Below are 57,671 nucleotides of genomic sequence, written 5' to 3' on the forward strand. Positions count from 1 at the left end.
TGCTATGCCTGTTGCCGATTATGTAATGGCCAGCGGATCGCTTAATTATTATAATGCCGACCCCGATTTTATATTTAAGGCCATTACCCGTTTATATGAGCATTGCAGAAAAGGTCTTGCTTTTAACCTGCTAAGCCACATCATTCCCAACGGACTGTTAGCAGCCTACAATCCCGATGTGATCATGGAGCATTGCCGCCAGCTATGCCCACAGGTAGTTTTAAAAAATGATTACAGTAATGAGGATTTCACGGTTTTTATGTACCGGTAGATTGTCACCTTTCCAGTCGATAATTTTCGGTATATTTGTATATACACCAGCCCGGTTTTTCTGATCAAAAGGAAAACCGGGCTGTTTTGTTAAAGGAAAAAAGGGAACAAAAGCAGACCATTTTTTATCAATTTGCCTGACTATCAATAATTTAAAACTTTTTAAAGCTTTCAAAACCCATCAAAAATTTGTTAAAAAGTGTTAAAATGGCGTTAAAACTTTGTTAAAATGGCCAAAAGTGATGCGTTTCTACCCTATTTTTGACTAAAAAAGTGTTAAAATTTAAGGTTTAAAAAGTTTTTGGACCTTCACTTCATCCTCAAATATGTTCTGTAATTTTTATTCGATCATTAAACATGTTAATATTACATTTGACGTTGTTGGATAAAACCAACAACCTATAATCTTAAAAAAATGAAACAAGGATTGCTTATTGATATGGACGGTGTGATATATAGCGGCGAAGAGCTGATATATGGCGCCGATAAATTTATTAACCACCTGCTTACCAAAGGGATCCCCTTTGCGTTTATGACCAACAACAGCCAGAGAACCAGCCTGGAAGTGGTACGTAAACTGAAAAGGTTGGGCATAACCGTTGAAGCTAAACACATCTATACCAGCGCAATGGCTACCGGCAAATTCCTGGGTGATCAAAGCCCTAATGGTACAGCCTACGTACTGGGCGAAGGTGGCTTGCTCACCAGCCTGCACGAAAACGGTATTACCCTGGTTGATACCGACCCGGAGTTTGTGGTTTTAGGCGAAGGCCGCAACTTTACCCTGGAAATGGTTCAGCGCGCGGTAGATATGATATTGGCCGGTGCCAAATTCATCACCACCAACCGTGATCCTTCGCCAAAAAAACCGGGATGGAACAACCTGGGCATAGCTGCTACTACCGCCATGATAGAGGAAGCCACTGGCCGTAAGGCATTTGTAACCGGCAAACCAAGCCCGGTAATGATGCGGTCGGCCCGCAAGTTCCTGGGTCTGGAAACAGCCGAAACTACCGTAGTTGGCGATACCATGGAAACTGACATACAGGGCGGCGTACAAATGGGCTACAAGACCATTCTGGTACTATCCGGGATATCTTCTAAAGACCAGCTGAGTCACTACGCCTTTAAACCCGACCTTATAGTGGGTTCGGTTGACAAGATCGAGTTCCCACTGAAGTGGTGGTAATAAAAAAAGCCCCGGCAAACAGGATTTACCGGGGCTAACACAAATGAAGAGATTTACTACTTGAGCTTAGTAGCTTTATCGCCCTCAATATCTGTAATTACCGAACTGTTGGATAATGGTAAACTGGTTGTGCTTCTGCCAACTGTCCAGCGACCTATCACCGGGTTATATTCACCGCCCAGCTCATCAAAACTGCCTGATGGAGGAAGCGTACAAGCCCCGGTATTGGTTCCTTGCCTGTTAAATGGCTGATCGGCCTGGGTTACAGGGTTCTTTACGTCGTAGAAATCATTGTTGGTAATACGGTAACCCACATTGGTATTAGCATCATATAGGTTGCCACCCGTACCGTAAAATATAACATCAACAGGTTTGCTGGCTGCAGTAATATTGGTACCAGCAAATACGGCTATACCTGCTGCATTGCCACTATTGGCCAGCAAATTGCCTGTTTTTGTACCAAAAGCCGATGATGGATCGGTATTAAAGTTAGGGCTGTTGGCGGTTGAATAGTTGAACGCCCCTATCCAGTTTGATGAGCTCATACTGGTTGATGCTGAACCATCTATTTTTTGACCCGTTCCACCAACATAAAAATAGGTACCTTTTGTAACCGTACCAGATTTGAGTTCAATTTTGTAAGTCCGCAGATCGCCTGTTGCCCAGCCATTAACCGGGTAACCAGAAGGCGTTGATGCACCCGCATTATTGGTGGTAATCACTGTGAAATTCTCAACTGAAAAATCAATGTCGCGTGTAGCCAGCAGTTGTATGTATTCATAATTGGCATCAGTACCAGCCGGATCGGTCAGGAAACCACTGATCACCATAGGTGCGATATCGGTTACCAAGATAAACGCGTCATCAACATTGCGCATACGTAGTTGGGGTATCACCGTGTTACTACTATCAGCACCAAATGCTATAGCTGTAAAGTTAGCGCTCAATGGTAAATTTTTACCTGCAAATGTGGCTGCGGCTTCGGTATGTATGGTAATTCTGCCATATCCGTCGCTTATCACTTTGTCGCCGGCATATGTATCTGTTGATGTTGGCAAGGGATCAAAACCAGCTTTAGAAACAGTAACCAGGGTACTTTCATAATTATCCTGATTGGCCCTTAACGTATTGGTTGCCACTTTTTGACTGGTTAAGGCATTGTTTGAAGAAATTTTGGTGACCGCACCAGCCGAGATCCCGGTTATCTGCAAGGTACCGTTAACACGCTTTAAAATTCCTCCGGTCACGTCGATCACCACCGAGTCGCCGGGGGCATAACTGGCGGCTGAAGCGCCCAATGGTATAGATATGCCTCTTAGTTTTGCGCGACGGCTATTTTGAACAACTAATAAACCGGCTGGCATATTACCGCCAGCCGGATCTGAAATTACAATACCTACCACCTGGTGAGCACCAAACATGTTTTTGGTATCGAGGGTAACATCGGCACCTTTATATATGGTTCTGATGTCTGCTACAGCTATAACAGAGGCTAGTATGCCGCCTGGGTAGTTATTCGCCTTGGTACAGCCCTGCATGATCATGGCTGAAAAAAGCAACAATAAATTATAAAATAATATCTTTTTCATTTTCAATGAATATCGTGATAAATCAATCAGTTAAAACAATTATGGCTTTTGCCACCAAACCTGGGTATTCAGCAAGTCGGGCCCCTGTGAGGCTACCGCTGCCTTATAATTTGTTGGATTGGCCGATTGTACATAAACCGGATAAACAATACGTGCAGGCATTACACCGCCATTTAGCAAACCCGCCCCCTTTGGCAATATCGGGTGACCGGTGCGGCGATACTCAAACCATTGCTCAAAATCGGTCCAGAACAGGGTATAATACTTTTGAACATGTATCATCTCCATTTTATCGTCAAGCGGCAATGAATCGTCCCAGGTTATATCCGCAGTTGTTTCATAGGTGGCTACCGGTGTAGTAAAATTAGGTTGCCAAAAAGTGATGGCGTTGATAACCCCGTTATCATAATAGGTTTTTGCTGGTGTCGAGATCCAGCCTTTTGCAGCGGCTTCGGCCAGGATAAATTGCAACTCGGCATAATTCATGATATTGCCCATTAAAGGCTCGTTCATGAGTGTTTTGGTGGATGTTGTTGAATAGAAATAAGACTTCTTAATGGGCGCGTTACCGGGGGCATAGCCACTGGGTACACCAACATATCCGCCGCCATAAGTAGCTATTGCCCAACTGTTACCGAACAAACGGGGATCGGCCCATTTGGTTAAATTATCTATGAAGAATGAGCACAATGATGGCGCAGTAAAATCCTGCGCCCTTACACCGGCAATAAACGGCGAAGTTAAATAACCAGAACCCGTCCATTTTATAACTGCCGACTCAGCGTTACTTGCCATGATTGGATAGGTACTAGGGTTGTTATCAACGACGTCCTTAATTTTCGCGATGCAATCAGCAGAAACCTCTGCTTTACCTGATATACGTAGTAATAACCTCAGGTATAATGAGTTGCCAAATTTGCGCCATAGTGTAGTGTTCCCATTGAAAACAGGATCGCTTGAAGCAGCTACATTGACCGCACCGGTCAGCAATGTATTTGCATCTTCCAACTGTTTAAATATGCCCTGGTATATGTCTTTTTGTTTATCAAAAGCAGGCTGAAAATTCAGGTCCTTACCCTGGTTTGATTGTGAATATGGCACATCTCCGTAAGTATCGGTCAACATGGAGTAGATCCAGGCCTGGCAGATGAGCGATATCCCCTGGTAGCCTTTATTTAAGGTAACCGGTTGGCCGGCTATATCATATATCGATTTAAAATTGGTTAACTGCAGGTACCAGTTGTTCCAGGTATAATCGCCCCAGGTGTTTTTAATATCATACCTGAAAACCTGGCCTTCCGAATCGCTTTGGTTCACAGTTACCTGCATCAGCTCATTATTATACTTTCGGCTTTGTAGCATATTAGCAGTTAAAACGTTAACCAAAGCTGGTGCCAGTAATTGCTTGGGCGTAGTTGTTGGGGAAGTATTTGGGTCGGTATTGATAGATTCAAAATCCTTTTTGCAGGATGGCTGCACTATCGCGAAAAGCATCACCGCACAAATAACTTTATAAATATTTTTTTTCATTGTTCAGCTAATTAAAGTGAGATAACAAGGTTAACACCCATTGTTCTGGTTGATGGGAACTGGCCAATTTCAAAGCCCTGCGTAATATCAGAGCCGCTAAGTGTACCAAACTCCGGATCAAAGCCGGGCCATTTTGTCCAGATGAACAGATCACGGCCGTACACACCAATAGTGGCCCGCTGTATCCCTAATCTTGAAAAAAGCCGGGCAGGTAAAGTATAATCGAACCGGGCTTCCCGGAGTTTGATAAAATTGGTGCTATACGTGGCTCCTTCAGCGTTATTAGCCCCAAAATTGGATTGGTAATACTGGTCAATATCAGAAGCTACCACGTCATTTTTACGATAGGTTCCGTCCGCATTTTGTACCACACCGTTTCCGATGATGCCGTTATATCTGCCCGGGAGTGTATTGGTTGTTTTTCCCTGTTCGGCTAGTTTGTATGAGGTAAGGGAGTATGCAACCGCACCATACTGGGCATCAAACAAAATACTAAAGTGGAATTGTTTATACCTGAAATCATTACTCAGCCCTATTTTCCATTTAGGCGAAGTATTACCCAGGTATACCAGATCGGGCGAAATAAGGGCGAAACCAGTTTTAGGATCAAAAACCACCTGGCCATCGGGAGCACGTTGGTATCCCCGGCCGTACAGATCACCCATACTGCCCCCTACTTTAGCTACTATCTGTCCGCCACCAGTTGGACCGTTTTGCAATACAACTGAGCTATCTGAAAGTTCTTTTATCTTATTGCGGTTAGCCGAGAAAATAAGATTGGTTGCCCAAACAAAGCCGCCTTTAGGGTTCGATATTGGCGTTCCGTTCACGGCTACTTCGATACCCTTATTGGCAACTTTCCCTATATTGATAACCGCCCTGCTATAGCCTGATGAAGCATCGACAACACGGTTTAGTATTTGATTTTTGGTAACTCCTGAATACAAGGCCAGATCAAAACCCAATCTATTCTTGAAGAACTGGACATTTGAACCCACTTCATAGGTATTGGTACGCAGTGGTTCAAGATTTACATCCGGCAGCGTGGTTGGATTCTGTGCCCCACCTGCATAAGTACTGCCTGCAGAGTTGTAGGAATATGAGGTTCTGTAAGGCACGGTACTACCGCTACCAACACTTGATGCCGATACCCTGACTTTAGCAAAGCTGATAGTCTCTGGCAGCTTAAAGGCATCAGACAAAATAAAGCTGGCACTTGCCGAAGGATAAAAGAATCCAACCTTATCTGTTCTTTGCGGGGTAGCCAAAACACTGTTCCAGTCCTGCCTGCCGGTAAGATCCAGATAAAGGAAGTTTTTGTAACTGGCAGATAATAAACCATAAAAGCTATTGATAGCATATTTACTGCTGTAGGGCAAGGTGATAAGCGTGCCGGCAGAGTTGGCCATAGTATATATACCGGCAATGTTAAGTGAGTCGGCCCTTACTTCATCTACCCGGTAAGTATTTCTTAACATACTGCCACCAGCGGTACCGGTTAAGGTAATGTCTTTATTTACGGCTTTGTTGTATCGTAACAGGAAATCGCCGCTTACTTCCTGCGAAAAGATGTTTTGGGTGCGATATGAGCCTTTAGGATATTTGGTTCCGGCGTCATATGGGCGTTCCTGGGCGCGTTGTTCATAGCCCATATCCAAAGATGTTCTGACCTGCAAGCTCAAAGCTTTGGTGATATTATAAGTGGCCTGAACGTTACCGGTTACCGCATTACGGTTTGATTTGTTGATGAATTCATATGCCACCGCGTATGGGTTTTCGGGATAAGAGCTAAACGGATATTCGATAGCCAGATCCTTCTGTCCAAGCTTCCAGTAATTTTTCAGCCAGTTCAAGTCGGCGCTGGGCTGCCAGAAAATAAACCAATACATCAGCGACTGGTTACCATAACCCGCTCCAGGTAAATTATCGCTGAACTTATTCTGATAATTTACTTTTGAACTGATGGTCAGCTTGTCATTGATCTTGGAGTTTACAGACAAGGCCACTGAATTACGACCATAGCCGGTATTTGGAACAATCCAATTGTTCTTAACATTGGTAGCCGAAAAACGGGCCGTGGTTTTATCCGATCCTCCATCAATGCTTACCGAATTGGTAAAGGTTTGGCCGGTGTCAAAAAACTGGTGTATTTTATCGGTATAAGGCACCCAGGGGGTTCGTACAGTAGATTGCTTTTGAGTTAGCGGATCAAATTGGTAAAACATCTGGCCATCAAACCGTGGACCATAGGCAGAACTTGTGCCGCTGGTGCTTGCGCCATCGGGGCCGGCTCCATATGAGTAATAAGAGGCACCTGCCAAACCCTGACCGTATTCAAACTGAAGATCGGGCCAGCGATTTACTTTTTCGATAGAAGCATTGGAGTTAACGGTAATGCCTAAGCCATGTTTTTTGGCGCTGCCTGATTTAGTAGTGATAATAACCGCCCCGTTTGCACCACGCTGACCGTATAAAGCTGCGGCACCCGGTCCCTTCAGTACCGATACACTTTCGATATCCTCGGGGTTAATATCATTGATACTACTGCCATAATCGGCAGGCATATTGTCGCTTCCAGTACCATAAACCGTTTCTCCGGATATACCCGTACGCCGTCCACTGCCGTTATTGATCACCACGCCGTCCACTACAATGAGTGCTTCGTTATCACCGGTAAGGTTATTTTCGCCACGTAATATGATCTTGTTTGATCCGGTAGGACCTGAATTTGACCTGACAAGGTTTAAACCAGCTACTTTACCAGAAAGTGCATCGCTCCAGTTACTGGAAATCGCATCGGTAAGTTGTTTTCCTTGTACAACCGTTGCTGCATAACCAAGTGCCTTTTCGTCACGTTTAATACCCAACGCAGTAACAACCACTTCGTTCAATGTAGCATTTGATTTATCCATAGTAATAGTAATGCCGGCTGTGGCTTTATTAAAAACCTGGCTTTGGGTGGCGAAACCTACAGTGGAGAAATTTAATGAGCCGCCGCTTGTTACCAGTACAGAAAATTGACCATCATTATTGGTAAAGGTGAGCAGTTTCTTGTTTTCATCGCTTACACTGACACCTGCAAGCGGCAATTTATCTTCGACTGATATTACGGTACCACTTACAATAACCACATCCAGCTTTTTGATCACCAGGTTACCGTCGATATTTTTGATGCCGATACCCGCTTGCTGCTGCAATACTTGCGCGAGCCTGTCAAAAGGTAAATTTTCATCAGGCAATGTGACCATGCTGCTCATACTTACATTGGCATCAAAAGAAACTTTATAGCCATATTTAGCTTTGAACGTATTTACAATGGCTTGTACGCTGATGCGCTTTTTTTCAAAGCTGTATTGCCCCGAAGTGTTTACCTGCGCATGTGCCGTTACCACAAAAAGTAACAGAAGTAAAATCGAGCATAGCTTTTTCCGGACAAAGAATAAGAGTTTGAGTTGTTTCATGCTTAATCAGAATATGATGATAGTGTGAGGGTTTTTATATCGATAATTGAGGCCGGTAGCATAATTTAAGCCCGGTAAAAGATTATTAATGCCGTTATCTTTCATTTCGCCGCTAAAACGTGCACGTTTACGGGCCGATGGTTGTACTTCAATTTTTATATTATACCAGCGCTGTAATTTCTCGGCTACCTCATCGGCATTGTTATTATTAAAAAACAGCGTTTGATTTTGGAGGGATGAAGCCTCATGTGTATTTACTTTCGTAACGATCACTTGCTGGTTACTTATTTGATAAGTAAGCTGCTGGCCGGCCTTTAAATAATTGGTTTTATGATTGGCAGTTATACCTACCAGGCCTGTAGCTACCTTAACCTCGATATTTGATTTGGGGCGCGAATAAACATTAAAAGATGTACCCAATACGGTTACAGCCAAATGGTTCAGTGTACGAATGATGAAAGGTTTTCGGGGATCGTGCTTAACATCAAAAAAAGCTTCGCCGGTTAACTGGATTTCGCGTTTATCGGTATCAAATGTGTTTGCATAGCTGATCTTCGAATCGGGGGCCATAAACACCTGCGTACCATCGGGCAAAGTAAGTCGGCCGCCTACGTTTTGCGCGCTTTGTAGTGTTTGTAAATTATTACCTGCCTGCTTGGCCTTTTGTACATAAAACCAGCCTAAAAAACAGAACAATAATAAACTGGCCGCAATGCCCAAGTACCAATATGGCGGGCTGGCTTTCTTATTGCCTGGCTTTGATAGCTCAAAAATCATGTCGAGCAGGTGTAGCCATTGTTCGTCAATATCGCTTTGCTTTAAAGGTTGCTCCAGTTGCTGTTTTCTGCGTTCCAGATAAGCAAGCAGGTAGCGATGTTCGGTTTGCTCATCGGCCCAGTCAATAACTGCCTGGGCTTCGCCGGGCCGGCATTCACCATTTACATAATTCAGTATTTTTTCCCAGTTCACGCTGTTTAATTTTATTTAAAGAGCGTTACAGGTGTGGTTTCCACCTAAAGAAATAATTACGAGTTTGTTAACTTTTTGTTAAATACCCCAAAACATCAAAAAGCCGGATAATAGCCCGACTCCTTTGCGTTTTAATATCTGTATGGCTACACGATCATATCGACAGGTAGTGAAATTATTAGAGCAGGTGGCTATTTACGGTAAGTATCATGTTAACTAACATCAGCCCACCGGCAATAGTAGCTTTATCAAAATTACCATTATGAATAGCGTGCCCAAGCTGCTCAATAGCCTCACGCATGTGGTATTCTACCTTTCGTTCGGTGATATCCAATACCTGGGCTATTTCGGCATTTTTAAGACCAAGAAGTCGCAGTTCGATCATTTCTTTGCGATGAGATGGCAGCTTATTGATCAGTTCCTCAACAATTTTTATAGATTGTTTCGCTACAAATTTCTCAAACGGGTTGTAGGTATTCTCGGGGATGTTAAAAGCATCATCGGGCAATTGTGAGGTTTGATAGCGCGATGACAAGGCCTTTAAAGTACCATTTTTTGCCGAACGGAATAAATATGGTTTCAGTTCATTAATTTGCAACTTATCCTTTTGCTGCCATAAATTGAGAAACAGGTCAGAAAGGATATCCTTTGCCAGATCTTCATCATTGATCATGGCTTTTACATAACTGAACAAAGGATTGTAATTTTCCCTAAATATGCGTTCAAATCCATCCAATGTATGTAATAGGGGCATATTTACTGTTTCCATCATCGGATTGCAAATTAAGCCCAGGCATGTTTATATAACAAAACATCCATGTTAAATTTATATTAACAACACCTATTCAAACTGAAAAGACCCGTAGCCTATGATAACATAAACTACAGGTCTTTTTATTTTTGCTAATGTAAACCCACAAAATGATGGTTTACACAATTTATAGCAAATTTTATTTAATTAACTTATTATCAATTATTTAAACCAATATTAACCCTAAATTGTGTAAACCATGTAAACCCACTTTGTAACAAAATGACCCGGTTAAATTATATTCTAAAATTCAAAGAAAAATATGGATACCACCCTTCATTAGAGTGCCCGGCAAGTAGCTGCACAATAGTTAAGCCGGCAGGCGAAAAGTATAACCCTCCACCAACACCCTGGTGCCAGGTAGTTGAATGTTCATCTTTTATCCATACTCTGCCTGCATCATAAAATCCGGTTAAGCCCAGCTCGCCCGGTAGTATATAACTGGCTATCTTGGCTACCTTTACCCTGCCCTGAAGATTGTTAAACACCATTTGCTGACCAGCAAACCGGTTTTGAAGGAAACCAAGCAAATTTCCCTGCCCACCCAGGAACAGAGATTGATAAAATGCAGGATCACCCACAGTTATGCCGCCACCAACACGATCAGACAGTACTATGGTTCCAGTTGAATTTAATTTCTGATAATAAGTAAACTCCGGCTTGATCTGCACAAATGATTTGGAATAGCTGTTAAGCCCGGTATAACCCTGAACCAATACATTGAAATAAAACCCACCAGATGGCAGTATGCTATTGTTGCGGCGATTGCTGATATAATTTAAAATCAAACCGACATGCGCCTTGTCTTTATTTAAAGTAGCGCTATCATAAGAGTTGATATGTGTTGCCTGACTGATAAACTTTCCTACATTATCGTCAAGGTTCATGTGGTAGAATTGTAATGACGGGCCTACACTGAAAGAACTTCCTTTGCCTGTATTCCAGCGTATGGCAGGATCAAACTGGTAGGTGTTAAAACGGGCACGATAAAACCGGCGGTATCCCGGAAATTTGTCGAGCTTGGTTTCATTACCACGCCCAAAAAAGTTCATCGTGTTATCCGGTGCCTGAATATAAGCCTGCATTGTAAAATCGGCCTTACCTATAGCCCGGATCCATTCTCCATTATATTTGATCCTAAACGCATCGGTAGCAAACGAATGGGTGATCATTACCTGCTGTATGGTGGAATAAGGTAATTTCCTGAACCCATCTACACCTTTATATTTAAAACCCAATCCTAATAAGAAGCCATCATCAGCATTAATAGCTGCTGTTGCCAACGGCATCCAAACATTGTAAAGGTTAGTTGGCACAAACCGGCTGTTTAGCGTATCTGTGGACAAATGCTTACTTACCTGATTAACATTACCTGTAAAACTTGTATTATCCTTTGGCCCGTAAACCTTCACATTACTGTTAGCCTGTTTTATATCGAAAGTTTTATCATCAACACTATCAATAATGCGTAGTTTAATGGGTGACGAAGCCTTATTGATCAAAATATGATCATTACCTGCGGCGGTGTACAACCTTAGTTCTTTGGTTATATTTGGCTGATAGGTCATGTCCCATATCTTATTTTTAGCCTCTCCTTTTTTGTTAAGACTTTCTACCGTTACACGCATGCCATTGTCGGACGCGTCACTAACCGTGATCTGCTCATCCTTATCAGTGGTGTGCAAATCGACAATCCTGTTTATAAAACGATAATACTCGGCCATGGCTGCCGGTATATTATCCCTTCGTTTTTTTAGTATTGATAATAGTTCTTTATGCCGAAAATCGTAGGTTTCCTTTGGTAACCGTTTTAACCCCGCTTCTAAAACCTCGTCAGTTTCGGCCTTAACAAATTCATTGGCTATCCGCATCCAATCATCATAACCTATCTGCGCATCCGGGAACTGTTTCATGAACCTAGTTTTAAACAAAGAATACTTTACCCCGGAGAGATCACCCTTAAAATTTCCTAATAAAGGATCGATCCAGGGAAGCGCGGCTATAGATGGAAACAAGCCCTGGTTAACATGGAATACCTGGTCGCGGTCACGAGGTACAGCTACATAATGTCTTGCTTTATCATCTTTGGTTACTGCCCAGCGCCATTGGTCTTCGTGCCTGTCCCAATCACCTATTAACAAGTCAAGCATACGTGCCCGTAAAAACGCCTCACCATCAAGCCGGTTATCATAGTTTTTAGTTAGCTCACGCTGCATCTTAAAGGTATTGTCAGATTCACCTATGGGTTCGCGTTCTTCCAGTAAGCATACCATATTGGTGAATATTTTGCTATACTCGCCCAGGGCCGGATCATCAGCAACCACACCAATAACCGGGTTAGCATGAGGTACTTTTGCAGCTACAGCCAATGGAGGAACGATAAGGGCTGAATACGGGTGTTGGGCGCTAAATTCGTCAGCCACCCAATCAACAGCAAACGTACCTTGTAAACCCTCCGGTAATAGCTTATCAGGTACTTTTTCAACACTCCTTAATACCCACTCCCTGCCTGTTTTATCTTCCAGTCGCAAAGATTTTGACTGCATGCCACCACCCTGCTTTAAGGTTGTTAAGCCTCCGTTTACCTGCGATAACCTGATCACTGGTAATTTAACAGACATGGCCCACTCTTTACGAAAATTGGTTCCAAATAGCCAGCGATGTACACCGGTAACATCATCATAAGAAGGGTGAATTTTAACGATTGTGCTATCCGGAAACTTTTGCCAGGCAGATGGAGCAATTTCCTGAGCCTGCAAGGGTATTACAAACGCTAAACAAACAAACAGAGAAGGTATCTTTTTTATCATAGGTTAATTTTTGTACTGAATATACTTAGCTAAAAGTTAAATTAATGAATATAAATTACTTAATAGCTGATAAAACAATCTACTTATATGGGTAAACGTATTAAGCGAAGCATCTATGAATAATATCTACGACGAATTTAGCTTAAATTAAACTTAATTAAAAATTACAAACAGCAAAAGCGTAGTCACCTTATAAATGATCGAGCTGATAAAATATACTATTGATCTGTAGTTTTTATAGCTGTATAAAACAAAACCCTGTAAATCAAATGATTTACAGGGTTCAAGAATCAACCTTTCTACTTGAGAAAGATTACTCTGTTTTTTTGATATACTGTTTGTTGCCACTTGGAGATAAAGTATACTTACCTCCTCTTGGGCCTAAATAAATAGTTCTGCCTTTATCGTCTTTGCCGATGGCTTTATCTTCAGATTTATTTGCAGCTTCGGTAACAGTTCTAGTTGCTTTTGCTTTTTTAGCACTAACCGCAGTGGTGGCATCATCTTTAGCATCTTTTGCTTTGGCAGTAGCTTTTTCTGCTTTATCATCAGCTTTTACTTTTGCGTCTTTTGCTGCTGCTACTTTATCATCAGCTTTTGACTTAACATCTTTTGCTTTTGCAGTGGCTTTATCAGCTTTATCCTCAGCTTTTGCTTTGGTATCTTTTGCTGCTGCTACTTTATCATCAGCTTTTGACTTGGCGTCTTTTGCTTTGGCTGCTGCTTTTTCGGCTTTTGCATCGGCCTTAGCTTTTGCTTTTGCAGCAGCTTTATCGGCTTTGTCGTCGGCTGTTGCTTTTGCTTTGTCGGCTGCTTTTTCGGTTTTGTCAGCAGCTTTCTTTTTAGCTTTTTTTACAGCAGCGTCAGTTGTCTGTGCAAACGTATTGGCACTTACTAATAATACTGAGAATAATAATACAAATAATTTTTTCATGTTAAAATAATTTTAGTTGTAACGAACTAATTGAAATTTGGTTTACAAGTTTAACAGTTTTGACTAGATACTATATCAATAGGTTTAAAACAGCCATTCAATTTGTTTTCCATGATATTAAAATATTTCTTAATTGATGAACAAACTCTCCGAACAGATGATTTAATTGTTTTGTTGCATTCGATGCTTCCTTTGTCAGGTTTGTCGAAATGGTTGTGTTTGTGTTGATACCTCTTGAGTGAGTTCTTCCATACTAATAGATTTTAGGTTCAGTAATGATTATCTAAATTTAAAAAAAATAAATAAAGAATTAATCGATTCTTCTTATTATTTCAAAAACTAAATCCTGTGCAAGGTCGTAAAGAAATCATCATGTAAGCTCAAAATTAATATACTTCTAATGATTCAATGATATCTGTTTTCTTGGCAGACTAGTTCATTTTTTATTAAATACAAGCTTTATGATTTATTTCATTTATCCAAAAAAATGTATATTCGTGTAAATCAAAAATCTACAACCATGGGAAAATTTGCAACTAAAACAGGTAAAGACGGACAACATTATTTTAATCTTTTAGCTACTAATGGTCAGGTTATTCTGTCAAGCGAAGGGTATACAACAACTGCCGCTATGCATAATGGTATCGAGTCGGTTAAAAAGAATGCGCCCGATGATAAGCATTTTGAAAGAGCAGACTCCAAAAATGGAAAATTCTACTTTAATCTGAAAGCCTCTAACGGTCAGGTGATCGGCAAGAGCCAAATGTATGAAAGTGTAGCCAGCCGCGACAACGGCATTGAATCTGTTAAAAAGAATGCACCTGATGCTCCAACAGTAGAAGAGTAATTTACTTTTTAATTTAAATAGCAAAAGTGCCCTGGGTTTTGTTCCGGGGCATTTTTCATTTAAGCCTCTTCTATAAACTCACTCGGGGTTTTGCCGTACTGCTTTTTAAATTCCTTACTAAAATACTTACGATCGCTGAACCCGACCATATAAGCTATCTCATTGATGGTATATCGTTTACTTTGTAAAAGTATGGTCGCATTATTCATTTTGATAGACTTAATAAATTCATTGACCGACATTCCTGTAAGTGCACTCAGTTTTTTATACAATATCGGCTGACTCATAGCCACCGCCTTTGCTAATTCGGGCACACCAAATTCTAAATTATCAATATCCGCCTCTATGATCCTGATCACTTTACTGAGAAACTCGTTATCAATAGAATCAACCAGCTTTTTAACCTTCTGATCGTTGTTTGCATGCTGAACAGCAATAGCTCCTTCACTTTCGGGAACAGGTTTAAGCTGCCGGTTGAAACTTTGGCGTATCCTTTCGCTGGCTGTTAAAAGATTGTTTACCTGCAATAATAAAATCTCGATACTGAATGGCTTCGACAAATAAACATCTGCTCCCATTTTCAATCCTTCGGCATGGCTTGAATCAGAGGCCCTGGCAGTTAAAAGAATAACCGGGATGTGATTTGTCCTTTCATCTGCCTTTAGCTTATTACACAAAGTAAAGCCATCCATTTCGGGCATCATCACATCACTAATGATGATATCCGGAATATGTTCTTCAGCTAATTCCCATCCTTTTAATCCGTTATCACCCGTGATCACCTCGTAATGATCCTGTAAAAAACCGCTTATAAATGCTCGTACATCGGGGTTATCCTCCACCAACAAAACGAGGTATTTTTTACTTTCAGCAAGTTTGCTACCGATCACGGGACTAATTATAGTCATATCGGAGCTTACCACAGGCTTCGCTAATACAGAAGGATCCTCCACCCGTTGCCTGATCAGGTCTTCGGGGCTAAAATGATCTGCCCCCTTGCGCAAGTTAACCGCAAACGCAGTATTGTTGCCTTCTGGTGATAATTTACTCTCTACAGTAATAGAACCCTGATGTAATTCTACTATGCTTTTAGCCAGGGCTAAGCCGATACCATAACCTGTATTTTGCTTTCCGTGGTCATTCTCCTGGAAATAGTTTTCGAATAAATTATCCAGATTTTCGGGTGCTATCCCTTTACCATTATCGGCTACAGTAATGGTAATTTCATCCTTCTTTTCTTCTATAAAAATACCAATATGCCCTCCGTAATTGGTAAACTTAAAAGCGTTATAAATTAAATTATAAAACACCTTTTCTAACTGTTCTTTATCAAAATACCCCCTGATATCATCCGACGAAGAAATCAGGTCTGTAGTGATGTTACCCGATAGGGAATTATCATAAAACGAGGCCAGTATTTCCTTCAGGATGTTTACTATATTATATTCTGCCACATGAAGTTTTAGGTTGCCACTTTCGGCTTTGCGAAAATCCATCAGTTCGTTAACCAGTTGAAGCAGACTATCCGAATTCTTCTTTACGATCTGCAATTGTTTGGTGTTTTCGGCATCTTCCTTTCCGAACAATACTAATTTTTCCAAAGGCCCCAATATTAGAGAAAGGTGTGTACGGATCTCATGCGAAATGTTGGTAAAGAAATTCAACTTTAACTGGGTAAGCTCTTTATCTCTGCGTAACAGCGACCGGAGAATAAAAAAGCGGGCTATCAAAAACACTAAGCTGCCTATAAACAATATATATAAACACCAGGCCCATATGGTTTCCCAAAATGGTGGCAGCACCTGTATATGCAAAACCGCGGCCCGCCCCCACACGCCATCATTATTAGCCCCTTTTGCTAAAAACGTATACCCCCCTGGCGAAAGATTGGTATACGGGGCCGACGGGATATCGGTATGTACCCAATCTTTATCAAAGCCTTGTAATTTATAGGCGTATTTGTCCTTTTCAGACTTGATATAGTTTAACACCGCAAAATCTACAGTAAACACATTTTGCGCATGTGTAAAGGTTATTTTGGGGGTTAAGCTGATATCTTTTTTTAATAAGCCATCGGGCTGATTGATCCCGACGGGCTGGTTAAACAGTTTTAGAGCGGTGATGATAACAGGTGGCGCGATATTATTATCCTCAATTTTGGATGGAAAAAAACTGCTTAAGCCATTGTATCCTCCGAAAAGCATTTCACCGTCAAAGGTTTTAAAGCAGGAATTAATATTAAATGTATTCCCCCCTAAGCCATCGCTTTTGTTATAATTTTTGAAGGTTTGTGAAGCGACATTAAATTTGGATAAACCATTGCCTGTACCCATCCAAAGGTTATGATTTTCGTCCTCCAAAATACTCTGTACGTTATTGTTAGCCAACCCTTCTTTTTCTGAATATGTGATAAACCTCTGTTGGCCGCTATTGTACCTGGCCAGTCCCCCATAATATGATCCAACCCAGATATGGCCCTGCACATCCTGATAGATACAATTGATATCGTTGGATTTTAAGCCATCCTGGGTAGTCAACAATTTTAAACCACCATGTATATGATCTAATAAGTACAATCCATTAGTTGTCGCTATCCATATATTCCTTGCTTTATCTTCCAGTAATGTTTTGACAGATCGTTTGCCAATTTTAGTAATGACCGGATTGTCGGCCGCCTGTAGTACCGTATTATTTCGCCTAAAAACAAGCAAACCGTTTTGAGTTCCAACCCAGAAATTACTCCGCGAATCTTCCAAAATACCCAACACTTCAGAACCTAATGTTACCGGGTCGTTTTCCTTATAAAGATATCGCTTGAAATTACGGGTGACCGGATTAAACAGATTTAAGCCGCCGCCATGCGTCCCTGTCCAAACGTTACCGCTCTTGTCAATATATATTACCTTAACCAGGTCTGATCCAAGCGATGTGGGGTCACTCACTTTATTTTGATAAGTGGTTACCACATCGGCCTTGCGATCAAAATAATTCAGGCCTCCCCCTTCGGTACCTATCCATAGGTTATGTTTATTATCTTCCCATACTGCGCTCACTACATTGTTATTGATATTGGAGTGATAGCGTGTTGTTTGAAAGGTCAAAAACGTGGTATTGTTACTGGATACCATATTGATACCTCCCCAATAAGTACCTATCCATACCGTATTGGTGTTATCCATGAACACACTGTAGATGGAATTCTGACTCAGGCTACTCTTATCCTCCGGATCATGTTTATAGGATGAAAATTGTTTTGTTGCAGGATCAAGAATACTTAAGCCACCCTGTGTACCGATCCATATTTTACCGGAGCTGGCTGTTTGCAGTATCCGTATGTTATTATTCACAGGGCCATTTACACCATTATTGCTCAAAAACCGGATACAGGTGTTGGTGCTTTTATCATAAAGGTTGACACCCCCATGCACCGTACCGATCCATAAGTTATGCTTCAGATCTTCGGTAATGGTGGTCACATAATTATCGCTCAGGCTATTGGGGTTATATTCCTTATGCCTGAACATTTGATATGTATACCCGCTACCCTTCTTTTGCATTTTGGTAAGCCCTGCCGACGAACCTAGCCAATAAATACCCTCATGATCCTGGTATATGGTATGCACATTGGTTCCGTACAGGCCGGCTACAGAATCAGGAACAGCCACCGAACTGAAATTGCCTGGTTTCCCGGCCGGCAGCATATGCAAGCCGTTTGATGACCATACCCAGACGTTTTTTTGCCGGTCCTGATAAACCGAACTGATAATTTGATTACCCTTAGCTGGTGAAGGTGTACCTAACAGAATCCTGTCAAAACTATCCGTTTCGGGGTTATACTTGTTTAGTCCATTGCGGGTACCAATCCAGAGCGTCTTGTGTGAGTCAAGCAGCAGACCAGTAATATAATCTGATGAAAGGCTTGATTTATCCGCAGGATCATTTTTGTAGATCTTAAAACTGCGGGTATTATACTTATTGAGCCCGTGTTGGGTACCATACCACATAAACCCCCGGCCATCCTGAATTATGGCCAGTACCGAATTTTGTGACAAGCCATTATCCACCGTCAAATTCTCAAACGCGATACGCTGACTATAGGCAGCCGAGTAACAGCCTATGGAAAACAGGAATATGGTTATAGTAAATTTCATTTGATTGACCGGTCAAATAAAACTAACAAAATTCCTGTTACATTAATAGTTTTTATTATCAGGACGATTTTCTTTAAGTACTGGCCGCCGTTAATTTTTTTGTAAATGACTTAGATCATCGATGTGCCTATCAGCTGTTCAAAAACTTTTTAAACCTTAAATTTTAACACTTTTTTAGTCAAAACAGCTTGAAAAAGCTTGATTTTTATCCATTTTAACAAAGTTTTAACGCCATTTTAACACTTTTTAACAAATTTTTGATGGGTTTTGAAAGGTTTAAAAAGTATTAATTTATTGAAAATCAAATAATTAAGTAAAAATCGGTCTGTTTTTGTGCCCTTTTCTCTTTTAACAAAACGGCCCGGTTTCCTTTTTTAAAGGGAACCGGGCCGTTGTATATACAAATATACCGAAATTTTCAGGCATATAAAAGCCCTGAGTTATCAGAATGTGTTTAATGGAATAGCTACGAGATTGCTTCGTCGTTCCTCCTCGCAATGACATTGGGGGGATTTAGTTGCTTTCTGCCCAACATCTCCATTAATTGCCCTTTGTTAGCCCGTTTTTATCTTCCAGTATCCATTCACAGGAGTCCTGTAAAACTTTTCCGTCGGCATTGGCGCTTATTTCAATTTTGTTTTTTCCTTTGCGTAAAGCGACATTCTCCCAGCGGATGATATGCAACTCGTCCGGATCGCTGGTGGAGATGGTGATTCCGTTAACGATTAATTTTACATGCGCAATGGTGCTGTATACTTTTATAACTGTTGTTTGCTGCGTACGTACCTCATTCCTGCGGTCGGTGATGTATAGCATTGGTTCCGGGTTCCAGTTGGCTTTGTAAAAGTAAAAGGCGTCTTTTTTAACTTTCCGGTCATAAGTAACCAAGCCTTTGTCGTTGATGCCGGAGGTATCCCCTTCCGTACGGATGGACGAGCCGAAATCGGCCAGGGCCCAAACAAACTTGCCCCAGATAAAGGGTCTTTTGCTCAGTTCCAGCCAGTTCATTTCGTGGTAACTGGTTTGCCATTCTTCCGGGTGGAATTTTCCGTCGGCATCCGGTTTAACGTTATTTTCGGTATGCTTAAACGGACTGCCGCCTGCACCATATTCACTTACAGCAAATGGTTTTTGCGGATAATTATGATGCGTTTTATCGGCCCAGCTACCTATCTGTTTAAATTCACCTGCGTACCAGCCATAATATTTGTTCCAGGCAATAAGATCGGATACCTGGTTAAAGCGGTCGCTATCCAAAAAGGTGGCGCAGGTAGTTGGCCGGCTTGGGTCTTCTTTTTTAGCCAGGGTATTCAATTCTTTTATAAAAGGCACCGGGTCATCATGATCCAGTTTCAACTCGTTGAATAATCCCCAGAAACAAACCGACGGGTGGTTATAATTCTGGCGGATCATCTCGGTCAATACCTGCCGGGCTTGCTGTTCCAGTTCCGGGTTCTTCAAATATCCGGCACCGGTATAACCACCGGGACCAACAAATGGGATCTCGGACCATACCACCATGCCGTTCCTGTCGCACAAGTCGTAAAAATATTTACCATGCGGGTAATGTGTTAGGCGAAGCGCGGTAGCGCCAATCTCTTTGATCAGCTGCATATCCCGGTCATAATCTGCGGTATCCAATGCCGAGCCCTTGCCTTCCACATCCTCATGAAAACCCACGCCGTGCAGATCAAGATATTTACCATTCAAAATAAAACCCTTGTCAGCATCTACATGGTAGTATCTTAAACCCAAAGGCTGTACCACCTGATCGATCACTTGCCCTCCTTTGAGTAAACTCACCTGTACCGTGTATAAATAAGGATCAACCTTTCCGTTCCACAAATGTGGCTTTTGGAGGCTGACGGTTTGCGTAGCATCCCGGTTATTGCTTACGATGTTTGTGGCCGAAGCAACAACATGTTGTTGGGCATCAATAACGTCCGACCTGATCTTTAAACCAATTGCAGCTGCAACCGAAAGTTTGGTTAAAATATTCACCGTGGCCGACTGCTCAGATACCGAGTTGGGCGTAAGATAAACACCTGGCGAGGCATGATCTAAAGGCGAAATGCAGTTCTTTGCCGTAACCAATAAGGAAACGGGCCGGTGAATCCCGCCATACACGTTAAAATCGCCGCACAGTGGCAATACGTCGGTCCGGGCTGCATTACTCACCTGCACCTCTACCTGGTTGGCTTCGCCGGGCTTCACAAAATCAGTGATCTCTACACAAAAGGCTGTATAGCCCCCTTTATGTTCAGCAACAAAATGCTTGTTCACTAACACGGTTGCCACAGAGTTGGCACCTTCGAAATATAAAAACAGGCGTTTGTTTTTCCAGGTGGGATCAAGCGTAAGGCTTTTTTCATAAATGCCGCTTTCCCTCTGGTAATTGCCATTGCCCGATAATACGTCTTTCGCGTTCCAGGTGTGTGGTAAGGTTACATTGATGGTTTCCGGTTGTTTGCGTACATCATAAGCCAAGTGGAATTTCCAACCAGTGTTGAAGCTGATGGTTTCGCGGGTTCGACTCACCCCGCCTGCGCTTCGCTGGTTTACCCTCTCTCCGGCTACGCCGCATAGAGGGTAAACCTCACCCCGGCCCTCTCCAAAGGAGAGAGGGTAAAAAAAGCGATGATGTAAAGTCCTCTCCTTTGGAGAGGATTTAGGTGAGGCTCCTGCATTACCCGTACCAACAAACACCAGAAAAAAGAGATAAAAATATCCCGATAGTAATTTATTCATAAAAAGATAGAAAGAGAGGATTAGAAGTAAGAGTCAAGAATCAAGAGTTGGGATCAGCTTACCTATTTAAGCTAGAGAATAAAGATCAACCTGGGTGTTTTTCTTGATTCTTGACTCTCAATTCTTGATTCTCTTTTTTTATTGATAAACCCGTACATAATCAACGTAATACTTTAAGGGTAGCAAATTGTCGCTGAACGGACCTGCCCATGATCCCTGGTGACCTAAAGCCAGGTTCAGCAACAAATAAAACCGTTTCTGAAATATATTACCTTGCTTTTGCTGTGCTTTTTTGATGTCAAAAACCATATATTTAAGGTTGTCATAATAAAACTCCAGCCGGTCGGGGTACCATTCCAGGGCGTAAATATGGAAACCATCGGCAGGTACGCCTACCACCGGACTTTCACCCTGGTGTTGGTATTTATCCAACGAATCGGCATAATGCACGGTACCGTAAACTTTTGATGGATCGCGGCCCAGGTATTCCATAATGTCGATCTCGCCGCAGTCGGGCCACTTGGTTTGGCCATGGTTAGCACCCAGCATCCAGATGGCGGGCCATGAACCTGCCCCACCAGGCACTTTGGCACGAACCTCTACCCTGCCGTACTGCCAATCGGCTTTGCCCTGGGTGATCAAACTTGCAGAGGTATAATGCGCGAACTGATCTTTTTCGAACCAGTTTTCCGAGCCGGCTTTGTATTTAGCGTTGGGATATTCCTCCTTACGCGTTTCTATTACCAGCATACCATCCTCAACCCGGCAATTTTCCAAACGGCTGGTGGTATAGTACTGAGGCTCATTATTACGCACGAAACCATTTTCATAGGCCCACTTATTTTTGTCGGGCAAACCTTTATAATTGAACTCCTCGGCCCAAACCAGTTTTTTGTATCCCTGGGCGTAAATGATATGCCCGGATAAGATGATGATAGTTAATAAAAACAGTTTTTTCATATGATGTGTATTACAAGATACATTAAAACAAGTACAATGCACCTGCCCGGATGAACCGGACAGGATACATTATACACCACTTAAACCAGCATAAAACCACTTAGACCGGCTTAATTGGTCCAACCTGCATTTTGTTTCAGGTTGGGATTTCTTTGCGTTTCTACCAGCGGGATGGGCCAGGTATAGATATAATCGCCCTGGAAAGAATAGGTATACACATTGGCACCCCAAACTTGTTTTACCCCATTACCGGTGTAGAACACTTTATCTTTCCATGATTTCCACCTGAGCTCATCAAAATAATTGATGCCTTCGTTCGGGAACTCTACACGGCGCTCATTCCTGATACGCTCGCGCAGATCAGCCTGCCCGGCAACCATGGTAGCTGTGCTTGAATTTAATAAAGCTACACCTGCCCTGGCCCTAACCTCATTAACTTTGGCTACAGCATCGGCTGTTAGGCTCTGCTCATTCAATGCCTCTGCCCACATCAGCAGCACATCGGCATACCTGATCAGGGGAAAATCGGTAGGTCCATATGATCTGTTTACGATTTCGGCGTTGCCTTCGTAAACAAATTTCCGGTACAGGTAATAAAAATAGCTTTGTGTATCGGTACGCAGGTCGCCACCTAAAGCAGCCTCGCCCCGGTATGGCCAGCGTGCGGTTACTGTGGCGTTAATAGAACCAAATACACCATTATAAGTAGCATATGGAGTGATCACATTGGCAGCCAAACGCGGGTCGCGGTTAGTGTATGCCTGCAATATCCGGGCCTCGTTACCTGTTGGTAAATACAAGCTCATTTGGGCGCCCCGGGATGTAGCGGCAGCTATTTCTTTATCGGTAAGATTGTTCCTTAAGAAAAACACTTCCCGCTGAGCCGGAGTTAAGCCGGAATATTCCGGTAAAACCGAATCCCAGTTAAAAGCCGAACCATCCAGGTTCTGGTAAAGATCAACCAGGTTGGGCGATACCAGGTAATCATTCCAGCAAGAACCAAAAGACGAGCGTGTACCGCAGAACCATTGGGTAGTTGAGCCATATCCCGTGGTTCCGCCACCGGCTACAGCTACGTTCTGGATAGAAAATATCATTTCGCTGCATTGCTCATTAGCCGCTTTAAACAAAGTGGTATAATTAGCAAACAGCGCATATCCGGCAGATTTTACCATAGCGAAATCCGCCGCAGCCAGATCCCATTTTTGCATATACATATAGGCTTTACCACGCAGGGCGTAAGCGGCGCCTTTGGTTACATGGCCATAGTTGGCAGCCCCTGCTGCATAAATAGAAGGCAGACTGGGCTCGTTGATGGCATCGGTCAAATCGGCCACTACCTGGTTCCATACATCCGTTTCGGACGACCTGGCTTTTATGGCCTGGTCGGCAGTAAAAGGTTCCAGATAAATGGGTACACCTTTCCATAGCTGGTTTAAGCGCAGGTAAAAGTAGGCTCTCAAAAATTTACACTCCGCTACATAACGGGCTTTTTTTGCCGGATCGGAAGGCGATTTCAACGGTATATTTTTGATCGCATCGTTTGAACGCTGTACACCTTCATACAAATTTTGCCATATACTACTGTAAATTCCATTACCTGTAGTTATGGTACCAGACAACATGGATTCCAGGTTGCGGGTTTGTCCGGTAAAACCAAAACGGTCCAGCATATATAGCTCCAGACCCGAATCAGTACCTGAATTTTCGCCTAATCTTAATGCCTGGTATACGCCGGTGACACCCAGATCGGTTAAATTATCGTTTGTCCACATGTTGGTGGAGGGAACCGAAGAATAAGGCGATGTATCGAGCAGGTTTTTCTTGCAGCCCGTTACTATGGCCACAGTTAACATTAATATAAATATCTTCTTCATCATTTTTTTATTTAAGCTTAAAAGGCAGCATTTAAACCAACAGAGTATTGACGCATGGTTGGGTAACCAGCACTCGCACCTATTTCAGGATCAAGTCCCGGATACTTGGTTATCGTAAATAAATTCTCGGCTGCTACATAGATCCTTATTTTACTTAAAGACCATTTCTGGGTCAAGCTTTTTGGAAGCGTATAGCCTAACTGAACATTCTTCAATTTCACGTAGGATGCATTGTACAAATAGAAATTGCTGGCTAAGTTGTTCTGCGCATCGGATGTATTTTTTAAGCGTGGATAATGCCCATTAATATTATTAGCCGGGTCTGATGGGTTGGCATCATTATAATAATAGTGATCATTTGCCACCAGGTTGTTTACTGCATAACCCAACTGAACAATGGAATTGTTATAACCTCTATCGTTCCAGTAATAATACATGCCAAAACTTCCGGCCCATATCATAAAGCAGTCAAAACCTTTGTAGGATACATTGAACTGTAAACCGGCATTGTATTTTGGTGTTGATGATTTGTTGGTAAGCTGGGCATCATAGCTATTGCCGTAGATACCATCGCCGTTGCTATCACCATAGATCAGGTCGCCATAATAGATTTTGGTTTTGCTGATGCCATTGGCTGGCTGAAACTGGTATCCGGCGTTCATCATGCTTTGCAACCAGGCCATATCCTGTGGCGTACGGATCATACCATCTTTAGGCCCGCCATTCTTATTCACCGAACCATCTGCATTATTATAGGTTCCATTTCCTTTATACACCGGGTACAGATAATACTCATTGATAGCATGTCCCTGGATAACCCTTGTAGTACCACCACTTGAAACCTGACCGATGTTTGATGAGTAAACGCGGTTTCCGCTGGCATCGGTGGTGTAACCTTCCTGCAAGGTGCCTTTATATTTTTCGACCCGGTTAAAGTTGTAGGCAAAATTACCCGATACGCTATAGCTTAAACCGCCGGCCTGGCCGCGATAGCCCAGGGTAACTTCAATACCTTTGTTTGATACCTCGGCAATGTTTTGTGTCGCCGCTGTAGCCGTACCTACGGTTAATGGTATGGTTGGCGTGAATAAGATACCTGTGGTATATTTACGATAGGCATCGATCTCAAAATTCATTTTCCCTTTAAACAAGTTTCCGTCCAAACCGATGTTGCTGGTTGTAGTGGTTTCCCACTTCAAGTTTTGGTTGGCAAATTTTGTTTGAGCCAGGCCCGTTACAGCAGCCCCGTTGTATGAATAAGCGGTCGGATTGTAAGTCGCCAGGTAATCATAATTACCCAAAGCGGCATTAGAGTTCAGTACGTTATTACCGGTTTGTCCCCAGGAGGCACGCAGCTTTAGGTTACCTACATATTCATTTACGTTTTGCATAAAAGGCTCTTCGGAGATACGCCAGCCCGCGGCAAAGGCCGGGAAAAAGCCCCAGCGATTAGCCGGCGCAAATTTTGACGATCCATCGTACCGGAACACTGCTTCCAACAGGTAGCGTGATTTATAATCATAGTTCAAACGCCCGAAGAATGATCGTAAGGCGTAATTATAAGCATCACCAGTGGCAGCTGTTGGTGTTGTTGCCGAGTTTAAGGTGGTAATTGAGGGATCGATCAATCCTAATTTGGTGGCATCAAAGTAGTAATATTTATAATCGTACTGATCATAACCTACTAAGGCCCCAATAGTATGATCTTTAGCAATAGTGGTATTATATCTTAAAACCGCATCGAGCGTGATCAGGTAATTCTTATTGAAATCATAATAAGTGCTCAATTGCGACGGCGCGGTGGCAGCTTGTTTTAAGGTATTGGTCGAAAAATCCCATTTTTCAAAAGGAATGGAGTAGGAATTATTCTCTTCAAAACGAGTCTGGTAATTGAATTTGGTTTCCAGGGTTAAACCTTTATACAGGTCGATGTTAGCGAAAAACGTGGTATTGATCCTCGATTCCTGATCACTTCCGCCGGTAGTGGTTAAATAACTCGCGATATTATTAGCTGTTGATGATTCCTCCGGAGCCGAAGGAAAACCATATTTACCATTGTAATAGGGATAAACGCCAGGTGTGGTTTGCCATAAATAGTTAAAAGCATTGCTGGTATTTGCCAGGCCAAAAGTTTGCAATGAGGCAAATGTTTGTGTACCAACGGTTAAAAATTTAGTTGGCTTGGTCTGCAAATTCACACGGAACTGGTATTTGTCTGATCCGGTATTTTGCATGGTACCCGGGTTACCGGTATAACCGGCTGATAGCAGGAACTGGGTAGTTTCGTTACCGCCGCTAATGGATAGGTTGTGATCCTGCAAGATGTTATTCTGAAAAATTGTTTTGGCCCAGTTGGTATTGGGATAAGCAATATAATTTGGTACGCCTATAGTGTTTAAACCGTTGGGGTCGGCATCGGCTTTTTGCCATTGCGCTATGGTAGCAGCGGTATAAACCGGAGTTTGACCCAGGTTCTGGTAACCTTCGTTGACCAGTTGCATGTGCCGCACATAATCAGACACAAACGAAGGCATATTGGTTGGATTGGTTTTAGAGGCGATACCATTATAAGTTACCGTAGTTTTATTTTTACTTCCTTTTTTGGTGGTTACCAGGATAACACCGTTGGCCGCCAACGAACCATATATGGAAGCCGCAGCGGCATCCTTTAAAATAGAGATACTTTCTATATCATCGGGGTTTACGGCATCTAAAGTGCCCTGTATACCATCGATAACTACAAGGGCATTGTTATTATTCAAGGTACCCATACCCCTGATACGGATGGTGGCGCCATCAGCACCTGGCTTGCCTGAACTTTGCATCACCGATACACCGGCGCTTAGACCTGTTAAAGCAGATGACACATTGGTTACCGGTCTGTTCTCGATATCTTTTGCGCTGATGGTAGCTACCGAACCTATCAGGTTAACCTTTTTCTGGGTTCCGTAGCCTACAACTACTACATCGTTCAGGCTGGTGCTTTGTTCTGCCAATACAATATCTACAACCAGTCCGTTACCTACGGTTTTTTCCTGGGTAACAAAGCCGATGTATGAAAACACCAGCGTAGCATTGTTATCAGGCACGCTGATCATATAAGTACCTTTCGCATCGGTAACCGTACCGTTCGCGGTACCTTTTAGTTTAACGCTAACCCCTGGTAAAGTTTCGCCTTTACCGTCTTTTACAATACCCGTAATTTTCCGCGTTTGAGCGTAGGCGCTGCCAATAAACAAGGTGAGTATCATTAGAGTTGCGAGGGAATTTTTAAAGCACCTTTTAACGATGCCTTTACCCTGGTCGCTATAGGAGTAAATTTTATCCATTTTAATTCAATAAGTTTTAAATTTTGTTGGTGTATGGTTGTTAAAAAGGTATGGGCATACCTTTAATTAGTTTCCGATCCCTGACCGTTGGGAACATCAATCGCGCTAAACCGCATTACCCGGAGGCCTAATAAAATATCTTTTCTTTCATAATCTGGTTTTAATGGTTGCAACAAATTTGAAGTTATTGACAGCGGAGGAAGGGGTAAAATCCTAAGAAAATGGGGGCAAAATTCTAAACAGGTCCATCCAGAAGGCTTTTAAAGCAATTATTTTAAGACAAATGATCAGACTATATTTTAATAAAGAAGGATCATTCAACTGTAAATAATGGATTATTCCAGGCAGAAATTGGTAAACATCTGCAGGGTTGCCTAACTTGAGCCCGTATAATTCATTTGCTTATTTATCATGAAAAATCATATCAATAGTGTTTATATCGTGGGTCTTGGTGCAATGGGCAGCATGTACGCGGCCAAACTACAGGATATAAATCCAGGCTTAGTAAAGATCATCGCCTCCGCAGAACGCATAAAAAACTATCAAAGTTCCGGGATCAAGGTTAACGAGAAGCTCTATGAATTCAATTATATCCAGCCTGGCGACCACACCTGCCCTCCTGCCGATCTCATCATTGTTGCGGTTAAATCCCCTCAGCTTGCCTCGGCAATAAACGACCTGAGCGGATTTGTGCACGATGATACCATCGTCATTTCGTTACTCAATGGTATATCCAGCGAAGAACAGATCGGCGAAAAGATCGGGATGAAGCATTTACTTTTTGCCTATGGCGTTGGGATGGATGCCGTTCGCGAAGGCAACATGGTTACGTACTCCAATCCAGGCCGGATAGTTTTTGGCGAAAAGGAAGATAGCACTGATTCACAACGGGTACAGGCAGTAAAGGAATTATTTGACAAGGCCGCTATACCTAATCACATTCCTACGGATATGTACAAGGCCCTTTGGTTTAAATTTATGATGAATGCCGGCATTAACCAGGCATCAGCCGTATTGAAGGCCCCCTACGGACAATTCCAGCAAAATAAGCAAGCCCACAAACTCATGCTGATGGCCGCGGAAGAAGTAGTTACCTTGTCGCATCAGGTGGGCATTTTTCTGGGTCAGGACGATATTAATGAATTTACCCGGATAGTTGACGGGCTCGGTCCCGAAGGAAAAACTTCCATGTTACAAGATATTGAGGCTGGCCGTAAAAGTGAGGTGGAACTTTTTGCCGGAACGGTGATAGAGCTTGGCCGGAAATACCAGGTACCTACCCCAGTTAACGAAACTTTATATACCATTATTCGCGCATTAGAAACAAGCCGAGAAATTAATTAGTTATTGTTCTGTAGAGACGCATATTTGCGTCTCTCAATTTCGAGACATACGATCTCCAGGTTATCTCTCTGTATAATTTGAGACGCAAATATGCGTCTCTACAACAAAAATGATTAGCATTTTTAAATAGCCTCGTAATCCTCTATTTTAAATTTTGTTTGTATAAAACTTTTTATACTTTTGTTTTAGTGTTATATTAACAATTAATATTACATGACCAGTTATAAATATTTTACCAGCAATTCCGTCAGCTCGTCTTTTCTATTAGTCAGTTAAAGGGGCAATAAAAAAAGTCCGGTTGGCCATATTGTAATACAAATCAAAATAAGTGTTATTTAAACACTAATAATACATGAACAAAGATCAATTAGTGATTGGGGTGGATTACGGATCAGATTCTGTACGCTCCGTTATAGTAAATGCTTCAAATGGCGAAGAAATAGCTTCGTCGGTATATGAATACCCACGCTGGCGCGATGGCTTGTTTTGCGAGCCAGGCATCAACCAGTTCAGGCAGCACCCTCAGGATTATATTGATGGCCTGGAGACTACTATTAAAGACTGTATCGCTCAGGCAGGCGGTGCCGGTATTGTGGCTTCCATAAAAGGTATTTCTGTTGATACCACAGGCTCCACTCCCGTTGCTGTTGACATATATGGTACACCACTGGCTTTAACACCGGGTTTTGAAAATAACCCAAACGCCATGTTTGTGCTTTGGAAAGACCACACAGCAGTAAAAGAAGCTGCGGAGATCAACACTCATGCAGCTTTGTTTGATACCAATTACCTGCAATATGTGGGTGGCATCTACTCATCAGAGTGGTTTTGGGCCAAACTGCTGCACGTTTTAAGGGTTGACGAAGCAGTAAGGAATGCGACCGCCTCATGGGTAGAGCATTGCGACTGGATCCCTTTTTTACTCACCGGGGGAACCGATGTTAAAGCCATCAAACGCGGGCGCTGTTCTGCCGGCCATAAAGCCCTATGGGCCGAAGAATTTGATGGTCTACCTCCCGATGTTTTTTTCTCATTGCTTGATCCGCTATTAAAAGGGTTCACGCATAAACTATATAAAGATACTTATACTGCCGACCAAGCCGCCGGTACGTTAAGTGCCGAATGGGCACAACGCCTGGGTCTCTCAACCGAAGTTGTGGTTGGTACAGGCGCATTTGACGCGCACATGGGAGCCGTAGGCGGGCAAATTGAACCTTATTACCTGAGCAAAGTAATGGGTACATCTACCTGCGATATATTGGTTGCTCCAATAGCCAACATGGAGGGTAAACTGGTGCGCGGTATATGCGGACAGGTAAATGGTTCAGTTATTCCGGGGATGGTAGGTTTGGAAGCAGGGCAATCGGCCTTTGGCGATACTTATGCCTGGTTTAAAAATATAATTTCATGGCCTGTTAATCACTTGCTATCCCAATCAAAAATAATTGACGAAGCTACAGCCAAAGCATTAAAAGTCGAGCTAAGCGATCTGATCATACCTGAATTGAGCAGGCAGGCGGCTTTCATCCCTGTTGATGAGCCCAACGAGCTTGCTGTTGATTGGTTTAATGGTCGCCGTACACCTGATGCCAACCAGGAATTGAAAGGTACTATAACCGGTCTGAGTTTAGGCAGCGACGCGCCTCGCGTTTTTCGCGCTCTGGCAGAAGCTACCTGCTTTGGTGCAAAAAGTATTGTGGACAGGTTTATTAGTGAAGGTATTCCGGTTAAAGGTATCATTGGTATTGGAGGTGTGGCTAAAAAGTCGCCTTTTGTTATGCAGATGATGGCTGATGTACTGGGCATGCCTATCCGGATCCACCAGTTTAAACACACCTGTGCCCTGGGCGCAGCCATGTTTGCCGCCGTGGTAGCCGGTATATATCCTACGGTTGAAGAAGCCATGACGGCCATGGGGCGCGGTTTTGACGAGGAGTATTACCCCAATGCCGAACTTGCAGCTATTTACAGCAAACGGTACGAGCAATATAAAGGCCTAGGGGAGTTTGTAGCCAGTCAAACAGCCAAAACCACAACAGCCGAACTTCAAAACAATTAATCACATGAGCAAGTATCAACATATCAAGCAAAAAGCTTATGAGGCAAATATGCAATTACCCAAACTTGGGCTGGTGTTGTTCACTTTTGGCAATGTAAGTGCAGCCGACAGGGAGCTGGGTGTTTTTGCTATCAAACCCAGCGGCGTACCTTATGATGAGCTGACACCAGAAAAAATGGTGATCGTTGATTTTGATGGCAATACGATAGAAGGTGACCTGCGCCCATCGTCAGATACCAAAACACATGCTGTTTTGTATAAACATTGGGATGGTATTAACGGGATTGTACACACCCACTCCACCTATGCCACCGCATGGGCACAGGCGCAGCGTTGTATCCCGGTTTTCGGGACTACCCACGCCGATCATTTAACGGTTGATGTACCCTGTGCACCGCCGATGAGCGATGAACTGATAGCAGGCGATTATGAATACCAGACCGGTCACCAGATCATCAATCATTTTAAGGAAAACGACCTTGATCATCAAGAGGTTGAAATGATACTGGTAGGTAATCATGCCCCCTTTACCTGGGGCAAAACAGCCGAAAAGGCGGTTTACAACAGTGCAGTTCTGGAGGCAGTAGCGCACATGGCCCATTTAACAGAACAAATAGATAATTATGCTCCCCGCTTAAAAGACTCGCTCATTAAAAAACATTACGAACGCAAACACGGGCCCGATTCTTATTACGGTCAATAATACACCCCATGAAATTACACTGTTTAATCATATTTGCTGCGGGCATTCTGCTGAGTACTCAAACATCGGCCCAAACCAAAGTTGCCGTTACACCACCAATGGGCTGGAATAGTTATAACTGTTTTGGCTCGGCTGTTCACGAGGACGAGGTTAAAGCTAATACCGATTACATGGCCAAATATTTAAAGCCATATGGCTGGCAATATATCGTGGTTGATTTTTTATGGTCGTATGATAACCCTCCGGGCAGCAATATTGGCAACCCTTTTCAAAAACGGTTACAAGATGGTTCATATATACCCTGGTTAACTATGGATAAATGGGGACGGTTAACACCTCAGCCCAATAAGTTTCCATCGGCATTGGGCGGTAATGGCTTTAAATCACTTGCCGATTATGTGCACGCGCAGGGATTAAAATTTGGCATCCACGTAATGCGCGGCATCCCAAGACAGGCGGTATGGGCAAAATCACCGGTAAAAGGCACCAATGGCATTACTGCGGATATGGTTGCAGATACCAACTCGCAATGCCCCTGGATGAACCACATGTACGGGCTCGACATGAAAAAGCCTGGTGCACAGGAATACCTGAACTCGTTGTTGGAATTATACGCCTCATGGGGAGTAGATTTCATTAAGGTTGATGACCTGTCGCGCCCTTACAGTGCGGCCGAAGTTGAAGGCTACAAAAAAGCCATCGATCAATGTGGCAGGCCTATAGTTTTAAGTCTTTCACCGGGAGAAACACCGCTTAACCAGGCTGCTCATGCTACCCAATATGCCAACATGTGGCGCATGGCCGATGATTTTTGGGATAACTGGAAAGAAGTGCTGCATATGTTTGATTATGCTAAAAGCTGGGAGGGCGTAGGCGGCCCCGGTCACTGGCCTGATTGCGATATGATACAGATCGGCAAGCTATCCAAACGTGGCCCGGTTGGCGTTGAACGGTACAGCCGTTTTACCGAAGATGAACTTTATACCCACATGACCTTCTGGAGCATCTACCGATCACCCCTGATGTTGGGCGGTAACCTGCCCGAAAATCGGGAGCTGGAACTAAAGCTGTTTACCAACGATGAAGTGCTAGCAGCTAATCAAAACGGAGAAAGCCCGCGCCAACTGTATAAAAAAGACGGAGCCATGGTTTGGTATTCGCACGTGCAGGGTAGCAAAGACCTCTATGTAGCCTTATTTAATATTGGTGACGACCAGAAACCCGTATCCATTGATTTTGCATCCCTTGGCCTTAAAGGCAAAGTAAAGGCGCGTGATCTCTGGAAGAAACAGGACCTTGGTCTGTTTAAAAAAGGCTACCAGCAAAACATTAACCCGCATGGCGCAACCCTACTCAGGTTATCGACGGACAACAATTAAATATCAATTACTAATTCAATAACACAATAATTATACAATGATCGACCTGAAAACATTTGAAGTTTGGTTCATAACCGGGAGCCAGGACCTATACGGAGAAGAAACATTAAGGCTGGTAGCCGAACATTCACAGCAAATTACAGCAGGACTGGACAGTTCTGGCAAAATTCCTGTGCGTGTGGTTTACAAACCCGTTGTAAAAAGCACTGATGAAATATATACCACGCTGCAACAGGCAAACCTGGCCGAAAACTGCATTGGTGTGATCACCTGGATGCATACCTTCTCCCCTGCCAAAATGTGGATCCGGGGTTTAAGCATCCTGAAAAAGCCGCTATTACACCTGCACACCCAATATAACCGCGATATTCCATGGAGCTCTATTGACATGGATTTTATGAACCTGAACCAAAGCGCTCATGGCGACCGTGAGTTCGGCTTTATGGTATCACGTATGCGCATTAATCGTAAAGTGGTAGTTGGGCACTGGCAGGATCCCGAAGTTTTAAGCCAGATAGAAGCATGGACACGCGCTGCAGCCGGCTGGTACGATTGGCAGGGTGCTAAGTTTGTTCGCTTTGGTGACAACATGCGTTTTGTTGCCGTTACCGATGGCGATAAGGTGGAGGCTGAATTAAAATTTGGCTTCTCGGTAAATACTTATGGTATTGGCGACCTGGTAGCCGTGATCAATGCGATAGCTGACACGGATATCAATACATTGATCGATGAATATGAAACTACATACACCATGGATGCTTCGCTTAAAAAAGGCGGTGAAAAACATTCATCCGTTTATGAAGCTGCACGGATAGAGTTGGGCTTGCGCAAGTTTTTAGTCGATGGAGGCTTTAAAGGTTTCTCGGACACATTTGAAGATCTGCATGGTATGGTACAATTACCAGGTATTGCTGCCCAGCGCCTGATGGCCGATGGTTATGGTTTTGCCGGCGAAGGAGATTGGAAAACCACTGCCCTGGTACGTGCTTTTAAAGTAATGGGGGCCGGACTAAAAGGCGGCAACGCTTTTATGGAAGACTATACCTATCATTTCGACCCCAATAATGCATTGGTATTAGGCTCGCATATGCTGGAGGTAGATGCTTCTTTGGCAAATGGTAAAGCAGCTTTAGAAGTTCATCCTTTAGGTATAGGCGGCAAGGCCGATCCGGCAAGGCTGGTATTTAATGTAGCAGGCGGCCCCGCGCTTAATGCGGCGCTGGTGGATATGGGGAATCGTTTCCGTTTATTGATCAATGAAGTAGAAGCCGTAGAGCCCGAGAATGACCTGCCTAAGCTACCCGTTGCCCGCGTACTTTGGAAACCATACCCTGATATGAAAACCGGCTGTGCCGCATGGATATATGGCGGTGGGGCCCACCATACTGCCTACAGCCAGAACTTAACCGCAGAACATCTGCAGGATTTTGCCGACATGGCGGGCATTGAATTTTTACGTATCGGAAAAGATACCCGTATTGACCAATTCCGTAACGAGATCAGGTGGAACGAGGTAGCTTATAAATAATTATTCCCAATTTAAAAACTGATCTGGCGGCTACTTGATGGGTACCAAAGCCGCCAGATCAGTCATATCAACCTCAATTAAAATCAAACCAAATTATGAGTAAATTCTCCACTATTGATTATATCGTATTCATCATCTACTTTTTTGTAGTGGCCGGATATGGTTACTGGGTATACAGCCGTAAGAAAAAAACCAGTATCTCCGGCAGTCACGATTTCTTTTTGGCCGAAGGTTCACTTACCTGGTGGGCCATCGGTGCATCGCTCATTGCCTCTAATATTTCTGCAGAGCAGTTTATCGGTGCCAGCGGCCAGGGTTTTACCGTGGGTATTGCCGTAGCCGCATACGAATGGATAGCCGCCATCGCGCTCATCATTGTAGCCGTATGGTTTATCCCGGTATATCTCAAAAACAAGATATTTACCATGCCACAATTCCTGGAAACCAGGTATAATCAGTCGGTAAGTTTGATCATGGCTATTTTCTGGCTGTTTTTATATGTTTTTGTAAACCTCACCTCTATCCTCTTCCTGGGCGCATTAGCCATCAACAGCTTAGCCGGCGGCGATCCTGTTACTTTCCACTGGATCATTATCGCGCTTTCTGCTTTCGCATTGGTTATTGCCTTAGGTGGTATGAAAGTTATCGGCTTTACCGATGTGATACAGGTTTTGGTACTGGTCATTGGCGGCCTGGCTACCACCTATATTGCTTTAACGCTGGTTAGCGAGCGTTTTGGTTTGGGTAAAGATGCCTTAGCTGGTTTTACCGCCATGCTCAAAGATTCGCCCGAACACTTTAAAATGATATTAGCTAAACCAGGACCGCACGCGTCGCAGGCTGATATTGACAAATACCTGCTATTGCCGGGCATAGCCATGTATTTTGCGGGGCAATGGATAGTGAATTTAAATTACTGGGGCTGTAACCAATACATCACCCAAAGAGCTTTAGGCTCCGACCTAAAAACAGCTCGTACCGGGATATTATTTGCAGGTTTAATGAAACTGGCCATGCCTATTATTGTGATCCTGCCGGGTATAGCAGCCTATGTTTTGTATAAGAATGGCGGCTTACACAATGAGATGAATTCAGGCGGACATTTAAACGCTGACAATGCTTATTCGGCAGTGCTTGGATTTTTGCCAAGTGGTTTAAAAGGGCTTTCCATAGCGGCTTTAACCGCGGCTATTGTAGCTTCACTGGCTGGCAAAGCCAACAGTATATCCACCATATTTACCATGGATATCTACAAAAAATATATCAAAAAAGATGCTGATGAAAAAGGCATGGTGAAGATGGGTAAGATCATTATCGCGTTGGCTATGTTACTATCTGTTTTACTAACCTGGAAGGACTTGTTGGGCATTGGTGGCGAAGGCGGTTTTACTTTCATCCAAAAATATACCGGCTTTATCAGTCCGGGTATATTTGCCATATTCATATTGGGCTTCTTCTGGAAACGCACCACCGGCGCTGCCGCTATCGTTGGGATAATAACCGGCTTTTTGATGTCGGTACTATTTAATAACTACGCGCCAAGATTGTTTGGACATGAAACATTTTTATATACCGCTTTCCCGAACGGGCATGGTGGTTATGAGATCCCATTTTTGATCTGCATGGGCCTGTCGTTCCTGTTCACGGTTATTGCTATAGTCCTGGTAAGCTTTGCCGGACCCAAAATCAACCCCAAAGCCTTTGTACTTGATAAAACCATGTTTAAGGTTGAACCATCTACATTGGCACTCATCATAGTAACCTTACTGCTCCTTACCGCGCTTTATGTAAAGTTCTGGTAGATCAGCATTATCAATATACTATTTAATCAAAAGAGGCTGTATCATAAATCATGATCAGCCTCTTTTTCTTTGATCTATCCGGATATTCAATCACGAATTGATGTACAGTCTTGGGTTGGGTTAACTCCGTTAAAAAAAAGTGGGTTTACATGGTTTACACTTTTTAGGATTTAAATTTATTTATTGTATTGAATATCAATTATTTGCAATATTTTTCTATCAAAAAAACGGTTTACAGTGTAAACCATAAATATGATCGGCTAAATTTCAATTCCTAGATGGCACAGCGGCAAGGATGGTCAATTTGATTGATGATACAGCCTCTTTTGATATTTACAACTTAACGTTATTTCTTCTGATAAACCCTGACATAATCAACTTCAAAACTGCGGGGAAACTTTGTTTGTGACGGATCGCCACCATTGTCGCCTCCCAGTGCCAGATTAAGCAAAATATAATGCGGCTGCATAAAAGGGTTAAAATTACTGCCATCGCGGTTAACCAGGTCTTTAAGCTCTACCCGGTTCAGCAATTGGTCGTCAACAAACAAACTGATCGCGTTTTCGTCCCAATCCATGCGCCAGATATGAAATTTCCGGCTCCAGTTTTTGTCAAAACTGGTGAGCGGTTTGGTATTACTATACCACTTGGCCTTAAAAGGTTCGGCGGTTCCGCAGGCTATATTAGCCAGGAGTTTATCCCGGTAATATTCCATAATATCAATCTCACCATTGGAGGGCCAGGGTTTACTGATACCTAGTGTCCAGAATGCGGGCCATAAGCCGGCCTCAACATCTATCCTGGCCCGCATCACAAATCGGCCGTACTGCCAGCTATGCTGCCCGCGCGTATTCATGCTCGACGAAGTGTATTCTATAAATTCCCGGCTGGCTTTCCAGTCACTGCTTCCTGCCACATAAGCCGCATTTGGTAAATGTTCCTTTTTTGCTTCTATCACCAATAAACCCTTATGGCAAACCGCATTTTGTGGCTGATACCATTGCAGCTCATGATTACGCACAAAGCCATGTTCAAATTTCCAGTTGGTGGTATCCGGCGCGCCTTCCTGATTAAATTCATCGGCCCATACCAGTTTATAATGACCGGCAGTATCAGCTTGTTTAACCTGGCAATTACCTGCAAAATTATTACCAGCAAGGAGCCCTGTTAATACGACCAGGATCCTTTTCATTATGCAACTCTTATGATGATCCATCAAGCCAAATAAAACATTTCCTGCAATGGGACGCCTACGGGCGAATGGTCGCTGTTACTTTCCATGATATCGGCCATATATTGCCACCATTTTTGCATTACCGGATTTTCCGGAAGCTGGTTAATAGCATCTAAATCCGCCGCCAAATAGGTACCAAAAAGCGTACCTGTTTCTTCATCCAGGTAAATGTGATAATCACAGATACCGCTCTGCCTTAACAAAGCAACCAGTTCGGGCCATATCTGATCGTGCCGCATTTTATACTCCTGGGCTTTACCGGGTAAAAGATGCATTTTAAAAGCGACTCTTTCCATAACGGGTTTATTTAGGCTGAAGCAAAATTTTATTGCAGCTGATCTAAAATCGGCTTTGCTGATGTCTGTAAAAGGGTTTGTCCGGGTTTAAGTAGTTCCAATACAACTACTTCATTCTTGCCCTTTTTTAGCCACTCAGCTGGTAAATATAAGGTTTGCTGCGGGCCAATGCCCCAGTATTTACCTAAGTTATGACCATTTACCCATACCAGGCCTTTACCCCATTTGCTCATGTCCAGATAAGTATCGGCAACTTTATCCAGGCTAAATGAACCTTTTTTGATCACCGGCGCCGTGCCTTTGTATGTTACCGGCTGATACTTTATTCCGTTCAAATTTTTGAAGGGCATGCTATACATTTTCCAGTTGTTAAGCTCTTTATGATTAAACACCACTTTTTCGGTAATGCCTTTTTTATTTTGTAAAAGATATTTGCCAAAATTAATCCGTCCAAGATTTTCAACCAGGATATCCAACGTAACCTTACCCGCAGGTAAGGTAAGGGACAAGCTATCCAGTTTTAAACGACGATCAAGCGTACCTACAGTTTTCCCGTTGATCATAATAATGGCATAATCTCTTAACTCCTGTAATTTCAACAGGCCACTTGCACCGCCTTTTATGGTGGTGCGGTACAACACAAAACCATAATCCTGGTTCAGGTCTTCAAAGGTAAGCGGTTTCGGGCTGGTCTTAGGTGCCGGCAAATTCTGAAGAACACCTCCCGCCTGCGTAAGCTTTATAGCCGGGAGCTGCACAGCGGGTTTAGTAGCCGGAACCGGCGGCAATTGCTGACCGGCTGGTAAATACTTGCCAATCACACTTCTGAAAGCCATAAACTTTGGTGTGGCGTTACCAGCTTCATCTAAGGGCGCATCATAATCATAACTACTGATCTGTGGTTCATAGGGTGATACATCATTAAAATTGGCCCCGTTCATAAAACCGCGGGTGGTACCGCCATGAAACATGTACATGTTGATGGAGATACCTGCCGCTAAAACAGAATCGAGCCGGCTGCTATACTGCTCCGCAGGCACGGTATGATGCTTTGTACCCCACCAATCGAACCAGGCCGGGTACCATTCGGCTATATAGTAAGGGCCTTTACCAGCATGATTGTCATTGATGATCTTTTTTACTTTAGCCGGATTATCCAGACCATTTACAGCAGGTAATAATCCGGGCAAATGACCTTTTACCAGATCGGGTGCAGGATCGCAGGTATAAAGCAAGCCATCGAAACCAGCCTCTTTAAATAGTTTTTGATTGATCTCCAGGTATTCTTTATCACTACCGTATGATCCGTATTCATTTTCGATCTGTACCATGAGGATGTTACCTCCGTGATTGATCTGTAAGGGCGCAAGCTGTTTACCTACTTCTTTGATATATTTTTCATATTCCTTCAGGTATTGCTCTTCTTTGCTACGAACAACCAGGCCTTTTTCGTTTTGCAACCAATAAGGATAGCCGCCAAACTCCCATTCGGCGCAAACGTATGGACTGGGACGAAGGATTACCCAGAGGCCCTCCTGTTGAGCTATTTTTACAAACTCGGCCACATCATTATTTCCGCTGAAATCAAACGTACCTTTCTGAGGCTCGTGCAAATTCCAGAAAACATAAGTGCCAATGGTATTTAATCCCATGGCTTTGGCCATCTTCATGCGGGCCCGCCAGGCCTCACGGGGAACCCGGGGATAATGCATTTCGCCGCTGATCATCTGGAAAGGCTTACCATCCAGCAGAAAGGCAGCATCAGACAAAGCAAAAGAATGTTGGGTTTGTGCCTGGGTATATAAAGCTGTTAACAGTAAAATACCAGAACACAGAGCGCGTAACTTATTTCTTAAAAGCATAAAATTAATTGTTCGTATTATTTTTATCAGGTTGTATTTGCTAAATACAGGTTTTTTCAAGTAAAACAAAGGGGGTAAAATCACCAATTGCAGGGGATATTTTCTCACAAACCATTTAAAAACGCCTGGAGCAATGGATCGATCCTTTCCTTTTGTATCTATTGGTATAATGATCTTATTTTTTGAATGTCAATCTTTAGGTTCGGATCAAACTTATCGTTATTCATATAGCTTTGAAGACTATATAATAGCTGACGGGCCTCGGGTCGTTTATCCAGATCAGACTGTAGATCGATACCTGATACGATTAGTTTTCCATTGCCAACCTTACATTCAAATATCAAACCCAGCGATTGCGCAGTAACCCAATCATCAATAACCCTTACAATTGGCTGCAAACCGGTTGCCACTGAATCAAGACGGATGGCGTTAGAATGTGACATAGCATCCCACCATTGCCAGTTACTGTAAGGCTGTGTCGGGAACTCCTTAAGAGCCGGATGCTGCGGATCACATAAAATACCTAAAGTAACGGGGGGTTGATTATGAGTCCAGGCGGTATTCCAGAATATGCTTGAAAAACCAATGGCTATATTGCCTCCCTTATCCCCTTTTAGCGCTCCCTTTTTTAGAGTTAATAATACTTTGCCGCCTTTATTAAGGGTTTCAACTGCTTTGTCATTCATAACATTTGTAACCATGATTTCCTGGTTAACTTTAGGAAGCACAGCCGGGTAAACAAATACCTCCCAGGAGTTTTCATAACCACCAACCGATACAGTTAATGTAAGTTTTGCTGGCTTGGTTACCGAGTTTAATGATTGCTTAATTACACCTAATTTTATGTTATTTCCTAAGGGGATGTTTGTTGTGCCCAACTCGCCTTTAAATAAAATTTCGCCTGAGTCGTTTTTTATACTCCATTTAGGGGTTACGTGGCTTAGTTCCTGCCGACCAAATTGAGCGATCTCCACTGGTACGGTAAATGTTTCGTTATTCAAATAGATCATTTTAGGCAAACGGGCCAGCGGCACAACCGCATTGCAGAACTGACTATACTCTTTCCCGGTAACATATCCTTTGTCTCTCCAAAACGGATTAAGTACACCTACCAAAGCAGTACCCTGTCCCGGAAAATCATTTAACCCCAATAATTGAAAACCACCGAAACCGGGTGTGCGTAAAGCGGCTTCGATATCTGCCTTGTAACATAAAACCTGCAGTTTGCCGGATGCAAAAAGGAAATCTTCGGCTAAATTTTCCAAACCATTCTTTTTTAGCTGATCATGGAAGATCTCGAAATTCTTTGCTTTTAATACACCATCATACTGGCTTATTTCTTTAAAATCGGGGTAAACACACCATTGACCAATTTCATGGCTCACTGTTGGATGTTGCCATTTTTTAATAATATCAGTCCAATCATAATCTGCCCGGGGCGACTGACCGTTGATAATACTTTTTAAACCCTGCCCCCATCCCTGAATCCGGGGATCCGGTGTACTGTTATAATCGCTGCCACTGATGATGGGCCAGCCAGAACCTGTAGAATATAAATGGCGGGGATCTTTTTGTTTCCAGTAGCTTACAAAATCCGTCAGGTATTTAACCATATTCTTGCCAGCGGGCTCGTTGCCATAGTTCATCATACAAAAAGACGGGTGGTTTCCGTAGGCTTTTACTATCCGGTTACTTTCGTCATAGATATATTGATCCAAAGGTTTACCGTCGCCAATAGTAGCACCTTGGTTAGCCCAGGAAGCGCATTCAATTTGAAAATAAAACCCTAAACGGTCAGCAGCTTCAAAAGCAGCATCGGGCGGGCACCAGGAATGAAAACGCAGATGATTGAGCCCATAAGATCTACAAATCGTTATAATCTTCAGCCATGATTGCAGATCTGTTGGCGGGAAACCGGTTTTGGGATAGGCCGCGCACTCTAAAGTCCCGCGCAGAAATGTTGGCTTGCCATTAATGGTAAATTGCGTACCACGGCTCGAAAAACTCCGTATGCCGAAAGTAACCGATCTCTCATCTTTTTCATTTGCGGTGGTAGTTAGTCCTACGCGCATTTTATAAATATCAGGTGTAAACTCACTCCATAACAATGGTTTTTCGCCCATCGGGTAAGTTACTTCTACAACAGTATCTTTTACTATCGATACCTTTTTTGATAACGTTTTTAAAGTTGTGGCTTTTGCAGAGGTAGCTAACAAGCTAAGGGAGGTGCTAACCGGTTTTCCGGTACGATTGATGATCTGTACACGCGCTTTAACCAGTTTATTTTTGATATCGGGATATAATTGTACGTCATCAATGTATACCAGTGGCTTGGCTTCTAAAAACAACCGCCCGATCATCCCGTTCCAGTTAGTTTGGGTATGATCAGAAATGCTGTGCGAGTTTTGCCCCACATTAAAATTCTTTATCCTGTTATCCACACGAATGGTTATTTGATGACTTCCCGGAGATAACTCCTCAGAAAGATCAAAAACCTGGGCAGTGGAAAGGCTGTTTTGCATGCCTATCTGCTTATCATCAACCCAAACAGTTGTTTCCCAATGGCTTCTTTCAATATATAGTTCAAGATGCTTTTTAGACCATACAGCAGGAATAGTTACTTTTTTTTGATACCATGCGGCCCCTTTATAATATTTGGTGGGTTGAAGCCAGAACGGAATTTTGATATTACCCGGCTTGCGATATTGCTCATACCCGGGGTTACGGAACCAGGTGGAGTCCTCAATACCTCCGGTCCATGGTGTATTTACAGTAATATCATTCCCCAATCCGTTTGTGGTCATTGATCCTGGAAGCGTGATCTTATTAGTCAAGTTACTTCCATACCATTTTTGCTTTATTCCTATATCCAGCGAATCAATTTGAAATGCCCAGTTACCCGAAAGATCTATTTTGTAGCCTACTGTTACAGCGCTTTTTTTTGATTGGCCTTTAACAACGGTTATAAGAGTTAATTGTAAAAAGGCAATTAACAGCAAGGTTAGTTTTCTCATCTGTTTAAAATTGGTATTTATAATTTAACAGAATGATCCGGGTGCTTCTGTTTTATGGAAGCAACCGGATCAAAAAGGTAAAAAGGCTTAGGTTATACCCAACTGATTGTTACCAGTTGGAATTTTGCTTCATCTGCGGATTGCTATTGATCTCATTTTGTGGGATGGGGAAATAATCATATTTACCCGCCACGTAAAATTGCTTCCCTACTTTATCGCTGTTTGAAATTTCCTGCGCTAATTTACCCCAACGTTTCAGATCATAAAAACGTTGGTTTTCTCTGGCAAATTCAATCATCCGCTGGTGCACTATTTCGGTCATCATCTGAGCTTGGCTATATCCACCCGGTAAAGCGGCCAGTTGGGCCCTGTCCCGGATCTGTTTCATATAAGGATAGGCATCCTGCACTTTTCCCTGCATCGTCAAAGATTCAGCGAGTAAAAGCAGTACATCCGCATAGCGCAAAGCCCGCTCATTATTGCTTGAGGTATAATCAGAAGCGCCGCTTGCGCCAGTAAGCTCATTGATTTGGTTATAATTCTGATATTTTTTAAACATGGAATGATAGCCAAATACCAGCTTAAAACTGCTGAATGGTTTCTGGTAAAAGGTAGCTCCCGGATAATCCCAAACCAAAGTGGCATACATCCTGGGATCAAAATCATTACCAGTAGTTTTTTCTTTTTGAAACTCATTAAAAAGCTTGTCAGTAGGGCTCACTTCAAACCATCCACTTACTTCTGATGGGGCAAATTCCTGAGCAGTAGTAACTCCTAATGCTTCCTGTGCGTTTTCGCCGGCCCAAGGGTTAGTGCCGCCAACATCAGCCAGCTGGATCTCAAACACCGATTCCTGGTTGTTCTTTTTAGAAGCGATAAAGTTATCACCATAATTAGGCATCAGTTGATACGACAGTGTTGTTACTTGTTTTAAAGCAGTTTCTGCATTAGCCCAATCTTTGGCATATACATAAGCTTTGCCCAGGTAAGCCAGGGCCGCGCCCTTGGTTGCCCTGCCAACCCATTGCGAAGAATAAGACGCGGGTAAATCAACACTGGCAGCTGCAAAATCAGAGATCACCAGTTTCCAGATATCAGCTTCGGGAGATTTGGCTGTAAAATAGTTTTCTGTAGTAGTCGGAACGGTCAATATCAATGGAACATCTCCAAAATTAATGGCCAGGATAAAATAATTCAACCCTCTCAAAAACTTAGCTTCTGCTATATAAGCTTTTTGACCTGAAGCACTCAAAGGCACTTTACCAACATTTGCTAATATTTGATTAGCCCTGAAAATTGCCCGATATGATGTATTCCACAGATCATTAGCAGGCCCGTTATCAGGCGTATTGGTAAATGTTGATAGTTTATATAAATCGGCCACGTCGTTACGGATAAAAAAGTCATCCCCGCGACCATTAGCAAGCTCAATACCCCTTACTCCATAAAAACCACCATTTACATCCCTTAACAACCCATAGGTAGCCGCGAATGCACTTTGCACATCGGTTTCGGTTTTCCAGAAAGTTTCGTTAGTTATTTGATTGGGGTTTTGAAGTTCTAATGTGCTTTTCTTACAGCTGCAAATTATAGCAGCTATACAAAATATGATTATTGAATTTTTCATAATTTAAATTTTAACAGCGCTTATTGATTACAATGACAATTGAATACCCAGAGAGATGGTTCTGGCCAGCGGATAAGCCACATGCCCAAAATCAACACCCCGGTCAAGAATATTCAGTTGAGAAGTCCCCGCCCTACCCAGATCAGGGTTAAAACCAGTATAGTTTGTTATCGTAAAAAGGTTATCAGCGCTTGCATAAACACGTAAAGAAGTTATCCTCATTTTTTTTACCAGTGCACTATTTAAGGTGTATCCGATTTGCAGGGTTTTCATTCTTAAATAGGAGCCATCTTCCAGAAAACGGGTTGATGTCCGGTTATTAAAGTTTGGATCGCTGGTAACCGCTCTGGGAATATTAGAATGATTAGTAGGTGTCCAGGCGTTTAGCATTGATTGGGCATAATTAAAATCCAGGTTGGTACTTTCCAGATCCTGCCTAAGTCCATTGTATATCTTATTACCCTGAGAACCCTGGAAAAACATATTGATATCAAAACCATACATGGATGCGTTGATGCCAAAGCCATATTCAAAGTTAGGAAATGGGCTCCCCGCGTTAACTTTATCGTTATCGTTTATCTGGCCATCACCATTAGTATCCTGAAATTTAACATCGCCGGGAGCGGCATTGGGCTGAATCGGCTTCCCGTTTTTGGTATAACTATCAATTTCAGCTTGAGAGTTAAATATGCCTATATCCTTTATCAGGTAAAAAGAGCCTATTGAGCCACCGGCTTCAGTTAGCGTACTGGAAGCGCCGTGATGAGTAGGTTGTCCTCCAAAAATTTGCTGTGTACCGGTACCAAGCGCTATTACTTTATTTTTCACAGCGCTTATTGTACCAAAAACACCATAGTTTAATTTGCCTATATGATCATTAAAATTAACACCAACCTCTATACCTTTATTACGCAGGTCTCCTGCGTTTACTACAGGATATGATACAGATCCAACAGAGCCAGGTATAGGAACGTTTAACAAAAGATCGGTGGTTTTTTTAATAAAATAATCGGCGGTTATATTCAGTTTATCCTGTAAAAAACCTATATCTAAACCAATGTTTGAAGTTTTGGTACTTTCCCATTTAATGTCGGGATTGGCTAAAGCTGTTTGAATTGCCCCGAACCATTTTTGCTGATCTGCGCCTATAACGTAATTTATATTTGATGCAACGGCAGCAATATACTGGTAATTATCAATTTCCTGGTTTCCCAGCACACCATAACTCGTCCTCAATTTTAAAGTTGAAACTGTGTTTTTTAAAGATCCAAAAAAGCTTTCATTTGAAATATTCCATCCCAATGCAATAGAAGGATAATCGCCGTAACGGTGCGCACTTCCAAATCTTGATGAGCCATCGTGCCTGAAACTGGCTGTTAACAGATATCGGTTATCATATGAATAAATAGCCCGTCCAAATATAGATACCAAATTATTTACTTTTTTGTTACCACCACTGGTAGAGATGCCGGCGCCAGCATCTATCTGGTCAATGCCATCTGGCAAATCTGTTCTGCCTGCCGCTGTATAATTATCGGTAGTGCTTTGATAAGCATAACCGGCCAATGCCTGTATACTATGTTTGCCAAAATGTTTATCATAGTTCAAGGTATTTTCTAACAAAGTCATTACATTTTGATCTTTGCTCAAACTAATATCATTAGTTGGATGTGAGAACAGAGTGCCTACTACATACCTTTTAGAGTAATCATAGTTGCTGGTAAAACCATTGGTATAACCCAGGTTCAGTTTATAGTTTAAACCGGGTAAAAGGTTTACCTGGGCATAAGCATTAGTTATGATATTGGTAAACTCGCGGTTAATATTTTCCAGGTTTAACTGGGCTACCGGATTGGCCACATTAACCACCGGACCGTAAGCTCCGGCGAAACCACCTACAGCTGTTGGGTCATAAATTTGAAAAACAGGGATCATTTTTGCCGCAGATCCTACCGGGTTACCACCCTGACCACCCCAGCCACCGGGCATGGTGATAAATTTCTCTCTTGATAGCAATACCGTTTCGCCAAACTTCAATCGTCCTTTGGTTGTTTCTGTTTTAACGCGTAAATTATAACGCTTATAACCGGTTACATCCACAATACCCTGCTGATCATTATATCCACCCGAAACACTGTATTTGGTTGATTCGCTGCCACCGCTTACCAGCATATTATATTGTTGAACAGGGGCTGTTCTATATATAGCATCCTGCCAATTGGTACCAGCACCCAACTGATCGGGGTTTTTGGCAATATCCAATCTTGGTAAGCCAGCATTATCATGGGCTGCATTACTTACTGTAGCCCATTCCTGAGCATTCAGAACATCAATTTCATGCGCTATTTTTTGCTTGCCATAATTTGCAGTAAATTGTACCACAGGGGCGCCACTCTTGCCAGCTTTTGTGGTAACCAATACCACGCCATTGGCGGCTCTTGAGCCGTATATGGCCGCGGCAGAAGCGTCTTTTAATACATCAATAGATTCGATATCAACCTGGTTCAGATAGTTGATACTCGCCGTTGGCACACCATCAACAATGTATAATGGAGCTCCGTTTCCTAAAGTACCAACCCCCCGGATCATAATCCGTGTTCCGGCACCAGGATCACCACCGGCAGACTCTATGGTAACTCCGGGCATTTTACCTTGTAATGACCTTGTAATGTCACTTACACCCTGAGCCTTTATATCAGAACCTTTAACCGAAGCTGTGGCACCTGTAAGATCAGACCGCCTAACCGTTCCGTATCCAATTACGACAACCTCATTTAAAGCGGTTTGGGCTTCCTGTAACTTTACGTTTATTTCGGTACGGCCATTAATGCTAACTTCCTGTTTGCTGAATCCCAAAAAAGTGAACTCCAATACAGCCTTACTATCATTAACGGTAATAGCGTATTTACCGTTACCATCGGTGATTATCCCACTGGTAGTACCTTTTACTTTTACGCTAACACCCGGCAACGGTAAGCCCTTTTCATCTGTAACCGTACCTGTTATTTTTACTGCCTGGACCTGATTATTATCTGGTACTCTTTTCCGTAAAACAACGGTATTGTGATTAATTGTAAAGGTTATTGGCTGATCTGCAAAACATTTTTCGAGCACCTGATCCAGGGGCTCATTATTTACCGAAAGACTGATCTTCCGGGTTTCATCCAGCATCTGCATCTTATATAAAAAATGATACCCGGTTTGTTGTCTTAACTCTTCGATAACTTCTCTCATGGAAGCATTTTTCAAGTTCAGGCTTACAGTTTGGGCATAAGAGGCAGCATTTGCCTGAATAATAGTGGTAATTAATAAAATTAACACAAGTTTCATCACCCTAAAAATTTTAAATGGCATACAGGAGACCCTCCTGCATGGAAATGCAATATTATCTTTATACATTTGAAAAAAGGTTTAATTAAATTGGTTTTAGAAGCAATTGATTGTTACCCTTTTAGCTGCTTAAAAAGCAAGCGTATTTAACCGGGGGCGCTGCAATCGCTCCTGGTTTTATGGTAACTTATTTAATAGTAGTATTAAGTAAGTTTATGGCATTACGATAATCCTCCTTCCTTCCATTTTAAAGTGAACTGTACCTGTTAATTCCAATGATTTTAATACATCAGTAACACTGTCAAAACGTGACACGGTGCCACCAAAATCCCGTTCATCAACTTTACCATTATACACAACTTCAACATCGTACCAGCGCGAAATTTTCCGCATGATGCTTTGGATGTTTTCGTTGTTAAATATGAAATAACCATTTTTCCAGGCTACGGCCTCTTCCGTATTCACGGATCGGATATTAAATGATTGCTGCTGATTTAATGTTGCTTGTTGCCCTGGTTTCAGGTATGCCTGATGATCACCTGTTACTAACTTTACCGCCCCTTCTAAAAGGGTTGTTTTAATAACTGCCTCGTCTTTATAGGCGTCAACATTAAAATGCGTTCCTAAAACTTCAACACTCATATGTTCAACGGCAACTTTAAAAGGCATATCCTTATTTTTTGCCACCTCAAAGTAAGCTTCTCCTGTTAGCTCTACTTTTCTTTCATGACCTGTAAAAACCGTTGGAAACTTTATAGAAGACGCGGCGTTGAGCCATACTTTTGTACCGTCTGATAAAACAACCTGGTACTGCCCTCCCCGGGGCGTGCTGATTATGTTATACAAGGTAACCGAGCTTTTTGCTTCACCCTCTTTGGCATCATAAACTATTTCGCCTTCGCCGGATTTGCCTACAGCTACACTACCTTGTTTTGATAATAAGCCTTTCTTAGAGTCGGTGAGATCAATATTAGAACCGTCTGAAAGTGTTAAAGTAGCTTTGTTGTTTCCAGGCAGTACAGGCCCCTTTACTCCTACTGAGTTTTTGACTATTTCAGTTGATGCGTTATTAGCATTGTGGCTGGTCACCCATATTAAACTCAGAGCAAAAATTAAAACCGCCGCGGCCGCTACCCAATATCTTTTAGAACTTTTTTTGGGCGCAGTAATGTTATGGTTTAAATGATATAATATATCAAGCCTAACTTCCTCTCTATTTCCCATCCCGTCATTCCATGGCAAATCCTTCAGTTCAAAGTTATCACGATATACTTCGAGCTGATTTATTTCCTCCGGTGTACAATTACCAGACAGGTATTTCTCATAAAGGTTAATAAATTCTTGCGGGCTCATGGAAAGTTATCCGGTTTATTGAAGTGTAGAGACTTTTTAGGCACCGGACACACATAAAATAAAAAATAAATTTTATCACCAAGCAAAATGTCAATATTAATTGTAACAAATACATTTCATTATTGAATTAATTACCTACTTTTATTTTACCAATTATGCATTTAAACAATTGCTCCGATTCTGAACTGTGGGAGGAAATAACACGCAATAATCCCAAAGCGTTTGAAACACTTTTTGAACGTTATTGGAGTGTTATTTACGGTACCGCTTTTTCATATTTAAAGGATAGGGATGCCTGTTCGGAAATTGTGCAGGATATATTTTTGAATATCTGGCAAAAAAGGAGTGAATTTAAAATAGGTTGCTTAAAAAACTATCTTACCTCAGCAGCACGATATCATGTTTATAAAAAGTTAAAAGCAAAAAAATCTTCCGCAATATTATACATTGAGAATTATGACCATCTCACCATCCTAAACAATGGTACAGATCGGGTTGATGAAAATATAACCTACTTGGAGTTAGAAAAATCTGTAGAAACTTCATTAAGCGATTTACCAAAACGCTGCCGTGAAATTTTTCTTTTGAGCAGGATGAGTAATTTAACAAATGATGAAATTGCCCAACAACTTGGCATCTCCAAACGTACGGTAGAAAATCAAATTACAACAGCTTTAAAATTTCTTAGATCCATACTGAAGAATACCGCTGTGATCATATTTATGATCATCAGTATGTTTTAACAGCTCATTCGGTACAATCACTTCATTTAAAACCCTCTCTAATTATTTTTCCACAATGACTTGCTGAATCTTTCAAAAAAAGACTGAAAATGTATTTTTGCCCGCTGTAAAACAGAATACTATTCTATGTCTGCCGAAGAAACTTATTCCCACACCGGGGCCGACCTGGTCAGCATTGCTTCCAAATATATTTTGCTTGTAGAAAGCCGCAGAAACCTAAAAGGACGATGCCCTTTCCATGCCGATCAGGGCACTTCGTTCATGTTATCGCCTGAAAAAAACATATTCAAATGTTTTGGCTGTGGCAAAGATGGCGGCCCGATAGAGTTTATCATGTATATGGAGGGCAAAAGCCGGGATGAGGCCATTCAACAATTGATAGAATCAGGAAATTAATGGTTTAGCTTATAGAAAATTAATAGAAGTTCATTTTGTAAGCTCACACCCTTGTCTTCATTATACCATTTTTGTAAGGCAATCTTTTTTTGCTCCATTTCAACATGTTCTTCGAGCAACCGGTTGTATAATAGCTGGCATTCCGCTGGTCGTGATCCCCAAACAGCAAGATCATTATTTTCATGATCTGAGATGATCAGTTTAGGGATAGTTTTCTTCCCGTTGGTCAGATAAAGATCGATCAAAAAGGGCGCGGAATCCCTTAACTGGTAATCTACCTTTATCAATGGGTTCAGTTCTGATAATAGATGTATAAATGGCAAAGAATGAGCCGCGTCGCCACACCAGGATTCGGTGATGATCGTCCACAGTTGCTCTTTTTTTATATTTTGTATTACAGTCACTAACTCGTTATTCAGTATACCTGTCTTTAACCATCTTTGCTGCCGCGACCAGTTTAACCTGATATAATTCAGGTAATCAGGGTTATCATAAGGGACAGGAGGATTTGGATCGTCTAAAATACTTTGAAAGATCTGCTGATAAGCTAAAAAATCCATTGATAACGCTTTTATTGTTAAAAGCGCTGTAATTTACAAATGTTTAATTTAAAACCAGTCAGCTGGATAAATCTCATGAAATAGTATGAACTGAAAAAGGTATCGCTTTTCGTCGCCTCCTAAACCCATTTACTCAAAAACTGCCCGAAAGCTTCTTTATACTGATCGCCAACAGTTATGTTCACTTTACCAATCTGAAGCGCATTACGGGTTATGGAGTTTATCTTATCGAGCGAAACAATAAAAGAGCGGTGAACCCGCAAAAAACGTTTGGAAGGTAATTTTTCTTCCAGCGCTTTCAGGCTGGTCAAAGAAAGCATGGGTTTTTCGGCACTTTGTACATATACTTTTACATAATCCTTTAGCCCTTCTATATAAAGTATCTCGTTCAGCGCAATTCTAACCAGCTGGTATTCTATTTTTAAAAACAAATAGTTATCCTCAATCCGTTCATCAGCAGCCGAAGCTGCATTATTTGATTTTTGCAGTAATTCGGCATAAGTTAAAGCTTTGGTGGCCGCATGCAAAAACTCTTCATAGTTAAAGGGTTTTAACAGGTAGTCGAGTGCATCAACCCGGTACCCCTGTAATGCAAACTGGTTAAAGGCAGTGGTAAAAATTATCCGGGGCTTATTTTTACCGCGACTATCCAACACCCTTGCCAATTCCATACCATTTAAATCAGGCATCTGAATATCTAAAAAGATCACATCAATACTTTGCTCCTGCAAACCGGTTAATGCTTCTACAGCACTGGCATAACGGCCAATAAGTTTTAAAAACGGGGTTTGTTCAATAAAACTGCATACCAGGCCAAGGGCCAGGGGTTCATCATCAACAGCTATACAATTTAATATCATAACAGGTTGAGGGTTAAGTGAACTGAATAAATATTATTAATATCCTGGTCATTGATTTGCAGGGTATATTTGCCCGGATACAATAGATCCAACCGGCGAATGGTATTGATAAGCCCTATACCCTTATTTTCTTCCAGACTTGCGCTCTGATCATCAAACACCGAATTTTCGACCTTTAACACCAGGCGCTCTTCATATTGCTCCACACTGATCAAAATATTACTGGGCAAAACAGCACTTATGCCATGTTTAAAAGCATTTTCTACAAAAGGTAAAAACAACATAGGGGCAAGTGGTACATCTTTTAACACGGCTGGCGATTGAAAGCTGACGGTAACCTTTTCGGTAAGACGCAATTCCATCAGGTTAATATAATCTTTAATAAAGGCTATTTCCTGGCTTAATAACGTGGTGGCGTTCTGGGTATCATATAACACATAACGCATCATCCGCGACAGCTGATGAAGCGCCTTACGCGAAGTATCAATATTAACCGAAGTTAAGGCGTAGATATTGTTTAAAGTGTTAAAAAAGAAATGCGGATTGATCTGCGCCTTAAGGAATGATAGTTCGGAGCTGATCTTTTCCTGCTCCAATGCTGCTCTGAGCCTGATATCTCCCTGCCATTTTTGTATAGCGGTAAAGCTGGTGCCTACGCCGAGTACCAACGCAATAAGGGCCAGGCTAACTATGTCTATATCCCTGCCCCTTTCCCGGTGCCGAGCTGGCCCGTGTTTGTGAAACGCCGCATCCATCAGCTGGTGAATATTTAAAAAGTTATCCATCTGGTTAAACAAAACCGACAATCCAACAATAAGGCCTATGACAAAGGTGAAATAGAGCGCCGTTCGGTTTTCGAGTAAAAACCTGGGAACAAGGAATTTTGCGTTTAAATAATAAGCTATAACAAGAAAACAGAATATAAGCCATTGCTTTATCCAGAACTGAACTGGGATATCCACATTCCAGGGAAGTGGCTGATAAAGAAATAGCACAACGCCAAATATCACCCAGATGAGGATATGGATAAGTACCGTTATTAAGTTACTTTTTGATTTAAGACTCATTTAAGCTAAGGCAACAATATGTTTTGCACCGGGATTGTTAAAATTAAGAAATATAGTAATTCATCCAATATTAAAGCCGCTTAGCGTTTAATACAACCAAAATCGCCCAAAAGGCAAAGTTCGCCGACGGAGGAAGATTTTCCATCTTTAAACAGGTCCCAATTTTATATATCAGTATAAATCATCCCTTTATCGGCTCAAAAGAGGCACTTATCTGCGTTTGGGGTTTGCCGGTCTATTTTATTTTTAAGCGCTTTGCTAATGCTATTGATTTGCAATATCTAAACGATATTAAAATGAGATACAGCTATTTATTGATAACCCTTGCATTACTGCTTAGCCTTAAGAGTTACGCGCAAACCGGACGACTGGTTATTGGTACTGTACAGGATTCAACAGGTATAACATTGCCCGGCACAGCGGTTAAATTGCTAATAGATAAAGACAGCATGAGCGTAATTACCGATGCGAAAGGTGGATTCATATTTAAAGCTGTAAGTGTAAACCAGTTTAGTTTGGTATTACAATCAATAGGCTATCAATCATTAAAGCGCCGGTTTATACTGGATAATGATACCAAAGCAGTTGTATTACAGCCCATAACACTTAAATCATCAACTTATATGTTAAATACGGTCACTATTTCGGCTGTTAACCCTATTAAACTGAAGGAAGATACTGTTGAATATAATGCCAACGCCTATAAGGTACGTGACAACGCGCCCGTTGAGGATGTATTGAAAAAACTGCCGGGAATTGATGTTGATAAGGATGGCAATGTAACCGCCCAGGGTAAAAGTGTTACCAAGGTAAGAGTAAACGGAAAGGATTTTTTTAATGGTGATGTAAAAACAGCCACCCAAAATATACCCGCCAATATTGTACAAAATATTCAGGTTATTGATGATTATGGCGATCAGGCCAATCTTACCGGCGTAAAAACCGGCGAACCTGATAAAGTACTGAACATCACCATTAAGGAGAATAAGAACTATGGTTATTTTGGCCAGGCCAGTGTAGGCGGAGGAAAGGATGCCATCCCCGGTATAGCTAACAGCGACGAAGGTAACCGCTATGTGGCACAGGCTAATTTGTTTAGTTTTAGCGGCGACAGGCAACTGGCTTTCCTGGGCAATTTAAATAACACCAATACCAACCTGTTCAGTTTTGGTAGCGGTGGCCCCAGAGGCGGCGGTCCGGGAGGCCGGCCCGGGGCTTCCAGCAATACCGCTAACGGCATTACTACAGCCCGTTCATTCGGTTTTAACTATCGTGATAGCTGGGGTAAAAAGATATCCGCTTATGGCAGCTATAGCTTTGCCGATAATACAGTAAATACCATCAGCTCAACCATTCAAAATAATATATCCCTTACAAATCCCAGTACCAATACCCAAAGCAGTAACCAAAATGATGAGAAAATAAATCACCGGTTTAATTTTAATATCGAGTATAAACCCGATACGCTGAATTATATAAAAATTACTCCTTCTTATGCTTACGCAAGCACAAATACGCTTCAAAGCGGACTAAACAAGCTGGTTAATAATTCGCAAACGCTATCAAACTATAGTTTTACTTCATTAACCAATACCACAGAGCCAAATTATGGCGCCAATGTGCTGTTTAATCACCGTTTTAAAAGCAGCGGCAGAAATTTGAGCCTGAACATAGGTGCAGGATCTTACAGCATCAACAAATATCAAAACCCGGTATATACCTATATCGAGGGCGCTGCCAATGCCCCGCTAAACCAGTTCATCAATACCAACAGCCGCACCGATAGCTTGGGGAGCACACTTTCGTACCTGGAACCTGTTGGCAAAAAATCATATCTCGAGTTTAATTATACCTATCATTATGCTTATACCACAGCCGATAAAATAACGGATACGCTTGCTGACAATGGTGATCGGAACAGGTATGACCTCCTGAGCAATAATTATAATTCAACGTTTATAACCAATCGTTTTGGTATAAATTATCGCTTTATCGATAAAAAATATAACTATACATTGGGTGTGGTAGCACAACCTGCAACTTTAACGGGGCAGTCACTTTCGGGAGGGGAACCTACCAATATCAATACTTTCAATATAGCGCCTAACGCTCGCTTTATTTACAATTTCTCCAAGAATAAGTCATTAAGCCTGAACTATAATGGCAGCAGTTTACAGCCTACCTATACCGAACTGCAACCTGTAACAGATTTCTCCAATGCATCATATCCTGTTCAGGGTAATCCCAACCTGAAGCCGGAGTTTAATAATAACCTGTCATTGCGCTATAATAATTTCGACTTTCAATCAGGGAATGTGTTCTTCAGTAATTTATCGTTCACCAAAACAGATAATAAAATTGTTGCCAATACCATAACCTACCCTGCCAATTATACCCCTGACAGTAAACTTGCCGGAAGCATATTAACGCAATATTTAAACGCCGACGGTTACTATTCGGCAACGGGTTCTTATGTATTTGCCAAGCCCTGGCAGGAACGAAAATACAACCTGCTATTTAACGGCAATGTTACTTACAACAATAACATATCCTACATAAGCAATGTTGCATCTGATACCTATGCGATCACTACGGAAAAGAACATTGCTAAAAACCTGGTGCTATCGCAGGGAGCACGTTTCAGGGTAAGCATTCCCGATGTTATTGAATCTGAAGCAAGCGCATCCTACAGTATCAATAAATCAGACAATTCCCTGAGCAATGCCAACATCAATAATAATTTCAGATCGCTAAATCTCGGTCTTAATGGTAAAAACTATGTATGGAAAGACTGGACTTTTAGTTATGATTACTCAAAAGTTATTTATTATGGATACCAGGGTGCCACTAACCCCAATATTTTGAACACTTATATAGAGCGCCGGTTTTTAAAACAAAATATGGCCACCATCCGCTTTTCGGTGAATGATGTATTTAATCAAAACACGGGATATACCAGCACACAAAGCGGCAGTTACACAACACAAACCTCAGCAAACAGGCTGGGGCGGTACTTTTTGCTAACCTTTACGTTAAGACTACAAAGTTTTGCAGGCAAAAGGCCCGATATGGGCCCTGGAGGTAAAGATGGGCCTCCTATGCATGGAGGTCCTCCGCCTGGTATGCCTGATTAAAGGTATTAAAATCAAAAAGCCTTTAAATCATAGATTTAAAGGCTTTTTGAAACTTATTGGTATCGCTTTAGTCGGGATGGCAGGATGATTATCCAACCACTTAAATAGTTGATTATAAATAAGTTATCAAGTATTCCTCTGATAATGGTAACCGAATGGGTCTCATTTTATTAGACGTCATTTGATTGCATTTGTATCATTAAAGCACTCATAACAGGTAGTCAATGAACTTGTTATACAAATATAATGAATGTTTTGCAATTAAAAAATGTCTTTTACTTAGGATGATGTAACCACTATTCTGCCATTCACTGCTGCAATGGTACAGGTTCTTATACCAGAAGATAAACAACCTACACCAGCAAAATGCCAAACTTAATGATTGGTCCAAATCAACAACGACAATTTGAACTAACAACAGCTTTGATACATGTATTCATTTTCCAGGCAGTTACAGTCTAAATAATTGCCTAAATTAAAAAGGATAATCCTTAAGTACCTTCCTTTTTTGAAGTTTTTCATGTAGTACATCCTTATTGATCTTGATTATTAACTTAATAACAACCCGATTGATACATCACCCCACGTGAACTATTTCCCTTTCGAGCTCCACTTTTGGGAGGCACATATCCCGGGTCTCTGGGAGGCTCTCTTCTCAAATCTTCTAATGTAGGCCCATCCCCCCCCTGATTGGCATAAATCCTACTGGAAGCATCATGACACATATAAAGAATATACCGTTAAGAAATAACTGATAAACTTTTGTAACTATTCTGCCTTTTTTATCAGTTTTAATTTTAATCCTAATCTTTTTATCGAAGGTAATTGGTCGATTGGAAATGACTGATCATAAGAAATTTCCTTCAAATGATTAAGCGATCGAATGTCGGCTATTAGTTTTTTACTATTGTTGTAAGTGATATTTTCAATTATAAGATGTTGAATCGGCAAATCCCGAACAATACTTAAATTGTCTAACGAAACAAACTCGAATCTTAAGCACTGTACTTTAGTAAAGCTCTTTATCCATATTGGTATTTGGCAGGCTTTAATTTTATCATCCATTCCTACCGCAAAAGTAGGTTTCAAAATAAGCTCTTTTACGCCATATATATTTTTCCTTAAAGATAGTGGCAAGCTTTCAATGCTAAACTCTGGCGTTATGAAAAGCCTGAAAGGCTCTGTTTCGATACCGAGAACAACACACTTTGGATCAACAAATAATATTTTGCCCGTGCCATTTAAAGAACTCAAATCGGCCGCTATGGATCCGCTGCCTTTTATTATCGACCTTGGAATTTCCTGTTGATCTGACTTTTTCATATAGTTATTAAAGTTAATAACTATTGGCAACAAAATTGCAAAAAGGCTTACTTTCATGGGATTCTTATTAAATTATATGATTTTGAATATACTTAATATAAGGCAAACTGCATATAAATCAGCTATGGAAACATCATTATCACATTAGACTTTGGAAGCCCAATCCATTGAAGTGGAGTTCTAGTTGAAGCTTTCCCGTCGGTAAACCACCCCTTAATTATGGTATCTAATTGTTTTATCAACTCTTTAGAGCCTTCATTTGGTGTATATATTCTATTATCCAAAAAACCATCTCGAACATCCATTCTCGCATACGTGAAAATTTCTGCCAGTTTAATTTTTATATCACCCTCTGTTAATTTTTCCTTGGTCCATCTACTCCTGTCAGAAACCATAACATTTAGACTTGATATTTCCACATGCAATGTTCGTAAATTCAGAGGATTTCTGAGGTCATAAGTAACTTCTTCATATGTTACATTCGTATAGTATGCGTTTCCTATCTTCCTCAAATTAAAGACGCCTGGCGAGGTTGGGATAATATATCTTATATCCTCGGCCCCCTGATTGGCCCCTCCATAA

The 57,671-nt window shown here is 42.0% G+C and carries 36 protein-coding genes (2 of these 36 running past the window's edge); 12 read left to right on the top strand and 24 right to left on the bottom strand.

Features of this window, described 5'->3' with window-relative positions; genetic code table 11:
- On the top strand, positions 1-271 hold the final stretch of the coding sequence (locus tag BLR84_RS14490) for a class I SAM-dependent methyltransferase (RefSeq protein WP_090469082.1). It extends 332 nt beyond the left edge of the window; the window shows 271 of its 603 coding nt (coding positions 333-603); its start codon lies off the left edge, out of view; the stop codon is at positions 269-271.
- 414 nt (positions 272-685) lie between these two features.
- The gene (locus tag BLR84_RS14500) at positions 686-1,459 is read left to right on the top strand and encodes an HAD-IIA family hydrolase (RefSeq protein ID WP_090469088.1); all 774 of its coding nucleotides are present in this window, start codon (positions 686-688) and stop codon (positions 1,457-1,459) included.
- Between the two features lie 56 nt (positions 1,460-1,515).
- Here BLR84_RS14500 and BLR84_RS14505 read toward each other — a convergent pair whose 3' ends face one another.
- From BLR84_RS14505 to BLR84_RS14535, 7 genes are all read right to left on the bottom strand, one after another.
- Positions 1,516-3,048, bottom strand: a complete 1,533-nt coding sequence (locus BLR84_RS14505; RefSeq protein WP_090469091.1) for a DUF5689 domain-containing protein — start codon at positions 3,046-3,048, stop codon at positions 1,516-1,518.
- 39 nt (positions 3,049-3,087) lie between these two features.
- The gene (locus BLR84_RS14510; RefSeq protein WP_090469094.1) at positions 3,088-4,578 is read right to left on the bottom strand and encodes a SusD/RagB family nutrient-binding outer membrane lipoprotein; all 1,491 of its coding nucleotides are present in this window, start codon (positions 4,576-4,578) and stop codon (positions 3,088-3,090) included.
- 11 nt (positions 4,579-4,589) lie between these two features.
- Positions 4,590-8,039, bottom strand: coding sequence for a SusC/RagA family TonB-linked outer membrane protein (locus BLR84_RS14515; RefSeq protein WP_255366946.1), 3,450 nt, complete (start codon positions 8,037-8,039; stop codon positions 4,590-4,592).
- 6 nt (positions 8,040-8,045) lie between these two features.
- Complete coding sequence (locus BLR84_RS14520; RefSeq protein WP_090469097.1) at positions 8,046-9,008, bottom strand: FecR family protein; 963 nt, start codon at positions 9,006-9,008, stop codon at positions 8,046-8,048.
- 178 nt (positions 9,009-9,186) lie between these two features.
- Positions 9,187-9,780, bottom strand: a complete 594-nt coding sequence (locus BLR84_RS14525) for an RNA polymerase sigma factor (RefSeq protein WP_090469099.1) — start codon at positions 9,778-9,780, stop codon at positions 9,187-9,189.
- Positions 9,781-10,055: 275 nt separating this feature from the next.
- Entirely contained in the window at positions 10,056-12,629 is a 2,574-nt protein-coding gene (locus BLR84_RS14530; RefSeq protein WP_090469102.1) for a BamA/TamA family outer membrane protein, read from the bottom strand.
- Between the two features lie 313 nt (positions 12,630-12,942).
- Positions 12,943-13,563: a hypothetical protein gene (locus tag BLR84_RS14535; RefSeq protein WP_090469105.1), complete on the bottom strand. Its 621-nt coding sequence runs from the start codon at positions 13,561-13,563 to the stop codon at positions 12,943-12,945.
- Positions 13,564-14,083: 520 nt separating this feature from the next.
- Between BLR84_RS14535 and BLR84_RS14540 the strand changes: the two genes are divergently transcribed.
- Complete coding sequence (locus tag BLR84_RS14540; protein WP_090469374.1) at positions 14,084-14,410, top strand: YegP family protein; 327 nt, start codon at positions 14,084-14,086, stop codon at positions 14,408-14,410.
- Between the two features lie 59 nt (positions 14,411-14,469).
- Here BLR84_RS14540 and BLR84_RS14545 read toward each other — a convergent pair whose 3' ends face one another.
- The 5 genes from BLR84_RS14545 to BLR84_RS14565 form a co-directional block, all read right to left on the bottom strand.
- On the bottom strand, positions 14,470-18,561 hold the full coding sequence (locus BLR84_RS14545) for a hybrid sensor histidine kinase/response regulator transcription factor (protein WP_090469108.1): 4,092 nt from the start codon (positions 18,559-18,561) through the stop codon (positions 14,470-14,472).
- A gap of 540 nt (positions 18,562-19,101) precedes the next feature.
- Positions 19,102-21,309: a glycoside hydrolase family 2 protein gene (locus tag BLR84_RS14550; RefSeq protein WP_090469112.1), complete on the bottom strand. Its 2,208-nt coding sequence runs from the start codon at positions 21,307-21,309 to the stop codon at positions 19,102-19,104.
- Positions 21,310-21,447: 138 nt separating this feature from the next.
- Positions 21,448-22,269, bottom strand: coding sequence for a glycoside hydrolase family 16 protein (locus tag BLR84_RS14555; RefSeq protein WP_090469116.1), 822 nt, complete (start codon positions 22,267-22,269; stop codon positions 21,448-21,450).
- A gap of 110 nt (positions 22,270-22,379) precedes the next feature.
- Positions 22,380-24,149 carry a RagB/SusD family nutrient uptake outer membrane protein gene (locus tag BLR84_RS14560; RefSeq protein WP_255366947.1) on the bottom strand — a complete coding sequence of 590 codons (1,770 nt, stop codon included), beginning with the start codon at positions 24,147-24,149 and terminating at the stop codon, positions 22,380-22,382.
- A gap of 14 nt (positions 24,150-24,163) precedes the next feature.
- Entirely contained in the window at positions 24,164-27,475 is a 3,312-nt protein-coding gene (locus tag BLR84_RS14565; protein ID WP_255366948.1) for a SusC/RagA family TonB-linked outer membrane protein, read from the bottom strand.
- 411 nt (positions 27,476-27,886) lie between these two features.
- Between BLR84_RS14565 and BLR84_RS14570 the strand changes: the two genes are divergently transcribed.
- From BLR84_RS14570 to BLR84_RS14595, 6 genes are all read left to right on the top strand, one after another.
- Complete coding sequence (locus BLR84_RS14570; RefSeq protein ID WP_090469121.1) at positions 27,887-28,819, top strand: ketopantoate reductase family protein; 933 nt, start codon at positions 27,887-27,889, stop codon at positions 28,817-28,819.
- Positions 28,820-29,171: 352 nt separating this feature from the next.
- Positions 29,172-30,878 (top strand): ribulokinase, encoded by a 1,707-nt coding sequence (locus tag BLR84_RS14575; RefSeq protein WP_090469123.1) that lies wholly within the window; start codon positions 29,172-29,174, stop codon positions 30,876-30,878.
- A 4-nt stretch (positions 30,879-30,882) separates the two neighbouring features.
- A complete protein-coding gene (locus BLR84_RS14580; RefSeq protein WP_090469125.1) occupies positions 30,883-31,581 on the top strand; it encodes an L-ribulose-5-phosphate 4-epimerase in 699 nt (232 codons plus the stop codon).
- A gap of 8 nt (positions 31,582-31,589) precedes the next feature.
- Positions 31,590-32,960: a glycoside hydrolase family 27 protein gene (locus BLR84_RS14585; protein WP_090469129.1), complete on the top strand. Its 1,371-nt coding sequence runs from the start codon at positions 31,590-31,592 to the stop codon at positions 32,958-32,960.
- Between the two features lie 37 nt (positions 32,961-32,997).
- Positions 32,998-34,488 carry an L-arabinose isomerase gene (gene araA / locus BLR84_RS14590; protein ID WP_090469132.1) on the top strand — a complete coding sequence of 497 codons (1,491 nt, stop codon included), beginning with the start codon at positions 32,998-33,000 and terminating at the stop codon, positions 34,486-34,488.
- A 95-nt stretch (positions 34,489-34,583) separates the two neighbouring features.
- Positions 34,584-36,290 (top strand): sodium:solute symporter family transporter, encoded by a 1,707-nt coding sequence (locus BLR84_RS14595; RefSeq protein WP_090469135.1) that lies wholly within the window; start codon positions 34,584-34,586, stop codon positions 36,288-36,290.
- A 346-nt stretch (positions 36,291-36,636) separates the two neighbouring features.
- On the opposite strand, the gene BLR84_RS14600 is transcribed toward BLR84_RS14595, so the two are convergent.
- The 7 genes from BLR84_RS14600 to BLR84_RS14630 all read right to left on the bottom strand — a co-directional run bounded on the left by BLR84_RS14600 (position 36,637) and on the right by BLR84_RS14630 (position 49,006).
- Complete coding sequence (locus BLR84_RS14600; protein WP_090469138.1) at positions 36,637-37,482, bottom strand: glycoside hydrolase family 16 protein; 846 nt, start codon at positions 37,480-37,482, stop codon at positions 36,637-36,639.
- Between the two features lie 23 nt (positions 37,483-37,505).
- On the bottom strand, positions 37,506-37,820 hold the full coding sequence (gene rhaM / locus BLR84_RS14605; protein WP_090469141.1) for an L-rhamnose mutarotase: 315 nt from the start codon (positions 37,818-37,820) through the stop codon (positions 37,506-37,508).
- A gap of 29 nt (positions 37,821-37,849) precedes the next feature.
- Positions 37,850-39,682 carry a glycoside hydrolase family 35 protein gene (locus BLR84_RS14610; protein ID WP_090469379.1) on the bottom strand — a complete coding sequence of 611 codons (1,833 nt, stop codon included), beginning with the start codon at positions 39,680-39,682 and terminating at the stop codon, positions 37,850-37,852.
- A 158-nt stretch (positions 39,683-39,840) separates the two neighbouring features.
- The gene (locus tag BLR84_RS14615) at positions 39,841-42,696 is read right to left on the bottom strand and encodes a sugar-binding domain-containing protein (protein ID WP_090469144.1); all 2,856 of its coding nucleotides are present in this window, start codon (positions 42,694-42,696) and stop codon (positions 39,841-39,843) included.
- 109 nt (positions 42,697-42,805) lie between these two features.
- Positions 42,806-44,323, bottom strand: coding sequence for a RagB/SusD family nutrient uptake outer membrane protein (locus tag BLR84_RS14620; RefSeq protein WP_090469148.1), 1,518 nt, complete (start codon positions 44,321-44,323; stop codon positions 42,806-42,808).
- A 27-nt stretch (positions 44,324-44,350) separates the two neighbouring features.
- A complete protein-coding gene (locus tag BLR84_RS14625; protein WP_176852068.1) occupies positions 44,351-47,653 on the bottom strand; it encodes a TonB-dependent receptor in 3,303 nt (1,100 codons plus the stop codon).
- Positions 47,654-47,866: 213 nt separating this feature from the next.
- Positions 47,867-49,006, bottom strand: a complete 1,140-nt coding sequence (locus BLR84_RS14630) for a FecR family protein (protein ID WP_090469154.1) — start codon at positions 49,004-49,006, stop codon at positions 47,867-47,869.
- Positions 49,007-49,161: 155 nt separating this feature from the next.
- Here BLR84_RS14630 and BLR84_RS14635 point away from each other — a divergent pair, with 155 nt between their 5' ends.
- Entirely contained in the window at positions 49,162-49,749 is a 588-nt protein-coding gene (locus BLR84_RS14635; RefSeq protein WP_090469157.1) for an RNA polymerase sigma factor, read from the top strand.
- Positions 49,750-49,875: 126 nt separating this feature from the next.
- On the top strand, positions 49,876-50,145 hold the full coding sequence (locus BLR84_RS14640) for a CHC2 zinc finger domain-containing protein (RefSeq protein ID WP_090469160.1): 270 nt from the start codon (positions 49,876-49,878) through the stop codon (positions 50,143-50,145).
- Here BLR84_RS14640 and BLR84_RS14645 read toward each other — a convergent pair.
- From BLR84_RS14645 to BLR84_RS14655, 3 genes are all read right to left on the bottom strand, one after another.
- Positions 50,142-50,705, bottom strand: a complete 564-nt coding sequence (locus tag BLR84_RS14645) for a thioredoxin family protein (RefSeq protein WP_090469162.1) — start codon at positions 50,703-50,705, stop codon at positions 50,142-50,144. The two genes, BLR84_RS14640 and BLR84_RS14645, sit on opposite strands and share 4 nt — an antisense overlap.
- Positions 50,706-50,824: 119 nt before the next feature.
- Positions 50,825-51,565 carry a LytR/AlgR family response regulator transcription factor gene (locus BLR84_RS14650; protein ID WP_090469164.1) on the bottom strand — a complete coding sequence of 247 codons (741 nt, stop codon included), beginning with the start codon at positions 51,563-51,565 and terminating at the stop codon, positions 50,825-50,827.
- Complete coding sequence (locus tag BLR84_RS14655) at positions 51,562-52,632, bottom strand: sensor histidine kinase (protein ID WP_090469166.1); 1,071 nt, start codon at positions 52,630-52,632, stop codon at positions 51,562-51,564. The genes BLR84_RS14650 and BLR84_RS14655 overlap by 4 nt, the downstream gene beginning before the upstream one ends.
- Positions 52,633-52,928: 296 nt before the next feature.
- On the opposite strand from BLR84_RS14655, the gene BLR84_RS14660 reads away from it, so the two are divergent.
- Positions 52,929-55,766: an outer membrane beta-barrel protein gene (locus BLR84_RS14660; RefSeq protein ID WP_143013907.1), complete on the top strand. Its 2,838-nt coding sequence runs from the start codon at positions 52,929-52,931 to the stop codon at positions 55,764-55,766.
- A gap of 768 nt (positions 55,767-56,534) precedes the next feature.
- Here the strand turns inward: BLR84_RS14660 and BLR84_RS14665 are convergent.
- Entirely contained in the window at positions 56,535-57,146 is a 612-nt protein-coding gene (locus tag BLR84_RS14665; protein ID WP_090469172.1) for a hypothetical protein, read from the bottom strand.
- A 65-nt stretch (positions 57,147-57,211) separates the two neighbouring features.
- Positions 57,212-57,671 carry the 3' end of a DUF6443 domain-containing protein gene (locus tag BLR84_RS14670; protein WP_090469175.1) on the bottom strand. Its footprint extends 3,323 nt past the window's final position, so only the last 460 of its 3,783 coding nucleotides appear in the window; its start codon lies beyond the right edge, outside the window; it ends in the stop codon at positions 57,212-57,214.

Source organism: Mucilaginibacter sp. OK268 (genome assembly GCF_900103125.1).
GTDB lineage: Bacteria > Bacteroidota > Bacteroidia > Sphingobacteriales > Sphingobacteriaceae > Mucilaginibacter.

What these genes read in the sequence shown, in the direction of transcription:
- BLR84_RS14500 (WP_090469088.1), top strand. Translation starts at nt 686, where the DNA reads ATGAAACAAGGATTGCTTATTGATATGGACGGTGTGATATATAGCGGC.
- BLR84_RS14505 (WP_090469091.1), bottom strand. Translation starts at nt 3,048, where the DNA reads ATGAAAAAGATATTATTTTATAATTTATTGTTGCTTTTTTCAGCCATG.
- BLR84_RS14510 (WP_090469094.1), bottom strand. Translation starts at nt 4,578, where the DNA reads ATGAAAAAAAATATTTATAAAGTTATTTGTGCGGTGATGCTTTTCGCG.
- BLR84_RS14515 (WP_255366946.1), bottom strand. Translation starts at nt 8,039, where the DNA reads ATGAAACAACTCAAACTCTTATTCTTTGTCCGGAAAAAGCTATGCTCG.
- BLR84_RS14525 (WP_090469099.1), bottom strand. Translation starts at nt 9,780, where the DNA reads ATGATGGAAACAGTAAATATGCCCCTATTACATACATTGGATGGATTT.
- BLR84_RS14530 (WP_090469102.1), bottom strand. Translation starts at nt 12,629, where the DNA reads ATGATAAAAAAGATACCTTCTCTGTTTGTTTGTTTAGCGTTTGTAATA.
- BLR84_RS14535 (WP_090469105.1), bottom strand. Translation starts at nt 13,563, where the DNA reads ATGAAAAAATTATTTGTATTATTATTCTCAGTATTATTAGTAAGTGCC.
- BLR84_RS14540 (WP_090469374.1), top strand. Translation starts at nt 14,084, where the DNA reads ATGGGAAAATTTGCAACTAAAACAGGTAAAGACGGACAACATTATTTT.
- BLR84_RS14545 (WP_090469108.1), bottom strand. Translation starts at nt 18,561, where the DNA reads ATGAAATTTACTATAACCATATTCCTGTTTTCCATAGGCTGTTACTCG.
- BLR84_RS14550 (WP_090469112.1), bottom strand. Translation starts at nt 21,309, where the DNA reads ATGAATAAATTACTATCGGGATATTTTTATCTCTTTTTTCTGGTGTTT.
- BLR84_RS14555 (WP_090469116.1), bottom strand. Translation starts at nt 22,269, where the DNA reads ATGAAAAAACTGTTTTTATTAACTATCATCATCTTATCCGGGCATATC.
- BLR84_RS14560 (WP_255366947.1), bottom strand. Translation starts at nt 24,149, where the DNA reads ATGATGAAGAAGATATTTATATTAATGTTAACTGTGGCCATAGTAACG.
- BLR84_RS14565 (WP_255366948.1), bottom strand. Translation starts at nt 27,475, where the DNA reads ATGGATAAAATTTACTCCTATAGCGACCAGGGTAAAGGCATCGTTAAA.
- BLR84_RS14570 (WP_090469121.1), top strand. Translation starts at nt 27,887, where the DNA reads ATGAAAAATCATATCAATAGTGTTTATATCGTGGGTCTTGGTGCAATG.
- BLR84_RS14575 (WP_090469123.1), top strand. Translation starts at nt 29,172, where the DNA reads ATGAACAAAGATCAATTAGTGATTGGGGTGGATTACGGATCAGATTCT.
- BLR84_RS14580 (WP_090469125.1), top strand. Translation starts at nt 30,883, where the DNA reads ATGAGCAAGTATCAACATATCAAGCAAAAAGCTTATGAGGCAAATATG.
- BLR84_RS14585 (WP_090469129.1), top strand. Translation starts at nt 31,590, where the DNA reads ATGAAATTACACTGTTTAATCATATTTGCTGCGGGCATTCTGCTGAGT.
- araA (WP_090469132.1), top strand. Translation starts at nt 32,998, where the DNA reads ATGATCGACCTGAAAACATTTGAAGTTTGGTTCATAACCGGGAGCCAG.
- BLR84_RS14595 (WP_090469135.1), top strand. Translation starts at nt 34,584, where the DNA reads ATGAGTAAATTCTCCACTATTGATTATATCGTATTCATCATCTACTTT.
- BLR84_RS14600 (WP_090469138.1), bottom strand. Translation starts at nt 37,482, where the DNA reads ATGAAAAGGATCCTGGTCGTATTAACAGGGCTCCTTGCTGGTAATAAT.
- rhaM (WP_090469141.1), bottom strand. Translation starts at nt 37,820, where the DNA reads ATGGAAAGAGTCGCTTTTAAAATGCATCTTTTACCCGGTAAAGCCCAG.
- BLR84_RS14610 (WP_090469379.1), bottom strand. Translation starts at nt 39,682, where the DNA reads ATGCTTTTAAGAAATAAGTTACGCGCTCTGTGTTCTGGTATTTTACTG.
- BLR84_RS14615 (WP_090469144.1), bottom strand. Translation starts at nt 42,696, where the DNA reads ATGAGAAAACTAACCTTGCTGTTAATTGCCTTTTTACAATTAACTCTT.
- BLR84_RS14620 (WP_090469148.1), bottom strand. Translation starts at nt 44,323, where the DNA reads ATGAAAAATTCAATAATCATATTTTGTATAGCTGCTATAATTTGCAGC.
- BLR84_RS14625 (WP_176852068.1), bottom strand. Translation starts at nt 47,653, where the DNA reads ATGAAACTTGTGTTAATTTTATTAATTACCACTATTATTCAGGCAAAT.
- BLR84_RS14630 (WP_090469154.1), bottom strand. Translation starts at nt 49,006, where the DNA reads ATGAGCCCGCAAGAATTTATTAACCTTTATGAGAAATACCTGTCTGGT.
- BLR84_RS14635 (WP_090469157.1), top strand. Translation starts at nt 49,162, where the DNA reads ATGCATTTAAACAATTGCTCCGATTCTGAACTGTGGGAGGAAATAACA.
- BLR84_RS14640 (WP_090469160.1), top strand. Translation starts at nt 49,876, where the DNA reads ATGTCTGCCGAAGAAACTTATTCCCACACCGGGGCCGACCTGGTCAGC.
- BLR84_RS14645 (WP_090469162.1), bottom strand. Translation starts at nt 50,705, where the DNA reads ATGGATTTTTTAGCTTATCAGCAGATCTTTCAAAGTATTTTAGACGAT.
- BLR84_RS14650 (WP_090469164.1), bottom strand. Translation starts at nt 51,565, where the DNA reads ATGATATTAAATTGTATAGCTGTTGATGATGAACCCCTGGCCCTTGGC.
- BLR84_RS14655 (WP_090469166.1), bottom strand. Translation starts at nt 52,632, where the DNA reads ATGAGTCTTAAATCAAAAAGTAACTTAATAACGGTACTTATCCATATC.
- BLR84_RS14660 (WP_143013907.1), top strand. Translation starts at nt 52,929, where the DNA reads ATGAGATACAGCTATTTATTGATAACCCTTGCATTACTGCTTAGCCTT.
- BLR84_RS14665 (WP_090469172.1), bottom strand. Translation starts at nt 57,146, where the DNA reads ATGAAAGTAAGCCTTTTTGCAATTTTGTTGCCAATAGTTATTAACTTT.